This window comes from Chryseobacterium potabilaquae (assembly GCF_902728265.1).
Classification (GTDB): domain Bacteria; phylum Bacteroidota; class Bacteroidia; order Flavobacteriales; family Weeksellaceae; genus Chryseobacterium; species Chryseobacterium potabilaquae.
In genome coordinates this window covers 57,672-115,342 of the sequence record NZ_CACVBR010000004.1, presented here as the reverse complement: position 1 = coordinate 115,342, position 57,671 = coordinate 57,672, and the positions used below count along the sequence as shown (strand labels likewise).

Annotated in this window: 47 protein-coding genes (2 of these 47 cut by a window edge); 14 read left to right on the top strand and 33 right to left on the bottom strand. The window is 32.2% G+C overall.

All coding sequences use genetic code 11. The features are described 5' to 3' along the window. A protein-coding gene (locus CHRY9293_RS04040) for a TonB-dependent receptor (RefSeq protein WP_162031708.1) crosses the window boundary here: on the top strand, positions 1–90 show its final stretch. Its footprint begins 2,529 nt before the window's first position; 90 of the gene's 2,619 nt are visible here — the last part of the coding sequence; the start codon falls outside the window, past its left edge; the stop codon is at positions 88–90. A 108-nt stretch (positions 91–198) separates the two neighbouring features. Here CHRY9293_RS04040 and CHRY9293_RS04035 read toward each other — a convergent pair whose 3' ends face one another. The 3 genes from CHRY9293_RS04035 to CHRY9293_RS04025 all read right to left on the bottom strand — a co-directional run bounded on the left by CHRY9293_RS04035 (position 199) and on the right by CHRY9293_RS04025 (position 3,232). Then, positions 199–648, bottom strand: a complete 450-nt coding sequence (locus tag CHRY9293_RS04035) for an adenylyltransferase/cytidyltransferase family protein (protein ID WP_122546925.1) — start codon at positions 646–648, stop codon at positions 199–201. A gap of 94 nt (positions 649–742) precedes the next feature. Further along, a complete protein-coding gene (gene galE, locus CHRY9293_RS04030; protein ID WP_162031707.1) occupies positions 743–1,780 on the bottom strand; it encodes a UDP-glucose 4-epimerase GalE in 1,038 nt (345 codons plus the stop codon). Between the two features lie 324 nt (positions 1,781–2,104). Beyond that, positions 2,105–3,232: a DegT/DnrJ/EryC1/StrS family aminotransferase gene (locus tag CHRY9293_RS04025; protein ID WP_162031706.1), complete on the bottom strand. Its 1,128-nt coding sequence runs from the start codon at positions 3,230–3,232 to the stop codon at positions 2,105–2,107. Between the two features lie 87 nt (positions 3,233–3,319). On the opposite strand from CHRY9293_RS04025, the gene CHRY9293_RS04020 reads away from it, so the two are divergent. Both CHRY9293_RS04020 and CHRY9293_RS04015 read left to right on the top strand, forming a co-directional pair. Continuing rightward, positions 3,320–4,927, top strand: a complete 1,608-nt coding sequence (locus tag CHRY9293_RS04020; protein ID WP_162031705.1) for a S8/S53 family peptidase — start codon at positions 3,320–3,322, stop codon at positions 4,925–4,927. A 528-nt stretch (positions 4,928–5,455) separates the two neighbouring features. After that, complete coding sequence (locus CHRY9293_RS04015) at positions 5,456–5,851, top strand: DUF4377 domain-containing protein (RefSeq protein WP_228455466.1); 396 nt, start codon at positions 5,456–5,458, stop codon at positions 5,849–5,851. A 137-nt stretch (positions 5,852–5,988) separates the two neighbouring features. On the opposite strand, the gene CHRY9293_RS04010 is transcribed toward CHRY9293_RS04015, so the two are convergent. Then, complete coding sequence (locus tag CHRY9293_RS04010) at positions 5,989–8,523, bottom strand: phosphoenolpyruvate carboxylase (protein WP_162031704.1); 2,535 nt, start codon at positions 8,521–8,523, stop codon at positions 5,989–5,991. A 124-nt stretch (positions 8,524–8,647) separates the two neighbouring features. On the opposite strand from CHRY9293_RS04010, the gene CHRY9293_RS04005 reads away from it, so the two are divergent. The 5 genes from CHRY9293_RS04005 (at position 8,648) to CHRY9293_RS03985 (ending at position 12,932) form a co-directional block, all read left to right on the top strand. After that, the gene (locus CHRY9293_RS04005) at positions 8,648–9,256 is read left to right on the top strand and encodes a hypothetical protein (RefSeq protein WP_162031703.1); all 609 of its coding nucleotides are present in this window, start codon (positions 8,648–8,650) and stop codon (positions 9,254–9,256) included. 179 nt (positions 9,257–9,435) lie between these two features. Then, entirely contained in the window at positions 9,436–10,242 is an 807-nt protein-coding gene (locus tag CHRY9293_RS04000) for a DUF3667 domain-containing protein (protein WP_162031702.1), read from the top strand. Positions 10,243–10,339: 97 nt separating this feature from the next. Continuing rightward, positions 10,340–11,503, top strand: coding sequence for an iron-containing alcohol dehydrogenase (locus CHRY9293_RS03995; RefSeq protein ID WP_162031701.1), 1,164 nt, complete (start codon positions 10,340–10,342; stop codon positions 11,501–11,503). 234 nt (positions 11,504–11,737) lie between these two features. Beyond that, positions 11,738–12,199 (top strand): lipocalin-like domain-containing protein, encoded by a 462-nt coding sequence (locus tag CHRY9293_RS03990; protein WP_162031700.1) that lies wholly within the window; start codon positions 11,738–11,740, stop codon positions 12,197–12,199. 76 nt (positions 12,200–12,275) lie between these two features. Beyond that, positions 12,276–12,932, top strand: coding sequence for a GDSL-type esterase/lipase family protein (locus tag CHRY9293_RS03985; protein ID WP_228455465.1), 657 nt, complete (start codon positions 12,276–12,278; stop codon positions 12,930–12,932). A 220-nt stretch (positions 12,933–13,152) separates the two neighbouring features. Here the strand turns inward: CHRY9293_RS03985 and CHRY9293_RS03980 are convergent, their stop codons facing one another. The 14 genes from CHRY9293_RS03980 to tpx form a co-directional block, all read right to left on the bottom strand. Further along, positions 13,153–13,767 carry a response regulator transcription factor gene (locus CHRY9293_RS03980; RefSeq protein WP_162031698.1) on the bottom strand — a complete coding sequence of 205 codons (615 nt, stop codon included), beginning with the start codon at positions 13,765–13,767 and terminating at the stop codon, positions 13,153–13,155. A 12-nt stretch (positions 13,768–13,779) separates the two neighbouring features. Beyond that, the gene (locus CHRY9293_RS03975) at positions 13,780–16,755 is read right to left on the bottom strand and encodes a sensor histidine kinase (protein ID WP_162031697.1); all 2,976 of its coding nucleotides are present in this window, start codon (positions 16,753–16,755) and stop codon (positions 13,780–13,782) included. A 226-nt stretch (positions 16,756–16,981) separates the two neighbouring features. Beyond that, complete coding sequence (locus CHRY9293_RS03970) at positions 16,982–18,334, bottom strand: DEAD/DEAH box helicase (RefSeq protein ID WP_162031696.1); 1,353 nt, start codon at positions 18,332–18,334, stop codon at positions 16,982–16,984. Positions 18,335–18,478: 144 nt separating this feature from the next. Beyond that, positions 18,479–18,985, bottom strand: coding sequence for a hypothetical protein (locus CHRY9293_RS03965; protein WP_162031695.1), 507 nt, complete (start codon positions 18,983–18,985; stop codon positions 18,479–18,481). 14 nt (positions 18,986–18,999) lie between these two features. Then, a complete protein-coding gene (locus tag CHRY9293_RS03960) occupies positions 19,000–20,649 on the bottom strand; it encodes an ABC1 kinase family protein (RefSeq protein ID WP_162031694.1) in 1,650 nt (549 codons plus the stop codon). A 108-nt stretch (positions 20,650–20,757) separates the two neighbouring features. Next, positions 20,758–22,260 carry a carbon-nitrogen hydrolase family protein gene (locus CHRY9293_RS03955; RefSeq protein WP_122546912.1) on the bottom strand — a complete coding sequence of 501 codons (1,503 nt, stop codon included), beginning with the start codon at positions 22,258–22,260 and terminating at the stop codon, positions 20,758–20,760. A 178-nt stretch (positions 22,261–22,438) separates the two neighbouring features. Further along, positions 22,439–23,968 carry a glutamine-hydrolyzing GMP synthase gene (guaA, locus tag CHRY9293_RS03950; protein WP_162031693.1) on the bottom strand — a complete coding sequence of 510 codons (1,530 nt, stop codon included), beginning with the start codon at positions 23,966–23,968 and terminating at the stop codon, positions 22,439–22,441. Positions 23,969–24,100: 132 nt separating this feature from the next. Then, positions 24,101–25,339, bottom strand: coding sequence for a phosphoribosylamine--glycine ligase (gene purD, locus CHRY9293_RS03945; RefSeq protein ID WP_162031692.1), 1,239 nt, complete (start codon positions 25,337–25,339; stop codon positions 24,101–24,103). Between the two features lie 92 nt (positions 25,340–25,431). Then, positions 25,432–26,949, bottom strand: a complete 1,518-nt coding sequence (gene purH / locus CHRY9293_RS03940; protein WP_162031691.1) for a bifunctional phosphoribosylaminoimidazolecarboxamide formyltransferase/IMP cyclohydrolase — start codon at positions 26,947–26,949, stop codon at positions 25,432–25,434. Positions 26,950–27,089: 140 nt separating this feature from the next. Beyond that, positions 27,090–27,653 (bottom strand): phosphoribosylglycinamide formyltransferase, encoded by a 564-nt coding sequence (gene purN, locus CHRY9293_RS03935; protein ID WP_162031690.1) that lies wholly within the window; start codon positions 27,651–27,653, stop codon positions 27,090–27,092. 94 nt (positions 27,654–27,747) lie between these two features. After that, positions 27,748–28,740, bottom strand: coding sequence for a phosphoribosylformylglycinamidine cyclo-ligase (purM, locus tag CHRY9293_RS03930; protein ID WP_162031689.1), 993 nt, complete (start codon positions 28,738–28,740; stop codon positions 27,748–27,750). Between the two features lie 271 nt (positions 28,741–29,011). Next, entirely contained in the window at positions 29,012–29,563 is a 552-nt protein-coding gene (locus CHRY9293_RS03925; protein ID WP_162031688.1) for an NADPH-dependent FMN reductase, read from the bottom strand. A 36-nt stretch (positions 29,564–29,599) separates the two neighbouring features. Continuing rightward, positions 29,600–30,328 carry a pirin family protein gene (locus CHRY9293_RS03920; RefSeq protein WP_162031687.1) on the bottom strand — a complete coding sequence of 243 codons (729 nt, stop codon included), beginning with the start codon at positions 30,326–30,328 and terminating at the stop codon, positions 29,600–29,602. A 189-nt stretch (positions 30,329–30,517) separates the two neighbouring features. Then, positions 30,518–31,018, bottom strand: coding sequence for a thiol peroxidase (gene tpx / locus CHRY9293_RS03915; RefSeq protein ID WP_162031686.1), 501 nt, complete (start codon positions 31,016–31,018; stop codon positions 30,518–30,520). 173 nt (positions 31,019–31,191) lie between these two features. Between tpx and CHRY9293_RS03910 the strand changes: the two genes are divergently transcribed. After that, positions 31,192–33,411: an NADP-dependent isocitrate dehydrogenase gene (locus tag CHRY9293_RS03910; protein ID WP_162031685.1), complete on the top strand. Its 2,220-nt coding sequence runs from the start codon at positions 31,192–31,194 to the stop codon at positions 33,409–33,411. Positions 33,412–33,663: 252 nt separating this feature from the next. Here the strand turns inward: CHRY9293_RS03910 and CHRY9293_RS03905 are convergent, their stop codons facing one another. The 7 genes from CHRY9293_RS03905 to CHRY9293_RS03875 all read right to left on the bottom strand — a co-directional run bounded on the left by CHRY9293_RS03905 (position 33,664) and on the right by CHRY9293_RS03875 (position 45,316). Further along, complete coding sequence (locus tag CHRY9293_RS03905) at positions 33,664–35,046, bottom strand: MFS transporter (protein ID WP_185153190.1); 1,383 nt, start codon at positions 35,044–35,046, stop codon at positions 33,664–33,666. A 5-nt stretch (positions 35,047–35,051) separates the two neighbouring features. Then, entirely contained in the window at positions 35,052–35,576 is a 525-nt protein-coding gene (locus CHRY9293_RS03900) for a nuclear transport factor 2 family protein (RefSeq protein ID WP_162031684.1), read from the bottom strand. Positions 35,577–35,593: 17 nt separating this feature from the next. Further along, positions 35,594–37,450, bottom strand: coding sequence for a glycoside hydrolase family 13 protein (locus CHRY9293_RS03895; protein ID WP_162031683.1), 1,857 nt, complete (start codon positions 37,448–37,450; stop codon positions 35,594–35,596). 154 nt (positions 37,451–37,604) lie between these two features. Then, positions 37,605–39,761 carry a glycoside hydrolase family 97 protein gene (locus CHRY9293_RS03890; RefSeq protein ID WP_162031682.1) on the bottom strand — a complete coding sequence of 719 codons (2,157 nt, stop codon included), beginning with the start codon at positions 39,759–39,761 and terminating at the stop codon, positions 37,605–37,607. A 79-nt stretch (positions 39,762–39,840) separates the two neighbouring features. After that, positions 39,841–40,947, bottom strand: a complete 1,107-nt coding sequence (locus CHRY9293_RS03885; protein WP_162031681.1) for a SusE domain-containing protein — start codon at positions 40,945–40,947, stop codon at positions 39,841–39,843. A 16-nt stretch (positions 40,948–40,963) separates the two neighbouring features. Continuing rightward, positions 40,964–42,583, bottom strand: a complete 1,620-nt coding sequence (locus CHRY9293_RS03880; protein WP_228455464.1) for a RagB/SusD family nutrient uptake outer membrane protein — start codon at positions 42,581–42,583, stop codon at positions 40,964–40,966. Between the two features lie 12 nt (positions 42,584–42,595). Then, positions 42,596–45,316, bottom strand: a complete 2,721-nt coding sequence (locus tag CHRY9293_RS03875; protein ID WP_162031680.1) for a SusC/RagA family TonB-linked outer membrane protein — start codon at positions 45,314–45,316, stop codon at positions 42,596–42,598. Positions 45,317–45,653: 337 nt separating this feature from the next. Here CHRY9293_RS03875 and metG point away from each other — a divergent pair, with 337 nt between their 5' ends. After that, on the top strand, positions 45,654–47,690 hold the full coding sequence (gene metG, locus CHRY9293_RS03870) for a methionine--tRNA ligase (RefSeq protein ID WP_162031679.1): 2,037 nt from the start codon (positions 45,654–45,656) through the stop codon (positions 47,688–47,690). A gap of 86 nt (positions 47,691–47,776) precedes the next feature. Here the strand turns inward: metG and CHRY9293_RS03865 are convergent, their stop codons facing one another. Further along, positions 47,777–48,481 carry a class I SAM-dependent methyltransferase gene (locus CHRY9293_RS03865; RefSeq protein WP_122546896.1) on the bottom strand — a complete coding sequence of 235 codons (705 nt, stop codon included), beginning with the start codon at positions 48,479–48,481 and terminating at the stop codon, positions 47,777–47,779. Positions 48,482–48,699: 218 nt separating this feature from the next. Here CHRY9293_RS03865 and CHRY9293_RS03860 point away from each other — a divergent pair, with 218 nt between their 5' ends. Continuing rightward, positions 48,700–49,173, top strand: coding sequence for an Mpo1 family 2-hydroxy fatty acid dioxygenase (locus CHRY9293_RS03860; protein WP_162031678.1), 474 nt, complete (start codon positions 48,700–48,702; stop codon positions 49,171–49,173). Here the strand turns inward: CHRY9293_RS03860 and CHRY9293_RS03855 are convergent. From CHRY9293_RS03855 to dnaA, 7 genes are all read right to left on the bottom strand, one after another. Further along, positions 49,170–50,159: a DUF2891 domain-containing protein gene (locus tag CHRY9293_RS03855; protein ID WP_162031677.1), complete on the bottom strand. Its 990-nt coding sequence runs from the start codon at positions 50,157–50,159 to the stop codon at positions 49,170–49,172. The two genes, CHRY9293_RS03860 and CHRY9293_RS03855, sit on opposite strands and share 4 nt — an antisense overlap. Before the next feature lie 159 nt (positions 50,160–50,318). Then, a complete protein-coding gene (locus CHRY9293_RS03850) occupies positions 50,319–50,885 on the bottom strand; it encodes a hypothetical protein (RefSeq protein WP_162031676.1) in 567 nt (188 codons plus the stop codon). Positions 50,886–51,148: 263 nt separating this feature from the next. Beyond that, positions 51,149–51,322 carry a hypothetical protein gene (locus tag CHRY9293_RS03845; protein ID WP_162031675.1) on the bottom strand — a complete coding sequence of 58 codons (174 nt, stop codon included), beginning with the start codon at positions 51,320–51,322 and terminating at the stop codon, positions 51,149–51,151. Between the two features lie 5 nt (positions 51,323–51,327). Beyond that, the gene (locus CHRY9293_RS03840) at positions 51,328–51,615 is read right to left on the bottom strand and encodes a hypothetical protein (protein ID WP_162031674.1); all 288 of its coding nucleotides are present in this window, start codon (positions 51,613–51,615) and stop codon (positions 51,328–51,330) included. Positions 51,616–51,632: 17 nt separating this feature from the next. After that, positions 51,633–52,331, bottom strand: coding sequence for an SAM-dependent methyltransferase (locus tag CHRY9293_RS03835; protein ID WP_162031673.1), 699 nt, complete (start codon positions 52,329–52,331; stop codon positions 51,633–51,635). Between the two features lie 23 nt (positions 52,332–52,354). Beyond that, entirely contained in the window at positions 52,355–52,819 is a 465-nt protein-coding gene (locus tag CHRY9293_RS03830) for a low molecular weight protein-tyrosine-phosphatase (protein WP_162031672.1), read from the bottom strand. A gap of 95 nt (positions 52,820–52,914) precedes the next feature. Further along, positions 52,915–54,369, bottom strand: coding sequence for a chromosomal replication initiator protein DnaA (gene dnaA / locus CHRY9293_RS03825; protein WP_162031671.1), 1,455 nt, complete (start codon positions 54,367–54,369; stop codon positions 52,915–52,917). 136 nt (positions 54,370–54,505) lie between these two features. Here dnaA and CHRY9293_RS03820 point away from each other — a divergent pair, with 136 nt between their 5' ends. The 3 genes from CHRY9293_RS03820 to CHRY9293_RS03810 form a co-directional block, all read left to right on the top strand. Next, the gene (locus tag CHRY9293_RS03820) at positions 54,506–54,916 is read left to right on the top strand and encodes an acyl-CoA thioesterase (RefSeq protein WP_122546888.1); all 411 of its coding nucleotides are present in this window, start codon (positions 54,506–54,508) and stop codon (positions 54,914–54,916) included. Positions 54,917–54,976: 60 nt separating this feature from the next. Beyond that, the gene (gene pheA / locus CHRY9293_RS03815; protein WP_162031670.1) at positions 54,977–55,825 is read left to right on the top strand and encodes a prephenate dehydratase; all 849 of its coding nucleotides are present in this window, start codon (positions 54,977–54,979) and stop codon (positions 55,823–55,825) included. A gap of 127 nt (positions 55,826–55,952) precedes the next feature. Beyond that, a protein-coding gene (locus tag CHRY9293_RS03810; protein WP_162031669.1) for a DUF2339 domain-containing protein crosses the window boundary here: on the top strand, positions 55,953–57,671 show its 5' portion. It continues 495 nt past the right edge of the window; the window shows 1,719 of its 2,214 coding nt (coding positions 1–1,719); its start codon is at positions 55,953–55,955; its stop codon lies off the right edge, out of view.

Genomic DNA, 57,671 nt, shown 5'->3' with positions numbered 1-57,671 from the left:
CAGGGAGAAAAAGTTGATACAAAACCAAAAATTAAAAAAGACATCAACTCCAATACTTCTGGTGAAGATGACCAACAAGGTCCTATGTAAAATAAAATGTATTTCCCTCCTGAAATATAAATAATAAAACGGCTGTAAATCTTTTATTTACAGCCGTTTTATTTTATTGTTAATATTTGATTTATTTATACTAAAAATTTATTTTACGATTTCTTCTGATAATTTTCTTTTTTCGGCTTCATAAATTCTTTTTCTTAAATCACTGGACGAGAATCTATGATCTCTTTTATTATAATAAATCTCAATCCCTTTTGTCTCACAATATTGTTTCCCGGTAAAATCTTGGTCCATATAATCATCTCCAATTATTCTAACATCTATAACAAATGACTCTAAAATATCCATGAGGTCCTCTTCGGAATAGTAAGGAATAATTTCATCTACTGCATTTACTGCTTTTAACTGAACATATCTTTCAACAATGGTTTGTGTAGGACTATTTTTATTGGGCCTATCATGTGAGGGATCAATTTGTAATCCTACAATTAAGTAATCACAAACAGTTTTTGCTTCTTCCAGCATCTTAATATGTCCCGCATGAAGTAAATCGAATGAGGAAAATGTAATACCAATTTTTTGTGTTTTCATATTAAATTTAATTAAAATGTTAGCTCTAACTATGAGCTTTTATTACAAAGAGAATATACAACAATTTTATTATATAACTACAAAAATCACTATTCTATATACTTTTAGAATATTCGATTCTTGATTCTAAATATTTTTGCCATTCCCAAGCAGTTCTTAATGCTTCTTGTAAAGATGTTTCAGATTTCCATTTGAGTTCATTTTCTGCTCTATCTGCATTAGCATATACCACCGTAATATCTCCTTCTCTTCTATCACATATCTGGTAAGGAACTTTAACATTATTCGCAATCTCAAAAGCATTCACTACATCTAAAACAGAAGATCCTTTCCCTGTTCCTAAATTGTAAATATCAATTATAGCTTCATCCGAATCATTATTTAGTAACTTTTCAAGAGCCGCTACGTGAGCTTTTGCAAGATCAACCACATACACATAATCACGAATTGCAGTTCCATCTTCTGTAGGATAATCATTCCCCCAAATACTAAGTTTTTCACGAATCCCAGCCGCAGTTTGTGTGACATAAGGAACCAGATTATTAGGAATTCCTGCAGGTAATTCACCTATTTTAATGGAAGGATGTGCTCCAATAGGATTGAAATATCTTAGTAAAGACACTTTTCGTCGATAGGCTTTAGCAAAATCCCTCAACATTTCTTCTCCCATTTGCTTTGTCTTCCCATACACACTTTCAGGTGCTTTAAGTGGAGTATCCTCATTTATAGGCATCGTATCCGCTTGCCCATATACTGTACAAGACGAACTGAATATAAAATTAGAAATATTTCTAGATTTAAATTCTTGAAGTATATTAATCAGAGAGAAAAGATTATTCTCATAATAATCTATAGGTTTTAACTGACTCTCTCCTACTGCCTTAAATGCTGCGAAATTGATACATCCCTCAATAGGATGTGCATCAAACACTTGGGCTAAAAGTTCTTTTCTTTTTAAATCAAATGGATAAAAAGTGGGTTTCTTTCCGGTGATTTCTTCGATATTATTTAAAATAAACTTCTCAGAATTAGATAAATCATCTACAATAATAACATCAAAGTTATTATTTAAAAGTTCTACAACCGTATGAGAACCAATATATCCCAGACCTCCCGTTACGAGTATTGCCATTTTTAATGTTATTTTTAGTCTTTTTTTAACAAATGTATCTTTATTATTTAAACTTTAATAAAGTATATATTTAAAATAATGACTCTTATTTCATGGTAAAAGTAATTATAATAACCTAAATTCAACATCAATGATGCGTAATCAATTTATCATCGAGATGAAAAACTACAGTATAACGCAAAAATATTCTTAAAATTATGTTGTAAAGGCTAAATAATATCTCTAAGATACTAAAGAAAATAGGTAAGTACAACTATTATGTACTTCAAAACATTTTTATTATTTCTATAAAAAGTGATTAAAGATTGATATTATTCCTTCAGATTATTTCTCTATAAATTCCAATACAGCATCTGTAATATACTTTAACTGCTCTTCGTCTAGCTCCGTATGCATAGGAAGTGAAATCACTTGCTCTAAAAGAAGATCTGTATTTACAAAATCTGCATCATTACTTTCCTGATAATATGCCTTTTGCTTTCTTAAGGCCACAGGATAATAAATCATAGCAGGAATTTCTTTTTCTGTGAGGAATTGTTGCAAAGCATTCCGTTTTCCATTCAAAATTCTTAAAGTATATTGATGAAATACATGAGTTGAATTTTTTGCTCTTGTAGGAGTTAAAATATGAGGATTATTTTCAAATGCTTCATCATAATAATCAGCTGCTTTCCTTCTTGTTTCATTATAAGAATCTAAATGAGGGAGTTTTTTTCTCAAAACGGCAGCCTGAATACTATCCAATCTAGAATTCACTCCTACTTCATCGTGATAATATCTCTCATACATTCCATGATTTACAATTCCTCTCAAACGATGAGCTAAATAGTCATTATTCGTAAAAATAGCTCCTCCGTCTCCATAACATCCTAAATTTTTGGAAGGAAAAAATGAAGTTGTCCCTACAGTAGCCATCGTTCCGGCTTTTCTCGTCGTACCATCGGAAAAAATATAATCTGAGCCTATTGCCTGAGCATTATCTTCAATGACATATAAACTATACTCTTCTGCAATTGTAAGAATTTCCTCCATATTCGCACATTGTCCAAATAAATGCACCGGAATAATTGCTTTGGTACGTGGAGTAATTGCTTTTCTAATTTCTTCTATGGAAATGGTAAATGTATCATAATCTACATCCACTAATACAGACTTTAATTTTAGTAAGTGAATAACCTCTACTGTTGCCGCAAAAGTAAAATCTGCCGTAATTATCTCATCTCCTTCTTTAAGATCCAGAGCCATTAATGCTATTTGTAAAGCATCTGTTCCATTCGCACAAGGAATGACATGTTTTACATCCAAATAGGATTCTAATTCATTCTGGAAAGACTTTACCTCAGGACCATTAATAAATGCTGCCGAATCCATCACGTTTAAAACTGCGTTATCTACTTCATTCTTTATTTTATAATACTGACTTTGTAAGTCAACCATTTGAATTTTTTTCATAAACCAATATTTCTGTAAAAATAAGGATTTTAAAATCCTATCAAAAATTTTATTGATTTTGTTTTATCTTTATATAAAATGATTATCATGAAAAAAATCCTATTTTTTTGTTTTTCTGCTATATACTCAATGAGTTCAGCACAAACCGAACTCGTTTTTGTATTCTTTAAAGATAAACCCAATAAAGCCGCATTTTATGCAAATCCTTTATCGGAACTATCTCAAAAATCTTTAAATAGACGAACTACACTGGGAATTCCCCTCAATGATCAAGACGCTCCTATTGAACCCTCCTATATTCAGAATATTCAAAATTTAGGTTTTATCGTTACTGATTATTCTAAATGGCTAAATGGCGTTGCAGTAAATGCTACTTCAGCACAAATCACTACTCTACAGTCTCAATCTTATGTTTCATCGGTAGAAAGTTTCGTAAAAAACAATAGTGGAACAGTAAAACCCGCCCCCATCAACAAGTGGGACTCATTCGATACTATATTGAACAAAAATTTGACCACGTTTGATTATGGTTCGGGTTCGGCACAAATTGACCAAATCAATCTTAGACCATTGCATCTTGCCGGCTATACAGGAACAGGTATCAGCATTGCTGTTATTGATACAGGCTTTCCCACTGTGGATACTGGATCTGCCTTTGCTAGATTATGGACTAATAATCAAATAAAAGATGGTTATGATTTTGTCACTAAAAATGCTAACGTTTATAATCCTTCATTAAACAATCATGGTTCTATTGTTTTAGGAGCTATTGGTGGATATATTACCAATACTTTTGTAGGAACTGCTCCTGATGCCGATTTTTATCTTTACCGAAGCGAAAATGCAGCTATAGAAATTCCGGAAGAAGAATTATATTGGATTGAAGCGGCTGAAGAGGCAGATCGAAAAGGCGTTGATATTATAACAACTTCTTTAGGATATTCAATTTTTGATGATTCACGTTACGATTACACATATGCAGATATGAACGGAAATACCTCCTTTATTGCAAGAGGTTCGGAAATTGCTTCCAATAAGGGTATTTTTGTTTTAAATGCGGCTGGAAATTCCGGAATGCAAACTTGGCACTATATTACTACTCCTGCAGATAACATCAAAGTATTCAGTGTAGGAGCGGTTGATTCTTCCGGCAATCCCTCAAGTTTCACCTCTTATGGACCCAATTCAGCAGGCATGATAAAACCTGATGGAAGTACTCGAGGCACCTCAGCTGCAACTGTTTATGATAATTCTTTAAGCACTGCATCAGGAACCTCTATTGCGACCCCTATTGCCGCAGGAGGAGTAGCTTGTCTAATTCAAGCTTTCCCTACTATGAATAGAGAATTAATAGCAACTAAATTAAGACAAACAGCATCGCTATTCCCTAGCTACAATGATCGAATGGGATATGGTATACTAAATTTTGGAAATTTTTATACAAATACTTTAAATACTTCTGAAAATACAAAGAAAGAAAAACTCACTATTTTTCCAAATCCAGCGAAGAATATGATATACATTGCTTCTGATTTTGAAATAGTTTCTCTAGAGGTGTATGATCATCTTGGAAGACTCATTAGACAATTATCTAGTCAACTATTTATCAATATTGAGGATTTAACAAAGGGAACTTATTACTTAAAGATTCAAGGCCAATACAAAAGCTATTATGAAAAATTTATAAAAATATAAAAGTGATGTTTTATTAGATATATTTTAATAATCTCACTTTAAAAATATTAATGTAAATCTCCCAGACTACATCTTTTCTTATTTAAAAAAATAATAACTAAAAAAAACATATCTAAGAAAAAAACAACCATCATTATCTATATTTCATAATAATTACTCCTTAAGTGATCAAATATTTTTCCAAAGCACTAATTTAACAGGAATAATTGCACTATAAAAAATAAAAAAATTAATTATTTACAATAAAATTAATCATTTCCCAGAATAAAATCTGGGATTTTTAATTTATTCCACTGACTTAAAGTGCTTTCAAATTACAATGATAAAAATCACCGAAAAAATTCACACAAGTTTGAAAAAAAGGATTAATTTTGCACCAATAAATAAGTATTTAAAGGCATTACAGAGCTTAAATTAAAAATAAAATTAACAAAATTAAGCATGAAATCTCATTAAAATTAAAGTTAGTAATATATACAAAACCCACATTTTTATATTAAATCAGAATTCGTAATTAAATTAAAAAAAATGAAAATTTACAAAATTTTATCCCTATCTCTTATGGCATTAACTTTTTCATCTTGTGCAAACAATGAAGATGAAAATTTTCAAGCTCCAACTTCTGAAAATATTCAGAGTAGATCTGAAAATACATTACAATATGCAAGTACAAATGAGAAAACACTTATCGTAGGACCTCAAAGAGCAGGTTGTGTAGGCGTAGTACCTATGCAGTGCCTTCAAGTAAAAGAAACTCCAAATGCTAATTGGACTAACTTCTATAGCAATATTCAAGGTTTCAATTATGTTCCAGGATATGAGTATGTATTGAGAGTAAAAGTTCAACATATTGCTAATCCTCCTGCAGATGGTTCTTCTATAGCATATACTCTTGTAAAAGTTGTTTCTAAAGTAAAGAAATAATGACATAAAGAGGCTGTCTAAAAAGCGAATATGTGGGTTTTGAACTCCTGATAAGAGTTTTTTCAGAGAAATAGAAAGTCGTCGATATACAAAACTATTCTCAACGTTTTTTAGACAGCCTTATTTTTAGTGATAATCTAAGCAGAATTTCTACTAGCATTAATGTTTCCAAACAAGGAACGGGTAACTAACTTACCATAGGACTCTCTACTTCCCTCTCCTTTTTGGATTTTCATTAAAGCATATTGTTGTATACTTAATAACGGTAAAACAATTCTCTCACGGATTTTCACCGATTTTCTTGAAAGAGGATCTTCTTCTTGAAGCATTTTAAATCCTGTAAGTTCCAACATAATGTCTTTTGATAATGTATACTCGTCAAAAAGAACATTCCAAAATGCTCCAAATTTCGGATTATTTTTAATATAATATGTTAATGGAAAATACGTTTTATTCATACTCATCATTGAATTTAAAACTAAAGTTTTAAAGAAATCTGAGCCTTTATATAGCTCTTTCACGTTTTCAAACCGACCTTGTTTTTTCATTTCATTCATCGCATATCCAAACCCAAAAAATCCGGGAACATTTTGTTTTAGTTGTGACCATGAACCTACAAATGGAATAGCCCTCAAGTCTTCAAATTTCAACTCGTTTCCATTTCCTCTTTTAGAAGGTCTACTTCCAATATTAGTTTTCCCATAATATTCTAGCGTACTCATTTCCTGAAGATAAGGAACAAACATTGGATGAGCTTTTAAATCCGAATACTTATTATAACTGATCTCTGCCAGCTCTATAATAAGCTCTCTTTCTTTTTCAGTAAGGTCTTTTTTGGAATTCTTAAATACATCATTTTCAATACCTGCGGTAAGTAACTGCTCAAAATTATATTTTGCTTGTTCTTTATTTCCAAAAATACTGGTAATGGTTTGGCCTTGGATAGTCAATTCAATTTTATTATTAGCAATGGTTTTTCCCTGCGATGCATAAAAATCGTGAGTCTTCCCTCCTCCTCTTGCCGGTGGCCCTCCTCTCCCATCAAAGAACACAACTTTAATACCGTTTTCTTCAGAAAGTCTAGTAAGTACTTCTTTAGCGTTATAGATTCCCCAATTTGCTTTCAAATATCCTCCATCCTTTGTTCCATCCGAAAAACCTAACATGATTGTCTGTTGGTTTCCTCTTCTTTTGAGGTGTTCTTTATATATCGGATTCTGATAGAGTTCCTGCATTACGTTTTCAGCATTTGCGAGCCCTTCCATAGTTTCAAAAAGGGGTACAATATCCATATGTATATCTTCTTCCTTATATCTACAAATTTTAAAAAAAGCATACACATTCATTACATCTTTTACAGCATCAGAGTTAGAAATAATATATCGATTCATTCCTCGAAGCCCATTTTGCTGTTGGATATCTGTGACTTGGGAAACAGTAAGTAAGGTATCTTTCACAATATCTTCAAAATCATCAATATTAATCTTTTTAGAAGTCTTAATTAATGTATTAAATTTTTCATCATCATTAGCCTCTATATCTCCAAATACATTCGTAAACACCTCATCAATTACCTTTTGGTGGATACGGCTATCTTGGCGAATATCTAAAGTGGCAAAATGAGTCCCAAAAATCCGAACTCTATCTTTGAAATCTTTCAAAAGATCCACAAATAAAGCATTATGTTCTGTAATCAGAATTTTTTCAGCTTCATCTATTCTTTTAACAATATCTTCTGTTGTAATTTTCTCATTTCTGAAAATAGATAAGTACAACTCATTACTCAAAGTCCCTAAAACTTCAGAAACTCCTCTGAAGCTTAATCTCCTTCTTACTGATTTCAAATTATTATAATACGCTTTTAAAATAGCCGATCTTAATTCTTCGGCCACTCTTTTTGTAACATCCGCTGTTACAAAGGGATTACCATCTCTATCTCCTCCGGGCCAAAAACCTAATTGAATAATATCTTCATGCAAATGAAAATGATCGTTCCCAAAAATAGATTTTATCTTGGTAAAAAGTTCCCCAATGGTATCATAATAAACATATCTTAAATAATAAATAATACTTAATGCCTCATCAACCGGTGTAGGCTTCTCTTTATTAACAAAAGGAGTTTTCCCCAGCTGTTGCAATAACATATCTATATTTGTTATTGAATCCGTAGTAATTGCATTTCTTAAATCATGAATAATTCTTTGTACAGAATTAGGATAAAATTGTGTAGGGTGTGCAGTAAAAACTATTTTAACCGTGAAATCTTTTAATTTCTCACGAACTTTTTCAAGCTTATGATCTTGTAACGAACGTTCATAAAGATTGACAATTGTTCCATTATCACTTTCGGAATGTAAACTAGGAAATGCTGCATCTTCAATACTATCAAACAAAACAACTTGCCTTTCAATATATTGTATTATTTTAAAAAGCAATTCAAGCTTCTGATCTTCAGTCTTTAAGTCGGTATGATTTTTAAAAAACTCTTCGACAATTTCCTCAGGTGTTTTTCCGGCTTCATATCCTATTTTGCTTTCTTCACAAAGAAAAGGAAGTAACATTCCTATATTTGTCATTTTATCATAAGGCAGGCTCATAAATAATGAATTGTAGATTTGATATTTATTTTCTACAATCTGCCTGAATTTTTCTGCGCGTTGGTCATGTATCATATAACAAATGTAATAGATTTTGGGATTAATTCAGAGGTATTTATTTCAAAAAATACAAATTAATAAGGAGTACTATAGAGGATCATTATGTAAATTTGTTATTAACTAATCTTTTGGATACAATATGAAAATTCTCTTTGTAATAATTGTTCTAATATCCGGTTCACTCTACTCACAGATCTCTTCCTCTGTTTCTACGGATTTCAAAAAAATTCCAGATATTTTAGATACCACAGATTATTTATACCCTTTCATCGTCCCAGATAAAAAGTTTGAATATTGGTCGGTACTCAGTAATGAAACTGATCCTGAAAAAATGGCAATCTATGAAAGTCAAATGCCGGAATACATGACCCTTAATGATCCGGCTCCAGAAAAAGGTTTTTTTCAAAGATGCCTAGGAACCAGCTGTTTTTCATATATTCTTGCCTGTGAAAATAACCACACCACTTATTTTTCCAGTGAAAAACAATTGCGAGATTTTATTGGATTTGTTGATAATCTCCCTGAAGCTATTTTAATTGCTAAAACGTACGGCTTCACCGTAGATACCACCCATACGCTGAGTGCATCCTATAAGATTGAAGATCATTTTATTTCTCTGTATGTTGCAAAGATTAAAAACTGTCCCACCTCTAAGGAATCATTTTTAATTAAGATTAATCGAAAAACTGGAAAATTAGAGACAAAAAGCAAGGGTATCTTTTTTAAAAGTGATGAATGTGTTTTATAGTTTTTAACAAATAAAACACAAACAATCAAATTTATTATTTATTTCAATAATCACAAAATAAAATAATCTATTTTTTTTGTATTTTAGTTAAATAATTACCATTAAACTACTGAGAAATTAATATACTCCGAAATAAAATCATTTTCTCAAAGTAATTATTTATAAAAACTAACATCAATATGGAAACAAGCTGCTTAAACTGCAACCAAACTATTACCGAAAATTTCTGTAGCCATTGTGGGCAAAAAAAATTTAAACGAATTGATAAAAAATATGTTTGGGATGAAATACAATATACATTCCTTCATACTAACAAAGGTTTTCTTTATTCAGTAAAAAATATTATTATAAACCCCGGAAAAACAGCAAAAAATTTCATTGATGGAAACCGAGTAAATCATTATAAACCACTTCTTCTTTCTTTTATATTAAGTGGTATCTCCGCATTTATTTCTTTTAAATTTCTTGGGTTTGCAGAAGTAATGAAAAAATTCTACGAAAACCAGGCAGGAAGCTCTCAAGCGATGAACGATATAATGACGATGATCAATAGCTATAATTCTATATTTATGCTTTTGCTTATTCCTGTGTTTGCATTACTTTCAAAATTAGTATTTATGAAATGGGGACAGAATTACTATGAACACATTGTAATGAATTCTTATATCTTATCATACTATACTTTATTCAATATTATTCTCATTTATCCTATACTTTATTTCATGAAACATGATGTGGGACTTTTTTCTACATTTTCAGGAGTATCCATGATCTTTACCTTCTTTATCGTTATATGGTTTTATAAAGAGTTTTATAATACACGTTCTCTGAAAACAATCATTTTAAGAGTATTGGCCATTTTTGGATTATTAGTTATAGTCTATTTTATTTTTATTATGGCTGTACTTTTAGGGGTTCTTTTATATACCACGCTGAAGGGTCCTGAAGCAATGGAATACTTTAGGCCCATCCAGCTTAAGAAATAGCCATATTTACATAAAAATAATATTATAATTTTAAAATTTCCTTAACTTATTTTCTTCATTTCATTCCGTACATTTGGATTACAATAAATAAAAACACATGTTAAATTTTGAATTTAAAAATCCTACAAAAATACTTTTTGGGAAAGGTGAAATTAATAAAATTGCCAAAGAAATTCCTAATGATGCGAAAGTTTTGATGATTTATGGAGGCGGAAGTATCAAGAATAATGGTATTTATGACCAAGTAAAACAAACATTATCAAATCATGAACTTTATGAGTTTGGAGGTGTACCTGCAAATCCGGAATATGAAGTTTTAGTGGATGCACTCCGTTTTATTAAAGAAAAAAATATCACATTTCTATTAGCTGTAGGTGGCGGTTCCGTAATTGATGGTACAAAATTCCTTTCTGCAGCTGCTAATTACAAAGGTGAGCCATGGGAAATTTTAAAAAAATCTGTTCGAACTCCTGAAGGAGAAGGGATGCCATTTGGATGTATTCTCACATTACCCGCAACCGGCTCCGAAATGAATTCCGGATATGTGATCTCTAGAAGAGAGACTAATGAAAAACTTTCATCAGGAGGTCCCGGGCTTTTTCCCCAATTTTCAGTTCTTGACCCTGAAGTTGTGCGATCAATTCCTAAAAACCAAGTTGCAAATGGAATTACAGATGCTTATACTCATGTATTAGAACAATATATGACAAGCCCGTCTTCTGCAGACCTGCAGGAAAGAATCGCAGAGAGTATTTTGATCAGTCTGCAAGAAACCGCTCCTAAAGTAATGTCTGAAAATTTTAATTATGATGCAGCCGGAAACTTTATGTGGTGCTGTACCATGGCTCTTAACGGGCTTATTCAGAAAGGAGTAGTTACAGATTGGGCTGTTCACGCTATGGGACATGAATTGACAGCATATTATGGTATAGACCACGCAAGAACACTCGCCATTATTGCTCCTTCTCATTATCGCTACAACATGGAAGATAAAAAAGGAAAATTAGCTCAGTATGCAGAAAGAGTATGGGGTATTAAAGAAGGAACTATTGAAGAAAAAGCAGAAATAGGAATCAAAAAAATGGAAGAATTTTTCCATAGTTTACATATCCAAACCAAATTATCTGATTATGTAGAAGATTATATTAATACTGCAGAAAGAATAGAAAAAACATTTACAGAAAGAAATTGGCTGGGCTTAGGAGAGCATCAAAAAATAACTCCTAGAGATGTTTACAAAATTGTAGAAATGAGTTATTGATATTGATCAAATAAAAAATAAAAATGGTATTTTAAGATGTAATGATAAAGTGATTATCTTACTATATAAAGTCATTTAATTTTTAAATTCTTAAAATACCATTTCCATTATCTATTATTTTCCATTCCTATTCTTTTATGAATTCTTTTTTTATATAAAAAGCGTAAAAGTATTGATTCTGTTATAAAAATTTCAAATTTATTTATATTTTAGCATATTCTTAAATTTGTGAAAATGAAAAAACAACTACTTTTATTTGCCTTTTCAATACTAAGCCTTATTTCTTGTGAAGATGACAACGTACAGGGATATGAAATGGATATGCTAAAAGGAGAATGGAAAACGAGTATGAGAGAAATCGTTTCCGGAAAAGACAATAAAACAGTACTTAAAAGTGTCACTCCTACCGGATGTAGTACAAAGGATATTACCGAATTCAGAACGGATTACTATACAGCATATACTTCTTATGATGGCGATGGCCTTGATTGTCATATAAATGGTAAAATAGAAGGTAAATTTACATATGATACTGAGACCAAGGAAATGACAGTTAATTATGCAGACAATACTTCTCTTAAATACAAAGTAATTATTCTCTCCAGCTCAGAATTAAAGTTAATGGAACTTTTTGATGTTGTTGACTTTAATGGTGATGGAGTAAACGATTCTACTTATATTACTTATAAAAGATAAAAACACCCTAACTCTCGATTATATCGAGAGTTTTTTAATGATGAAAAAATTGAATTAACTTAAAATTATGAAAGTTATGAAGAACATTTTTTCAGTATTTTTTTTGTTAACAATTACTTTTTTCTTTTCACAAGAAAAAAAACCTGCGTTTTGGGATGAAATTCAAAACTTCAAGAAAATTGACCAGCAAAATCCCCCTCCTAAGAATTCTATTCTTTTGATTGGAAGTTCATCCTTTACCAAATGGACCGATGTTTCACAGTATTTTCCAGGCAAAACAATTATCAATAGAGGTTTTGGAGGCTCCAGACTTACTGATCTTAATTATTACGCAAAGGACCTTTTAGAGCCTTATCAACCCAAACAAATCATCATTTATTGTGGAGAGAACGATTTTGCCGATACTCCTCTGCTAAACTATAAAGAACTCGTAAACAGATATAAAATATTTTATAAAAAAATCCGTGAACGATTTCCTTCTATAGAAATTGATTATATTTCAATAAAATATTCTCCAAGTAGAAAAGAGCTTTGGCCTCAAATGAAAATGGCTAACAAAAAGATCTTACAGTTTATGAAAAAAGAAAAAAATGCAGAATTTATAGACATTACTCCCATCATGCAAGATCAGAATGGAAATGTAAGAACAGATCTTTTTTTGGAAGATAGGCTTCATTTAACACCAGAAGGCTATCAATTATGGACCTTAGTAATGAAACCTTATATGAAGTAGGATCTCATAAGTGATCCTATTTTCCACCAAAACTGTATTATTACCTTACATAAGGTAATAATATCATTGACCTCCCTTGCATTAAAATAAACAAAGATCGTTTTAAACCATATTTTTATTTAAATTTTGATATTTTGAATTGTTATCATTTATAGATTCAATAATAACTATTTATCTGTTTTTACTATTCTTTATTTTCTAATGTAATACCAATAATTTTTTAATGTAGATCATTATAAATTTTCAGGAGATCAACTATATTATCAATGTTTAGCTTATCATATACCCTTTTCTTATATGTTCCTACGGTAGGAGCTTCAAGATTCAAAAGATTAGCTATTTCAAGATTTCCATTCCCTTTTGCTAGTAATTCGAACACTTCAAATTCTCTTGCAGATAGAATACGTCTTGGATCACTATTAATAGGATCTTTTATCATTTGCTTTAGAACTTGAGGGGAATAATAATATCCATGATCAAATATAGAGTTTATTGCATTTACGAGTGTTGATTCATCACTTAACTTATTTAGAAATCCATTTGCTCCTTCATTGATATATTGTGTTGCAATATTCTCATTATATGTAGAGAAAAGGAGAATTAAAATATCCTTTTGAATAATTCTTATTTCCTTGATCATTTCCCTAAATTTACTTCCAGGCATATCAATATCCAATAATATAAGATCAAAAGGGTCGGATTTTAATTTACTCTTCACTTGAGGGTAATTTAATGCAAAGTCCGTATGACAGCCTTCAAAATTTTTTTTTAACATCAACGAAACTCCCAGCCTTACCACTTCATGGTCATCAGCTATTAGTATTCTTTTTTCCATCTTTTATATTTTTTATATATTTTTTGTATTGTTTAAAACCACTTTTACTACAGTTCCCGTTGGGAAATTTTCATTAAAGCTAATGGTAGCATTAATTTTCCTCACCAACTGAATTACCATATGTAAACCTAATCCATAATTTTTAAATTCCCACTCCTCATTAGTAACTTTTTTTAATAAATCTGAGTAATAATCTCTCTGCTCTTTTGTCATTCCACTCCCTCCATCTTTTATTTCAATTTCAATACCATCATTACCCAATTCTGCGGAAACCACGATATGACTTTCTATGGTATGCTTTACTGCATTATCAATCAAATTATGTACTATTGCTCCAATTATATCCCTATTTATCCTTGTCGTTACATTTTGATTACTAACATTATCAATAATAGTTCCATTTTGTTTTGCGATACCTCGAAATAATAAAACTTTTTCTTCTATTACATCATACAACACATATTCCTCACCTTCAATAACATAGTCTTCTTTGTACAATTCAGTATAGGCTTTTAAGCCTGAAGTAAATTTATATAATTGTTCGGATGAATTATATATCCCATCAAAATACTCTTTCTGAATAGTTGGATCTTCTGTTTCACGAAGCTGTTGTGATAGAAAAGAAATAAACTTTATTGGGCTGGCGATATCATGACTGATTGATTGCACAAGCTTTTGTTGATATTCTGCTTCATTTTTCAATTTATCTTTTGTAATATCCAATGTTTTATTAGTTTCCTTCAATTCTTTATTTAAAAAATTGGTTCTTAGCCTTACAATCAAAATTAGAGTTCCTATACCAACTAACACAACAAACATTAAAAAAAAGTGGGTCTCATAAAATTGAGGTTCAATTGTCACAGCTATTTTTTTATACATAAAATTTCCTTTTTCAGAGGTTATATACCTCACCAATAAGTTATAATTACCCGGAGAAACCTTGGTTATAATAAATTTTCTATTGTTTTTAATACGTTCCCATTTATTGTTTTTACCATCATCAAGCTTAGCCTCTAGGTAAATATTTTCAATATCACTATAATAATAAGGAATATCTATATATACTTCAACCGTTTTATAATTACTACTAAAAGAAAGTTTATTTTGAAAATTTACAGGCACATCATCCATCTCTGCTCTTTCAATAAAAACTTGATCCGGTTGGGGAAAATGACATTTGATTTCTTCCGGTTTAAAGAAAACAAAACCATCCATGGAAGGAAATACAAACTCTCCATTTTCCAATATATTGGCATTTGGATTTGAACTTCCGTTAAATTCATTATTGGTAAGACCATCTTCTGTAGAGAACCTAAAATAATTGACGAAGCTCTCTTTCTTTTGAGCATAGTTCAGAAGCTTATTTTTGGAGACCTTAAATAACCCATTATTTGAAGAAATCCAGAGATTAGATTGACGATCTTCCAAAAAAGTATGTGCATCAGCTAGATATCCACCCCTATCATAAGGCATTTTAATTTCTTTATTATTTTTCAATAAATAGAATCCTTTTCCATAGGTTGTAAACCAAAAATTTCCATCTTTAGTTTTTAAAATTTCTTTGATCGCAATACCATTTACAATCTTTTTTATTATTTTATAAGTTTTTACAGAAATCAAATACAATCCATCATTGCATCCTACATAAAAAAAATCATCATTGATGTCCATTACTGTATTAACAACAGATGGAAAAAGCATTTTACCTTTATTCGTGTTAAAACTATCATCTTCGAAAAAATACAAATAAGTATGTTCACTTTTATCATTAAAAATGGTCAACATATTTTCCTTTCCTCTTTTGTATAGAGACTTTAAGCCTGTATTGGGAAATACAATAGAGTCCTTTTTTATATATCCTGACTTAATAAATCTTCTTTGGATCTTGTTCTCTGATTGATAAAGTAGGTTCTTGAAACGATCATACGCAATACTTCTATTATCATTGATCATAGTACGATAAGGAAATATAACGTGAGTAGTATCTTTAAAATATTCTATCCCTTCTTCAGTAATCACCGAGCTTTTACTAAAAGGTAATGCTGCATATACTACTTCATTAACAAAAGGTATTTTTTTTTGCGAAATATAGAATTTAGAGAGATTAATAATGTGTAACCCTTTTGTTAGAGTTCCAAAGTATAATTTATCGTAGGCTTCATCATAAAAAATGGTTGTCGCAAAGTCTTTTTCTACATTTTCATATTTCACTAAAAAAAAGAGTTTAGGTTTACCATTAATCAGTTTACTTTGGTAAATATTACCTTTATTAATAATAAATACCTGCTCTGATGTTTGGTACCAAAATATTTTTGATTGTGGATCATTATATAAAGTTGCATCGTTATCATAAGAAATCTTTCCCTTATATAAACGCATGGTCTTTCTCTTATTAGGATCAGTTATAAATACATAATCACCATGAGTAAACACACGTTTTAAGTCATTATAGTGAAAGTTTTCTAGGACAATCTCTTTCTTTGAGTCTTTTTGTTTTTCAAACTCAATCAAACTGTTATTAAAATAATAAATTCCTGAATTGGTTTTTAAATAATAAAATGCAACGTTGGGAAAATATTTATCGGCTGGATTACTTGTATAAAACCTGCTATAAATTTTATGATTTCTAGGAAGCAAACTAGCATCTACATTCTTAATTTTTATATCCTTAGAAGTTCTTTTGGATATTATCGTTGCATCCTGATAAGAATCCGCAGCCATCATTACAATACTATCCTTTTCTACACTTCCCCAAAAACCTCTTAATGGTAAATTATTTGATTTATACAATAAAAACTGTTTGCCATCATATCTTAAAACTCCAGAATTTGTATTAAACCAGATAAAGCCATACTTATCTTTAATGATATCTTTAACAGTACTTTGAGGGAGATCAGGCCCAGTATTATTACCATACCAAATAGAGCTATAGTTTTGAGACCAAACATATAAAGAAGAAAATAATGAAATAATATAGAATAGTTTCATTAGAAAAAGTAGTTATGCTTTGCTTTTTGATACAAATATAAAAAATTAATTTTTTAAACTCCGAATTTACCAATTTAAAAGCATTAATTCTCATTATTTAAAAATATTAAATCTTTTTGCTGAAAAACAAAAATAATTCACATTTCAATGAATGATTTTTCAGCATTAGTTTTTATCTTTTTGCTATAAATAAAAAACTGCTCTTAAGATAGAGCAGATATTATATTTATTTTTTTCTTTTTGCTTTCGATTTTGCTTTTTGTTGAGCCCTGTTAGCTCCAAACTTCTTCGGTTCTTTTCTTTTTGAAGGTCCTCCCCAGTTTTCTTTCTTATTCTTATCTTTTTTATCATGAAACGCTCCTCCTCCTTCAGTTAGCTTTACCTGAGCAGGGTTTTTCATTGCAATATGCTCTTCTTCTGCTGCAATCTTTTTAGGATTTATTTTTACATCTTCAGGGAAGTCAAGGAATTTTAGATCTTTATCCATTAATAATTCGATATCCAGGATTAAAGTTTCCTCTTTCTTAGTAACGAACGTGACAGCCTTCCCATCTTTATCTGCTCTACCCGTTCTACCAATCCTATGAATATATTGTTCCGGAATATCAGGGGTCTCAAAATTGATTACATGGGTAATATTTGATATATCCAAACCTCTTGCCATCACATCGGTAGTAATGAGCCCTCTTATTTCCTCATTTTCAAAGCTCTTCATTGCTTTAAGTCTGTAATTCTGAGATTTATTGGAATGAATTACATCAAACTGTTCAGGGAAAAGTTCATCTATTTTTGTAAATAAAAGATCAGCATGCTTTTTATTATTATTAAAAATCAACACTTTAGACATATCTGTTTCGTTTTTCAACAAATACTCAAGTAAATTAATCTTAGTATTGAAATTTTCAACTTTATAGGCTGTCTGTTCAATTTTTTCCAGTGGAGTTCCAGATTTTGCCAATGAAATTTCAATGGGGCTTGCAAAATATTCTTCGAGCATTCCATCAACCGCTTCTGTCATGGTAGCAGAAAAAAGAATGTTTTGTCTTTTTTCTTTCATCATCTCAAAAATATGAGTCAATTGTGGCCTGAAACCTAAATTCAGCATTTCATCAAACTCATCAATGATCAACTTTTGGACTTCTTTCAAAGAAATAGCATTATCAATAGACAAATCCATGACCCTTCCTGGCGTACCAATTAGAATATCGCAGCCATCATTAAACAATAGTTTTTGGGTATTGATATTTTTTCCGCCATATATTCCTATTACTCTTGCAGTGATATTTTCGGTTAGTTTTTCAATAATTTCCGTTACTTGGACCACAAGTTCTCTTGTAGGAACTAAAATCAAAACCGTTGGGTTTCCCGCTTTATTATATTTCCATGTTTTAAGAACAGGTAAAAGATAGGCTAATGTTTTTCCGGTTCCTGTTTGAGCAATCCCCATCACATCTCTTCCGGAAAGTATAGGTTTTAAACTTTTTTCCTGAATAGGAGTAGGTTCAAATAATTCCAAATCCGCTAATACATCAAGAATTCTAACCGGAAGGTCAAAATCCGCAAAAGTAAGTCTTTCCATTTTGCAAAGATAGGGAATTAATTTTTTTGTAAAATGGGGGATAAAACGTGATGAAATACGATCTGAAAATTTTGAACGATAAAAGATTTTTCATCAGCTTATATTTTTAACCGTTTAAATTTTCAGATTTCCTTATTGCAAAAATTACTTAATCTTGATACTTTTACTAATTACTTTAATATCCTCATCTTTCCAGAGACTGGTGGTAATTATAACATATCCCTTCTTTTTAGGATCTTTTTTAATGGGGATTTTACCATCATCCCATTGAGTACAATGTGTTGAAATTGGAGAAAGTAAGGGTTCCCAATCCTTTTTATTTAAAGTATAAACATAAAATGGATGCCAACAGCTTGTGCACCAATCAGGATAAAATCCAAGCTCATCTTTTCCATCATTATTTAAATCTTTTAAGTTGAACAATGTTCCATTTCTAGAAGGAGCAATAGCTAAAGGCTTGATATTTTTATCGCTGAAATAAATAATGGTTTCGCACTTTCCATCACATTCATCATTACAATCATTGATTTTCGTATAAGCATACTCTTTTTTTCCATTACCATCATAATCTCCTAAAACCGCATTTTTTTCCGTTTGGCTTACTAAGAGCGAACTATACAACAAGGGAGTCAATAAAATTACTATTTTCATCACGTATTTATTTTTTATTTTCTGCTAATTCTCAATAAAAGTATAACCACTAATAATAATGAAAAAACGAATCCTAACACTGCAATCAAAGACATTTCACCTATTCTAGGTCCTTGTTCAGATACCAATACAATCGCTGTTGCTATCATATTGGCACCTAAAATTAAGGCTAAAATCAAATTAATAATACTTGATTTGATCAATTGATTTGTCTTTTCAATATTTTTAATCTCACTAGAAACAGTAAATTGATTTTCATCTAATTTTTGTAATACGGAACGTAATTCTTTGGGAATTTCGTCCATATTATCTGTAAAATTCATTATTTTATCTACCCCTGTTTTAAAAACATTTTTTGGAGTAATCTTACGAGCAAAGATCTTTTTGGTATAGGGGTTGAGGCTTTTTACAATATCCAGATCTGGATTTATGGTACGTCCTACGCCTTCAATTAATGTAATCCCTTTTAATAAAAGATAAAAATAATCCGGCATATACAAACGATTATCTTTTAAAACATCTTTCATCTTATTGATAATTTCCTGAGGATTGATCTCTTTTAAAGAAGTATTATGAACAAAATTCAAAATATCTTCCACATCATTTTCAAATCTCCTTTCATCAGGGATTTGATAGCTTATGGCCATTTTCTTAAGATTCCTTACTATTTTATGAGGATTTTTAGCCACGAAACTCACAATTAAATTTTCAAAAATTTCTTTATCATTGGGAGGAATTTTTCCTACTGCACCAAAATCAATAAAAACAACTCTCCCGTCTTTCTTTACTAAAATATTTCCTGCATGAGGATCAGCGTGAAAAAAGCCAAAATCTAAAATTTGTGAAACAAAAAGTCTTAATCCTTTTTCAGAAATATTCACAGGATCAATATTCTGAGACAAAAGCATAGATTTATCGGTAACTTTTATACCATCAATAAATTCCATACAGAGAATATTGTTATTAGAAAATTCTCCATAGACTTTTGGAACATATGTTTCTTTATTCTTTTTAAAATTTCTTGCAAACTGAATTATATTTTCTTTCTCATTAATTAAAGAAACTTCTTCCAGTAAAGATTTTTCAAAAGTAGAAATCGCCTGTTTCAAATTCAGTCTTTCTCCTATTTCAGAATAAGAAGAAACCAATTTTTCCAGATCTTTTATCAGCAATAAATCATCTTCAATTACTGCCTGAACATTCGGCTTTTTTATTTTTAAAATAACCTGATTTCCATCCATTAATGTGGCTTTATACACTTGGGCTATGGACGCTGTTGCTAAAGGCTTTTTTTGAATTTCTAAGAAATGTTCTTTCACGGAAATTCCCAATTCATGTTCCAAGATTTCTTCCACATCCATTTCTACCCTATCTACTTTATCCTGAAGCTTCTGCAATTCTTGTATCAATTCTGGAGGAAGTAAATCTTCTCGGTTACTAAATGTCTGTCCAAGCTTTACAAAAGTAGGCCCCAGCTCTTCTAAAACCAATCTTATTCTTTCATGAACCGTTCCTTTGGTATCGATTTTTTCAGGCTGTATCTTTACCTCTTCATTTTTATTTCCAGTATTCATCCTTGCCAGCATATCTTTAAAACCATATTTACTCAATACGGAAATTAATTTTGCTGATCTCTTCAATTTTCTTTGTTGCTTACCAAACATATCATGGGAATATTCGTTACAAATTACTCCAAAAATTATTCCTATTTATAATATATTGAGGGTTATTTATATCAAAACAAATCCTACTCATTTCAAACGATATGACATTTATTTTAAATATGTTTCATACAAATCTCTGCGTCTATCTTTCATAACTTGTACAGATCCATTATGGTGTATTTCTTTTAGTAAATTCAAATCAACATCTACAATCAAGGTCATTTCTGTATTGGGAGTTGCTTCTCCTTTAATGGCATTGGAAGGAAAAGCGAAATCTGAAGGAGTAAACACAGCTGCCTGCCCAAACTGAATATCCATATTATTAACTCCCGGAAGATTTCCTACACAACCTGCAATGGCTACATAACATTCATTTTCAATCGCTCTTGCTGCTGCACAATGACGTACTCTCATATATGCATTTTGTGTGTCTGTCAAATAAGGAACAAAAAGAATTTTCATTCCTTGATCGGCTAAAATTCTTGGAAGTTCCGGGAATTCCACATCATAGCAAATCACCAGACCAATTTTTCCACAATCTGTATCAAAAACTTTTATTTCATTACCCCCTTTCATTCCATAATATTTTTTTTCATTAGGGGTAATATGTATTTTTCTATATTCATCCATACGACCATCCCGATGAAGAAGATAACTTACATTATACAATTCATTATTCTCAAAGACAGGCATACTCCCGGATATAATATTCACATTGTAGCTGATTGCAAATTCTGATATCTTATTTTTGATTTCTTCTGTGATTTTGGATAGCTCAATCATACTATCTCTTTCGGAAAGATTATTATAGGGAGCGAGTAAAGGGGTATTAAAGAGCTCAGGAAACAATACAAAATCTGATTTGTAATCTCCCATTACATCTACAAAAAACTCTACTTGTTCATAAAATGCATGGATATCTTTAAAGTGTCTCATCTGCCATTGCACCAATCCCAATCGGATCACACTATCCTGCATCGTATTGGGCCTTTTACTATAGTAAATATTATTCCATTGCAACAGCACTGCATTTTCTTTCGACGATTCATCTTCAGGAAGATATTTTTTGAGAATTTTAATAGGTAAGAAATTATTAGAGAGTTGAAAAGATAATACAGGATCATAAATCTCCTTATCTCTTACCCTTCGGATATATTCTCTTGGAGAAAGTTCATGACTATATTTATGGTAATTAGGAATTCTTCCTCCTAAAACTATAGACTTCAGATTAAGTAATTCGCAAAGTTCCTTTCTTCCATCATACAGTCTTCTTCCTAATCTCAATTCTCGATATTCAGGATCTACAAAAACTTCGATTCCATACAGCACATTTCCTGTAGCTATATGTGTATTAAAAGTATAATTTCCTGTAATATCAATATAAGTATGATCATCTCCAAATTCGTCATAGTTCACAATGATAGACAATGCAACTGCTGCTAATTTACCATCAACCGTAATACAGATTTGTCCTTGAGGAAATATTTTAGTGAGTTTTTCAATACTTTTTTTAGACCAGATTGATTCTGACATTTGAGGATATGCTCGTTTCATGGTCTCTACTAATTCTGCATAATCCTTAATCGTCAAATTCCTTGTTTCTATTTGCATTTGATGTAATTTTATTTAAAATTAATTATTTTTTTACTTAAAAAAAATTAAAACAAACAATAACAAGCCATAATTACTTAATAATATGAGATAAAAAACAAAGCAAGCTCAAAATATGTAAACAAAAAAATCTCCTATGAAATATAGGAGATTGTTTATTCTTATTGCAATATAGAAATTATTCCCATTCAATCGTTGCAGGTGGTTTACTTGAAATATCATACGCCACTCTATTAATACCCTTTACTTCATTGATAATTCTACTTGATACCGTATCTAAAAACTCGTAAGGAAGTCTGCTCCAGGTTGCTGTCATGAAATCAATAGTATTAGCTGAACGAACTACTGCCGTATATTCATAAGTTCTCTCATCTCCCATTACTCCTACTGATTTTACAGGAAGAAGCACTACGAAAGCTTGAGATACTTTTTCATACAGATCATTTTTATACAATTCTTCAATGAAAATATCATCGGCCTCTTGCAAGATTCTTACTTTTTCAGCATCAACAGCTCCTAATACTCTAATTCCCAATCCAGGTCCCGGGAAAGGGTGTCTATGTACTAAATGATGTGGAATACCTAACTCTTCACCTACTTTTCTCACTTCGTCTTTAAAAAGCTCTCTTAATGGTTCTAATAGCTCGAACTCCATATCTTCGGGTAATCCTCCCACATTATGATGAGATTTAATTACTGCAGATGGTCCATTTACCGACTGACTTTCAATTACATCTGGATAAATTGTTCCTTGAGCTAAGAACTTAGCTCCTTCAATTTTATGAGATTCTTCATCAAAAACGTGAATAAATTCATTTCCAATAATTTTCCTTTTTTGTTCAGGATCATCAATTCCTTCTAATTTTGAAAGGAACCTTTCAGAAGCATCAACCAATTTGATATTCATATGGAAATGCTCTCCATAATTATCCATTACTTTCTGGCCTTCATTTTTTCTCAATAAACCTGTATCCACAAAAATACACGTCAATTGATCTCCGATTGCTTTATGAATCAAAACCGCAGCTACAGAAGAATCTACTCCTCCTGAAAGTCCAAGGATCACTTTTTGATCTCCTACCTTTTCACGTATTTCTTCAACAGTCTTTTCAATATAATTGGTCAATTTCCAGTTTTTCTCTGCATTACAGATTCCGAAAACGAAATTTTCAAGCATCTTTCCTCCTTCCTCACTATGAGAAACTTCCGGATGAAATTGTACACAATATATTTTTCTTTCTTCATTAGAAATTGAGGCGATCACCCCTGACTTTGCATTAAGTTCAAACCCAACAGGCAGTTCTCCTACTTCATCAAAATGACTCATCCAAACCACAGAATTCTGCGAAACACCTTTTAATAATGAGCTTTCTTTTATAATTTCTAAATGAGCTTTTCCATACTCTCCTTTCACTCCTTTATGAACTTTACCTCCTAAAAGATGTGCTGTCAACTGCATTCCATAACAGATTCCTAACACAGGAATACCTTGCTCATATAGTTCTTTTTCTACCAAATGTGCATTTTCTGCATTGACAGAGCTTGGACCACCCGACAGAATAATTCCTTTAGGTTTCTTTTCTAAAATATCTTGAATAGTTGTATTGAATGGTAAAATTTCAGAATATACACCCATTTCACGGATTCTTCTTCCGATGAGTTGATTGTACTGAGATCCGAAATCTAATATGATAATACCGTTTTGCATTGTGTAAATAATTTATTAATCAACTATAAATGTTTTGTTCTTATAGTTTATAATTTTTAACTTCTTAATATGAACTGTTTTACAAAAAAAGACTTGGAATTGATCCAAATCTTTTATCTTAATTTTTTATGATTAAAACTTTCCGATGTCTTCTCTATAGAAGCTGTAATCGAAATGTACATGACTTGCATCTTCGTAAACTTTCTTGCGAGCATCTTCATACGTTTCACCGGTAGCCACAATATTTAACACCCGACCTCCATTAGAAACTACTTTATCACCTCTTCTAATAGCTCCTGCATGTAATAACTGGCTGTGTTTTACTTTATCTTCTCCTACAATTTCAAAACCTATTTCTATATTTCTTGGATAACCTCCTGAACACATTACAAGGCAAACAGCCTTTTCATCTTTAAAGGTAAGCTGTACCTCTTTTCCGTTCATACAGTCATTGATAACATCTAACAGGTTATTTTCCATAAGAGCCATCAAAACCTGAGTTTCAGGATCTCCAAATCTCATATTATATTCAAGAAGATAAGTTCCTTTTTTAGTTACCATTAAACCAAAGAATATAATTCCCTTAAAGCTAAAGCCTTCTGCTTTAAGTCCTGTAATGGTAGGTTCTAAAATATGTTGTTCAAAATCTGCATAATGTTCTTGGGTAAATTCCGGACTTGGTGCCACAGATCCCATACCTCCTGTGTTAGGTCCTTTATCACCGTCACCTGCTTTTTTATAATCTTTTACCGGAATACAAGGGAAAAGTTGTTCTCCATTTGAGAAAGCAATAATAGATGCTTCAAAACCTTGTAAATACTCTTCAATAACTAAACGAATACCAGCATCTCCATAAATTCTACGGATCATAAAGTCATGAATCGTAGCTTCAGCTTCTTCCAAGGTATCGCAAATAACAACCCCTTTACCTCCTGCCAAACCGCTTGCTTTTATTACTAAAGGATATTCTTGGGTTTGAATATACTCTTTAGCTTCATTATATGCATCAAATATTACAGCTTTTGCCGTTTTGATATCATAGGTTTGCATAAATTTCTTAGAAAAAGCTTTACTTCCTTCCAGACTTGCCACTTTCTGATCGGGACCAAAAACTTTAAGGTCATGCCTTTTAAATTCATCCTTTAAACCTGCTACCAAAGGAGCTTCAGGACCTACAATTGTAAGATCAATTTTTTCTTTTATAGCAAAATCTCTCAATTCGTGGATTTCGGACAAATGAACATTTTTCCCTATTGCATCGGTAGTAGCATTCCCATTGGCGAAAAACATTTTTGTAACTCTAGAGTCTTTATGAAGTTTTGTTGCCAGAGCAGATTCTCTTCCACCCTCACCTATGATTAATATTCTCATACTTTATTTTAATTATCTAGTCTATAATTTACAAATATATAATTTTGAAAGCTATATAAGCAATCTCCAACTCAATTTTAATTCTATTTTAACTAGTGTAGAAAATGTCTGATTCCTGTAAACATCATGGGAATTCCATGTTCATTGGCAGCTTCTATACTATCTTGGTCTTTCACACTTCCTCCTGGTTGAATAATCGCTTTTATTCCCTCTTGAGCACAAAAGTCCACTACATCACGGAAAGGAAAAAAGGCATCAGATGCTAAAACTAAATCTCCAGAGAATTTTTCTTTAGCTCTTTCAATAGCTTGTTGAGTAGCCCAAATTCTATTAACCTGGCCACCTCCAATTCCGAAAGCCTGAATTCCATTAGAAACAACAATAGCATTTGACTTCACATATTTTACTACCCTTTGAGAGAAAATAAGGGCCTTTTTTTGCTCTTCGGAAGGTTGTACGTTGGTAACTGTTTTAATATCTTCTGAAAAAACACTATCATTATCCTGAACCAAAATTCCTCCATCCACTTTAACCCAAGTTTGTTTATCAGAAACCGGATTTATAATTTTTATAATTCTTAGATTTTTCTTTTTTCTTAAAATTTCAAGAGCTTCTTCATCAAATTCCGGAGCCATTACGATTTCAAGGAAAGTTTTATTGAGCTCTTCGGCTGTGGCTCCATCAATTTTATAGTTCATCGCAACAATTCCTCCAAATATGGAAACTGGATCACATTCGAAAGTTTTTTGATAGGTTTCCAAAGCGTTGCTTCCAATAGCAACCCCACAAGGTGTTGAATGTTTTACTGCACAACATGCCATTTCTTCCTTAAACTCATTAACTACTTTCCAGCAGAGATCCATATCTCGAAGATTATTGAAAGAAAGCTCTTTACCTCCAAGCTGTTCAAAATCTTTCATAGCCCCATTTTCGAAAGTCGAAACATAATATGCTGCTGTTTGGTGAGGGTTTTCACCATACCTTAAATCAGATATTTTTTTGTAAGAGGCATTGAGATAAGTAGGGTATTCTTCTTCTAAAAGCATTCTGGAAATAGCTCCATCATAAGCAGACGTAAGGTTAAATACCTTTCCAGCAAGTTTTTTTCGCGTTTCAATATACGTATCTCCATTTTGCTCCATTTCGATTTTTACTGCTGCATAATCTTCTACATCTGTAATTACGGTAACCGAATCAAAATTTTTAGCTGCAGACCGAAGCATTGAAGGACCACCGATATCAATAAACTCTACTTTTTCATGCAAAGAAATATTTTTATTTACATTCTCAAAAAAAGGATAAAGGTTTACAATAACCATATCAATCAGTCCAATTCCATGCTCCTGAACCGTTTTCATATGCTCTTCATTAGCACGAACAGCTAACAATCCTCCATGTACTTTTGGATGTAGTGTTTTTACTCTTCCATCCAACATTTCAGGGAAATTCGTAACCTCATCAATCTGAATCGGATTTAAACCAGCATCTTTCAAATGTTTGAAGGTCCCTCCTGTTGAAATCAATTCATAATTCTGGGCTTCCAAAAACTGGGCGAACTCAATCAATCCGCTTTTGTCTGAGACACTGATTAAAACTCTCTTTTTGCTCATTTTTCTTTCAATTTTTACTTTTTACAGCTATTTCAAACTGTATCCGGTATTTTCAGTTCCGGATTTATTTTATTTTTACTTAGATTTCTTACTGATAAAAAATGCCATCATTAAAAAGGGTAAGATGTTGCATTATTATATTAATTGCCAAAAAATTTATTAATGGCTTTAGGAAAAATTTCATATTCAATATGATGTACTTTTTCTGCAAGTGTTTCAGGAGTATCATTTTCCATAACATCAAACGATTTTTGAAGAATTATATCTCCTTCATCAATTCCTGATGTCACGAAATGTACAGTAGCTCCACTTTCTTTTTCTTTCGCTTCAATGACTGCCCGATGAACATTCATTCCCCACATTCCCTTACCTCCAAATTTGGGAAGTAAAGCAGGATGAATATTAATTATTTTGCCTTTCCAGTTTTCACAAAATTCAGACTTTAGAATAGATAAAAAACCGGCTAATACAATTAAATCTGTATTTTCGGAAATCACTTCATTCAATTGACTGCTAAAATTTTTACCCCTTGGAATGAGTATATTTTTAATATGGTGGTTTTTAGCTCTTTCTAGTCCATAACATTCTCTGTCTGCAATTACTAAGGATACTTGTGCATTTTGAATTTCTCCACTCTCAATGCTATCTAAAATCCTTTGAAGATTAGTTCCTGAACCTGAAACGAGTACAGTAATGTTTTTCATGTCATTAAATTAATATATCAATTTATCAATGTACCAGTATACCAATTAAATTAAAAGCATTGTTGCATTGCTAAACTGATACATTGTTATATTGTTATAGTGATAAATTAATTTTCTCGTTGCCTTCTGTGATTACTCCAATTTCATAGGCATCATCTAAAAGATGTAATACTTTTTCTGCATGCTCTGTATCTACAACTAAGATCATCCCTATTCCCATATTGAATGTTCCGAACATCTCTTCACGAGCTACTCCTCCTCTCTTTTCCAATTCCAGCATAATACTTGGGATTTGGATTTTTGAAGCATCAATTGAAGCACATAATCCGTTAGGAATAATTCTTGGAACGTTTTCATATAGACCTCCTCCTGTAATATGAGCAATTCCACACACTTTTATTTCTTCAAGAACTTTATGAATATCTTTATAATATAATCTTGTTGGAACTAGGAGAGTCTCATATAAGGGCTTTCCTTCAAATTCTTCCTCAAAGTTTGGAAATACTTTTCTTACTAAAGAGAAACCATTAGAATGAAATCCTGAACTTGGCAATGCAATTACTTTATTACCCACTTTAATATTGGATCCATCAATAATTTGATCTTTTTCAACGATTCCTACACAAAATCCTGCTACATCATAGTCTCCCGGCTGATACATTCCCGGCATTTCAGCAGTTTCACCACCAATCAATGCACAATTATTATCTTTACAAGCTTCCACCATTCCTAATACGATCTCAGCTGCAATTTCGGAATCTAATTTTCCACAAGCTAAGTAATCTAGGAAGAATAAGGGTTTGGCTCCATGACAAAGAATATCATTCGCACACATTGCAAAACAATCTACTCCTATAGAATCATATTTTTTAGTATCTAATGCTACTTTCAGCTTTGTTCCTACACCATCTGTTCCAGACACTAAAACAGGATTTTTGTACCCTCCTATCTCATAGAAAGCTCCAAAACTCCCCAAATGATTCAATACATTTGAATTATGAGTTTCACCAACCGCTTTTTTTATTCTATCAACCGTTTTGTATCCCTCTTCTTTATCTACACCTGCAGATTTGTAAGTATTGCTCATTGTATTTAGATTTTTAGATGCTAGATTCAGATTTCAGATTATTGCTATATCTAATACCTGATGTCTTTTATCTTTTTATAATTACTTTTTATATCAAATTTAAAAAATAAAAAAGCCGACAATCTTAGTAGATTATCGGCCATTGCTTTATTTCAGAATTTCAGAGCCCACAATTTTCCCTTTATCGGAAAAACATTCTTTATGATAGGTCTGAATTTTCATTTCTTTATCTTTTTGCAAAGATATTAATTTTTAAGTTAAGTTTCAAATTCTATTTTTCAAGGATGATTTCAATTGCTGAAATCTTTTTAATTTTATCTCTTAACTCATTGTTTTTCTCTTCATTAGAAATTTCTTGTTTTGTTGTATCGAAATTATCTTTGAAAAATGGTAGCGAAAATGTATCTACAATATTTCCTCCATGAAAAGGAAAACGCTTAGTAGCAGCCTCCAATACTCCAGCTCCTCCTCTAGCTCCTGGTGCTGCGGACATCAATAACATAGGAACTTCATTCCATACCGTTCTACCTTTGATTCTGGATACCCAATCAAATACATTTTTAAACGCAGTAGAATATGTTCCATTATGTTCAGGTAGAGAAAGTAGCAATACATTAGCTCCATCAATTTTAGCCGCAAAATCATGGGCTTCTGGAGGAACTCCGCTATTTACTTCTCTTTCGTGTTTATAAATAGGCATTTCGAAAAGATTTAAATCTATAACTTCTACTTCTGCATTTTCAAATAGAGTGGATGCATATGACACTAAGTGTTTATTCATCGAATTTTCTGAATTACTTCCTGCTATTGCTAAAACTTTCATTATGTATTTGTATAATTTTTAAGGTTACAAATTTAATTATTTAAGATAAGATGGCAATTCCATGGGAACCTCCATTACAAGAATTTCGGTATCATCAACTGCCTCCATAGTAAAACTCTGAGTTTCCCAAATTCCTAAACCATCCCTTTCATTAAGTGTTTTATCGCCTATTTTTATGCTTCCTTTTAGGACAAAAACGTATACTCCATTTTCTTTTCTATGTAATTTATAGTTTTTATCTATTCCTTTTGTAAACTTACCTAGATTAAACCATGCATCCTGATGAATCCAAACTCCTTCATCATTTTTCTCTGGTGAAAGAATTTGTTGAAATTCATTGAGCTTTTCTCCTTCTTTAATACTTTTTTGATCATATCGTGGCTCCACACCTAATTCTCTAGGAAAAACCCAGATTTGTAAAAATTTTACAGGAACATCTTTGTTTTGGTTATATTCACTATGCATTACTCCTGTCCCCGCACTCATTACTTGAATTTCACCTTTCTTAATTACCGCAGTTGTTCCCATAGAATCTTTATGCTCTAAATCTCCTTCTAAAGGAATTGAAATAATTTCCATATCTCTGTGAGGATGGGTACCAAATCCCATTCCTTGGGACACTGTATCATCATTTAAAACTCTTAAGGCTCCGAAATGTGTTCTCTCAGCATTTTGATAGTTTGCAAAACTGAATGTATGGTAACTGTTTAGCCATCCATGATCAGCATGTCCTCTTGTATCTGCTTTATGATAAATTGTTTTCATTATTATGATTATTTATAAAGCAAATTTACGGCTTAGCCATGTTCAAAGTATTGACGTAGGATAAGAAACATTTACCCATACACATGATACGTAATTCTAGTATAAAATCACTATATTTTATCCAGTAGGATCATTTAAAAAGCCTTGCGAATATATTTCACAAGGCTTTTTAAATAAGTATATTTTTAACTATTTAAACACCGCTAATGCAGCATCATAATTAGGTTCCGTTACAATTTCAGGAACTTGTTCTGCATATATCACCTTATTATTCTCATCCGCCACGATTACGGCACGGCTTAAAAGTCCTTTCATAGGAGAATCAGTAATTGTCAATCCGAAGTCATCGCCAAAGCTACTTCTAAAGTCAGAAAGTGTTTCTACATTATTTAATCCTTCAGCAGCACAAAATCTTCCTAACGCAAATGGGAGATCTTTAGATACATTAATCACAACTGCATTTTCTAATTTGGAAGCTTCTTCATTAAATTTTCTCGCTGAAGCTGCACAAATTCCAGTATCAATACTTGGAAAAATATTAAACACTTTTTTCTTCCCCTCAAAATCAGCAAGTGTTTTAACCTGTAAATTGGAGTCTACAAGTGCAAAATCGTTAATAGTTGTGCCTATTGTTGGTAAAGCTCCTATTGTATGTATTTCATTTCCTTTTAGAGTTATCGTCGTCGACATAAATATTATTTTTTTAAAACGTTTTTCAAATTTACTCAAATTAAATAGGGTTTTCTTTGATATAAAGGTTAAATAATTCTTAAAGTGGAAAATCTTATTTAGGATTAATATAAAAAAATTAAATTTTAACTAAATTTGTAGGGTTTAAAAATACAATAATAAATAACTATATAATGTCGGACAAATCAAAAATCTATTACACTCTTACGGATGAAGCTCCAATGTTGGCTACCCATTCATTTTTACCAATTGTAAAAGCTTTTACAAAATCAGCCAATATAGAGATTGCCGTTCCTGATATTTCTTTGGCAGGAAGAATTCTAGCCAACTTTCCTGAATATCTAAAAGATGATCAGAAAATAGGAGATGCGTTGGCAGAACTAGGTCAATTAGCCACTCAACCCGATGCCAATATTATCAAACTACCCAATATTTCCGCTTCAGTTCCTCAGCTAGATGAAGCAATTGCTGAATTACAATCTAAAGGTTTTGCGGTTCCCAATTATCCGGCAGAGCCTAAAAATGATGATGAAAAAGCAATTAAAGCTAAATATGCTAAAGTGTTAGGAAGTGCCGTAAATCCTGTATTAAGAGAAGGAAATTCTGACAGACGTGCTCCAAAAGCGGTTAAAAACTATGCAAAGGCTAATCCCCACAGAATGGGTAATTGGTCTTCCGACAGCAAAACTGATGTGGCTCATATGCAACAAGGAGATTTCTATGGAACAGAAACCTCAACAACAATAGAAAAGGCTACAAAATTCAGAATTGTATTTCAAGGAAATGATCATTCTGAAACAGTATTAAAAGATTTTGCGAACCTTCAAGCCGGAGAAGTTATCGATTCTTCTGTAATGAATATAAATGCTTTAAAAGCATTCGTTCAACAAGCTATTGAAGAAGCCAAAAATAAAAATGTATTGCTTTCAGCTCATTTAAAAGCCACGATGATGAAAATCTCTGATCCTATTATTTTCGGGGCTATTGTAGAGACTTTCTTTAAAGATGTATTTACTAAATATGCTGAGACTTTCAAAGCTCTAGATATTAATCCTAATAATGGTCTTGCTGATCTTTTTGAAAAGATTAAAGGAAATGCTCAAGAAGCTGATATAAAAGCTGATATTGAAACCGCTTTAGCAAATGGACCAAGGGTGGCAATGGTAAACTCTGACAAAGGAATTACCAACTTCCATGTTCCTTCGGATATTATTGTGGATGCTTCGATGGCTGCTCTTGTAAGAGGTGGAGGTAAAATGTGGAACAAAGACGGAAATGAAGAAGATACGGTTTGTATCATTCCTGACCGTTCATATGCAGGATTCTATCAATCTGTAATTGATGATATGAAAGCTCACGGAAAACTTGATCCAACGACTATGGGATCTGTTCCAAACGTTGGTTTAATGGCCCAAAAAGCAGAGGAATATGGTTCACATGACAAAACTTTCCAAGCAACAGCACAAGGAACTATTCAAGTTCAGGATGAAGCAGGGAATGTTCTTCTGTCTCAAAAAGTAGAGAAAGGGGATATTTTTAGAATGTGTCAAACTAAAGATGCTCCTATCCAAGACTGGGTAAAATTAGCGGTTAATAGATCAAGATTATCGGATACTCCTGCTATTTTCTGGTTGGATAAAGGAAGGGCTCACGATAGAGAAATCATTAAAAAAGTAGAAAAATATCTTGCTGACCATGATACAGCAGGCCTTGACATCAAAATTCTTGATGTAAAAGATGCAATGACTGAAACTCTAAAAAGAGCCAGAGAAGGAAAAGATACCATCTCTGTTTCAGGAAATGTACTTAGAGATTACTTAACTGATCTTTTCCCAATTCTTGAACTAGGAACTTCTGCAAAAATGCTTTCTATTGTTCCATTAATGAATGGTGGAGGTTTATTTGAAACAGGTGCCGGAGGATCTGCTCCTAAGCATGTGGAACAGTTTATTGAAGAGGGCTATTTAAGATGGGATTCATTAGGGGAATTTTTAGCACTTCAGGCGTCTTTAGAACATTTAGCTCAAACTCAAGGAAATAAAAAATCTCAGGTTTTAGCTGATGCACTAGATGAAGCAAACGCTAAATTCTTAGCTACCGATAAGTCTCCTGCCAGAAAAGTGGGACAAATTGACAACAGGGGTTCTCACTATTATTTGGCTATGTATTGGGCTGAAGCATTAGCTTCCCAAGCTGTAGATACTGAAATTGCAGAGAAATTTAAGCCCATCGCTACTCATATGAAGGACAATGAGACTAAAATCAATGAAGAATTGATTGGAGCTCAAGGAAAACCTCAGGAAATCGACGGTTACTACAAAACTGACGAAGTTAAAACATATGCTGCTATGAGACCAAGCGCTACATTAAATGCAATTATTGATGGAATTTAATTTCCCTCTTTAAAGCACCTTTTAATAGATATATACTGCTCCAAAAAGTTACATGCTTTTTAGGAGCAGTTTAATTTTGTGACAGTGATAGCTGCTAAAATGGTCAACTTTCCTACAACTATCAAAGCAGTAATCCTTAATGAAAAGATGAACCAACATTTATAAATTGTTAAAGCGACCATTATAAAAAAATTTCTAATCATACGTTAAAAAAATGTCCATTTTAGCCTTTATGTGGTCACTGAACCATTTCTAAAAATGGATCTGTTGGATCTCCTCTTTAATTTCTTGTGGAGTTTCATTATCGGGTTTAATAAAAAGAATAGTGAAGATGGCTCCTACTATCATACAAATACCTCCTATCACAATATAACCTATAGCATATTTTCCAAAAATAGTACTGACAATCGGACCTCCTATAACGCCATTGATGATCTGAGGAATAACAATAAAAAAGTTAAAAATTCCCATATAAACTCCCATTTTCTTTTGAGGAATAGAATCAATTAACATGGCATAAGGCATAGCCAAAATACTTGCCCAAGCAAACCCTAGCCCTATCATCGAAATCCAAAGATCATGAACATCTTTAATAAAATAGATTGAAATCAATCCTAATCCACCACAGAGTAACGCTAAAGCATGCGTTTGTTTTTTACCTATATATTTAGCAATCGGTGTTAAGGCAAAAGCAAAGAAGATAGCATAAAAATTATAGCTTCCAAATAAGCTTCCTGTCAAATCCCCAGCCTTATTAAAGCCTGCCGAATGAGTATCCTCAGGTGAAAGCCCAAAATGATGGGTAGCTAAAGCACTCGTGGTAAAAACCCACATGGTGAATAAAGCAAACCACGAAAAAAACTGTACTACTCCGAGCCTTTTCATCTGAATGGGAACATTGGCAAAATCTTTAAAAATATCCGAAATTTTAGATGGGTGTTCTTGTATTTCCTTTCCATCTTCAAATGAAGCAAATTCTTCAGGAGAATACTCTTTTGTAGTCACCATTGTATATAAGATCGATACGATCAAAATTGCTGCGCCTATATAAAAAGCATAAATTACATTCTCTGCTACAAAACCTTTAAGAGCAACGTTTGAAACGCCTATTTTCGTCAACCAATTGGGAAGTTCTGAGCCAATAACAGCGCCTATTCCAATCAAAATAGTTTGAACAGAAAACCCGATTGTTCCTTGATGCTTAGGAAGCATATCCCCTACCAAGGCACGAAACGGCTCCATTGCCACATTAATTGAAGCATCCATCATAGCCAAAAATATAACGGCCAACAGCAAGACATTTGCTGCCATCATTTGAGTGACAGAGGCTGCATTGGGAAGCATAACCAGACCTATGGCACATAAAACAGCACCTATAAGAAAATAGGGTTTTCTTCTACCTAACGGACTCCATGTATTATCACCCATATGCCCAATGATAGGCTGAACAATAAGTCCTGTAATAGGAGCAACCAACCAAAACCAAGACAACTCATGGACATCCGCCCCAAAGTTGGCCAAAATTCTACTTGCATTCCCGTTCTGCAAACCAAAAGCCATTTGAATTCCCAAGAATCCCATGCTCATATTGATGATTTGTAGTATCGATAGATTCGGCTTTATTTGTATTGACATGATACTTATTTATTTTTTAATTGTTGTATCAATGTTTCTTCAATCGATGATTTTTCTACCACGACCTTATCCACAACCTCATTAGGAACTGTTACCGAAAGAACATATTGCTTTACTTTCCAATGCCCGCCTATTTTTTCCACAACTCCTGAGCCTCGGCATATTTTCATTTGCGTATCTAATAGCTCATCAAACCAAGCTAATCTCCCCTCTTTAGCAAAATAAATATTTCTTTTTAATGAAACGAAATTCCAAGTTTTCTTTTTATCAAAGTAAGGTTTCGCCCATATCATAAAGGCCTTTTTATCCCAGACTTCAGTAGCATCTGTTCCAATAAATGTAGATTCATCTGCAAAATAATTAAAGTACGTTGTAAAATCAGCTTTGGCAGCAGCTCCATTAAAGTCATCAAGCATTTTGCTAATTTCCTTTTTATCTTTTTCGAATTTGTCCTTGTTTTGCTGTGCTGAAAGTATTGTAGACACTGATACAATAAGTATGAATGCAAAAAATTTTGTTGTTATTTTCATGTTCGTTTATATATAGCTTATTTCAATTCAATGATCATTGAAGTTTTCGCGGGTATAGTTAATATATCTTGTAATACTATTTTTTTATCTGAAATGATGTCTATTCCTTCTTTATATCCTTTTAAAGACTCTTCAAAATGTTTTAAATCTAATTTCTCCTCTTTTTCATTATTATTCAAAACGATCATAACACTTTCTTCTTCATTATACCTAAAATATACAAAAACATTGTTGCGCGGAACGAAGTTTTTAGTTTTACCATAATGAATCACCTTCTTTCCTTTTCTCCAATTCAGTAATTTTTGAGTAAATTGATAAAATTCTTTTTGCTCTGAAGTTTGATTTAAAGGATTAAAAGCATTTTGTTTATCAGATTTCCAACCTCCGGGAAAGTCTCTACGGATATCTGCATCACCTCCTTTTTCTTTATCTCCTCTCATTCCCACTTCCGAACCATAATATATTTGAGGGATTCCTCGAACAGTCAATAGTAATGTTAACCCCATCTTGTAGGCTGAGGGATCTGCATTAAAGATTTCATTCCATCTTTCAGTATCGTGATTTTCAAAGAAAACCATAATGTTATTAATATCCGGATACAAAAAATCGCTTGTAAAAACATTATAAATCTTATTCATTCCGCTATTCCAGCTTTCTTTTTCTTTTAAAGCTTTAGGCATATCAGCATATAACATAAAGTCCATTACAGAGGGAAGATTGGAATTGTAATTCGCTGCTTCTCCCGTTTTTGAATTTTTCTGCCATGCCGAAATCTGCCCTGCCGTATAGAGCCAAGTTTCTCCGACAATATTAAATTGAGGATATTCATCTATAATGGCTTTCGCCCATTTTGCCATTGCTTCTTTGTCATTATAAGGATAAGTATCCACTCGAAACCCTCCCAGTTCGGCATATTCTATCCACCAAATGGCATTTTGAATTAAATATTTTAACACTAATGGATTTTTCTGATTGATATCCGGCATTGTTGTATCAAACCATCCATCCAACGCCATTTTTTTATCAATTTCAGATGCATTTGTATCAAACTGGGTTGTTGTTTTATAATTAGAGCGTTTAAATCCTTTTTCTCCCTCATCAAACCAATGAATCCAATCTTTTGTAGGCAAATCTTTTATCATCCAATGGGAACCACCCCAGTGATTAGTGACATAATCCATCACTAATTTCATATTCCTTTTATTCAACTTTTGAGAAAGCTCTTTGTATTCTTCATTAGTTCCATACCTTTCATCAATTTTATACAAATCGGTCTGAGCATATCCATGATAGGAATATACTTTTTCATTGTCTTCATTTACCGGAGTTAACCAAACGGCCGTTACTCCCAGTTTTTGAATATAATCAAGATGATTAATAATACCTCGTAAATCTCCTCCATGTCTACCATTGGGAAGATTTCTATTGGTTTTTTCAGTAAGACCGGGAACTGTGTCATTTTTTTCGTCACCATTCGCAAAGCGATCCGGCATAATCAGATATATGGCATCTGCTGATGTAAAAGATTTTCTATTTGCAGAATTAGGTATTCTTTCTTTGAGCTCATATAAATAAGAAGCTATCTCTTTCTTACCTTTCTTTACATGGATTTTAAATTTTGAAACAGGCCTTTCATTTGGATTTATGGTAATAAAAACATAGTTTGGATTTTCAACCTTCACAATATTTTTAATTGGAATCCCATCGGAAAGCTGAATCTCATTGTTTGCTATATTTTTTCCATACAGCAAAATTTGAAGTTCCGGGTTTTTCATCCCTTTCCACCAAAAGGCCGGCTCTACTCTATCTAAAACTTTTTGTGAAAAAACATTTACTGCTGCTGATAAAGCTATAATTACATATATCTTTTTCATTATGATAATGGATTAATAATTCTAAATTATAGTTAATTTTTCAAACAAACATCTAATTTGATTTAAAATTTACCAAAACTTTTCAATTGACAGCATAATAAAAATTATAAAAAAAATCCTTAAAAGCAAAAGCCTTTAAGGATGATAAGAAATTTTATTGTATTGGTTTTATTGAGACTGCAAAACCTCCGCTTCTTGCCATTTTGAAATTGATCTTCGACTTATTGGTAATTTGTTTCTTATAGATATTATAACTTTGAGGATTATTGATGTAATCGGCATCTTTCCCGTCTTCATAGATTATGGCTTCATATTTTTGATTTTTATTTAAAAACGAAAAATCTACAGTATAGTCACGTTTATTTTCGTCCGTAATACCTCCTACAAACCAGTTTTCTGTTCCTTTTGCTTTTCTTGCTGTCACTACATAATCTCCGGGCTCTGCAAATAAAATTTTTGTGTCATCCCAGTCGGCTGCTACATCTTTAATGAACTGGAAAGCGTCCATATGTTTTTTATAATTCTCGGGTAAATCAGCAGCCATCTGAAGCGGCATATACATAGTAACATATAATGCTAATTGCTTGGCCAATGTTGTCTTTACAAAGCGGGTATCTCCCGGGAAATAATAGTCTAATTTAGTCTGAAAAATACCTGGAGTATAATCCATAGAGCCTCCCATCCATCTTGTAAATGGAAGAATGGTCTGATGATCCGGATTATTACCTCCAAATGCCTCATACTCTGTTCCTCGAGCTGCTTCCGCTGAAATATAGTTGGGATAAGTACGGCTCTCACCCGTTGGACGTACCGATTCATGTGAGTTTACCATAATCTTATATTCATTTGCTTTTTCAGCTATCCTATAAAAATGATTGATCGTCCATTGAGAATAATGATGCTCTCCTCTTGGAATAATATCTCCAACATATCCTGTCTTTACGGCGTCATATCCATATTTATTCATTAATTGAAATGCTTTATCCGCCCATCTTTCGTAATTGGTTGCAGATCCAGAAGTTTCATGATGCATGATCAATTTTATTCCTTTTGAATGTGCATAATCATTTAACATTTTGATATCAAAATCAGGGTAAGGGGTAATAAAATCAAAAACGAATTCTTTGGAATGTCCAAACCAATCTTCCCAACCGATATTCCATCCTTCAATCAATAGTCCTTGGAAACCATTTTCAGAGGCAAAATCAATATATTCTTTCACTTTGGTATTATTGGCTGCATGTTTTCCATTAGGAGTCAATTTTGCAAAATCTGTTTTACCTAAATGTACATTTTCAGCGGTAGAATAAGCCCACTGTGATTTTCCAATAATCATTTCCCACCACACACCCATATATTTTGTAGGATGGATATAAGAGGTATCGGTATATTTTGTGGGTTCATTCAGATTAAAAATCATTTTTGAATCCATCACCTCTTCTGCTTTTGGCGCTACAATAATCGTTCTCCAAGGGGTTACCGATGGGGTTTGTATATATCCTTTTGCCCCTTGTCTGTCTGCCGTGAGATGGGTTTTTAATTTAAAGTTCTGAGCATCAACTTCTAAATGAGAGGCAGGATAATCTAAAACAGCTGCTTCCGCCACATTAATATAAAGAGGTTCTTTTCCTTCTTTTTTAAGCATTAGTGGAGATTGTACTGCATCTTTAATAAGCTTTTGAGAAGCATTCGCATCTGCAGCTTTTGACCATCTTCCCGGAATTTCCGATATCTTTGTCTCCTGATATTGATATTCCTGAGAGTCATAATCTGCCACCATCCACCAGGCTTTCATATCTGTTGGAAAATCGATTTCAGAGTCCTCTTCTCTAATTACGAAATAGTTCAAATTTTTCTGTTGTGGAAACTCATATCGAAATCCCAGTCCCTCATTGAATAATCTAAATTTTATAACAATACTTCTATCCGTTGCATCCTGATTAAGAGTAACAGCTAGTTCATTATAATTATTGATATAGTTTTTCTTTTCTCCTAAAACAGGTTTCCAACTTTCATTTTTGGCATCACGCTTTTCCTCTCTTTTGGTAAAACCGTTGTTAAGATCAAATTTAGCATCTTCAGGTTTTGCGATTTCAGAAGCAAATTTTATAGCAGCATCTTTGAATAATCTCAATCCTAATTTAGAATCTTCCACTACTACTGTCCCATTATATTTTAGGTTATAATAAGGAACTCCTTGCTTCAATTGAAAGTTCATTTCAAACTTACCATCCGGCGATTTTAAAGATTGTGCATTAACACCTACAAACATCATTGAGAACAATAAAGCTCCAATTGTAATTTTCTTCATAATGACTATATATAAACTTTAAAAATAAAAAAGTGTTGCCTAACAGCAACACTTTGCTATAAATATTAAATTAAATTTATTATAATGGTTGAATTTTATAAACTCCAGATTTCATATCAACAGAAATCTTGTAGCTACCTCCTGTTCCGTCAAACATAATATTTCCATTACTTCCTTTTGGAGCAATATATCCGGTATTTCCATCACCGTCCATATTTCCCCAATCCAAATCTCCCCAACTTAATTGCCCTAGGAATTTAAACTGAGAGCCCGCAGGAAGTGAAATCGTATGCTCAAATTTGCCATTTCCTAAGTTCGTCATAGGAATAGCCGCTCCTGCATTCCATCCGTTTATTGTTCCTACCAAATATAAGTTAGCAGGATTCCAATTATTAATTGGAGAAGGAGTTACATTAATTGTTTTTTGTGCCGGATCTGCATTAATAGTTATTTTATACATTCCGGTAGCTCCTGTGAATTGAATATTTTCGGATGGAGACGCAACGAGATTAGAAGACCACGTTTTGAAATACTTATAAGAATCGTTCATTCCTGCAGTATCCAAACTATAATTAATTGGGTTCCAATCTTGTTGACCTAAAAATCTAAAGTATTTACCATTTTCCAAATACGTATAAATGGTAGAGAAGTTATCTTTTTTATAAAGCAATTGTGCACTAGAAGCGTTCCAACCTACAGCAGAAGCATCTCCTACGATATAGAATGATGGGAATTCTGTTAGATAAGGAGTCACCGTAAGTGACACCACCTCTGAATACATGGTAATATTTCCTACCTTAGATCTTAGCCTCACTTCAATAGCATTGGCCACATTAGCTGGAAATCCTCCTTCTAGCATTATTTTATTAAAATTACCTACCGTATAAGATGCGGAAAGATCTTTTGATATCACATCTACACTTTTTGCACTTTCAAAGTTAGTTCCTGCCTTCGCAAATTCCAATGCATCACTGAATGCTACCTGAATATCAAATTTAGGATTTACCCAATTAAACTTTATGGCTTCATCATTTTCATGATCTTTATTGAGCACTAATGTTGTCACATTAGACGTTAAAACCGGATTGGTCCCTTCTCCTAAAACCGCCTGATCCTCATCCTTTTCACAAGATATAACTAAAACTCCCATAATAAGAGCTACAAATATTTTTAAAAAGTTTTTCATTTTTTTGTTTTATTAATTAATAGCCAGGATTTTGAGACAGATTAGAATTTAAATTAAGATACTTATTAGGTATTGGGAAAAGAAGTTTGAAGCTTGCAAGGTCAGACCCATTCATACTTCCCCCTTTCCACTGCCATGTATATCCTGAAAGATACTTTCCAAAACGTATTAAGTCCTGACGTCTGTATCCTTCCCAATATAGTTCTCTTGCTCTTTCATTCAATATAAAATCAGCATTTAGCGCGGATTGAAGTACTGTTGCTACTCCTGCTCTAGTTCTTAAAGCGTTCACATAAGTAAGTGCCGTTGCCACACTTCCTTTTCCGTTAACAACCGCTAATTCTGCATACATCAAATAAGCATCACCCATTCTAAATAATGGAAAATCAGCATCCACAAAATTAGCATCACTTCCATTGGAACCATTGGAATTCTTATTAGAAAATTTGATAAGTTTAGCCCCTTGATCAAATTTCATATAATCTGTAATTGAAGCCGGATCACTATTTCCTGCTACTTTCATCACTCTTTGATCTGTATTTCCTACAGATTGCATAAATTCCGGTCTTACTCTATAACCTTGCCATCCAAAATCAATTCCTAGGGTTAAACCTACTTCATTCGTACAGCTGGCATGAACTAGATAAGTCGTTCCTCCATAAGTTCTGGTCTTAATTCCATCAAAAGCGATTGGGAAAATGATTTCCTCTTGTGCCCCATTTATGTGATTATCTGCTTTGAATAAATTAGCATAAGGAATCTGAGCCACTTTATACGTTGAACCTATTACTTTTTCCACTTCAGCCAACGCCTCGGTACTTTTATCGGCTCCGGTATATACTCTGGCATTAAGATATAGCTTGGCTCTCAACATCCAAACGGCAGCCTTATCTACTCTTCCATATTCATTCATTCTAGGAGCCGGTAGATCTCCTTCAATGGCATTAAGTTCATTAATCACATAATTGAACATAAAGTCTCGGGATTGCATAACCGGCTTTACCCCGCTTCCTATTTCTTGATCTTCCGTTGCAAAAGGCATTTTACCATAGATATCTATTGCATGATAATAAGATAAAGCTCTTAAAAATCTTGCTTCGGCACGGAAAGTTTTTATTTCTGCTTTTAGGCTTTCTGAAACTCCTCTTGAGCTGAGCTTTTCCTCTGTGGTTTCTCTTAAATATTCATTAACGAGACCCACCTGAAAAAATACTCTGGCAAAAAACGCTTCATTGAAAACATTATCGGCATTCCAAGTATTGAAGTTTAGATCTTTTATAGTAGGATTATCACTTTCTCCCCAAGCGATAATTGCTTCATCTGTCGTTAATTCCTGTAATTGCCAATATCCTCTTAAATATTGAGAAAAACCTTCATTTGGTCCTCCATCATCTTCAGCACCTAAATCTGAATCACCATTCGCTGATTTCTGTCCGGTAACGGCTAAACCTGCATATATTTTTGCTAAAAATTGCTTATAAGAGGCCGGATTAGCATAAAATTGTTCAGATGTGAAAAGCTCATCATCATTAACCTTTACATCAAGATCATTCAGACAAGATGAAGTGACGAAAAGAAAAGCGCCTGCAATGGCTATATTTCTTAATTTTAATATATTTATTCTATTAAGTTTCATTGTAAAAAAGAATTAAAAATTAACATTAACACCTAAAGTAAACATTCTTGCTCGTGGATAAATTGAATTATCTATCCCATTATTGAACACTTCCGGATCTAAATTTTTATACTTTGTAATGATAAGAACGTTTTGAGCCGCAGCATATAACCTTAAAGAAGAGGTATTAGTAATAAATTTATTGAACGTGTATCCAACCGTCAAATTATCCAATTTTAAGAAACTTCCATTCTTAAGATAGTAATCAGACATTTTATTAGCAGTACTAAAATGAGTATTATTAAAGTCTACTGGTGCATTATTAATTGTTCCATCTACTGTATTGTTAATATGATTCAAATGAGATCTATCTGCAGAAATCTGATCATATACATAATTTCCTAAACTCGCTCTCCAAGCCATTGAAAAATCCCAGTTTTTACCAAAGGTCATATTAGTCATCAATCCCATCGTTACATCAGGCTGAGGTTTTTTGTAATTATACTTGTCTGCCGATGTAATTTCGCCATCTCCATTTCGGTCCACATATGCCCCTTCAATCGGCATCCCATTAGAATCATAAACCTGTTGGTACACCCAATACGCATAAGGAGAATATCCTTCTCTAAATGTTTGCACAAAACCTCCTAAACCAACTCCTCCTTTATCAATTCCATTGACTTCAAGCTCTTTAATTTCAATTTTATTATATGATAAATTATAGTTAAAATTTAAAGTAAAGTTTTCTTTTTGAATCGCTTTTACATCCAATCCTAAATCTATCCCTCTAGATTGTAACTTACCTATATTTTTAGGGCCGATAATTCTAAGGTTTTCTAAAGGTCCTTCTGGTACAATTGACAATAGATCTTTAGTATCTGCAAGATAGAAATCCACAGTTCCTTTGATTCTATTATTCAACAATCCAAAATCCAATCCTAAATTATATTTTACACTTTCTTCCCATTTTAAGTTTTCGTTATACCCATTAGGTTTTGCAATTTCGTAAAACTGATTTCCAAATTGATAGTACAAAGTGGTAGAAACATTATAGGTTTTAAAATAATCGTATCTATACACTCCGATATCTTGCTGTCCTGTTTTCCCCACACTGGCTCTCAATTTCAAGTCTGAGATCGTTGAGTTACTTTTCAGGAAATTTTCTTCTGAAATTCTCCAAGCTGCAGCAACTCCCCCAAAGTTCCCCCATCTGTTATTTTTACTAAAACGGGAAGATCCATCCCTTCTATAATTAACAGTAAGCAAGTACTTATTGTCAAATCCTAAATTCAATCTTCCAAAGAAGGCTTGTAGATTCAAATCAGGCTTGGAATCAGGATTATAGAAATTATTGGTTGGATCTAAAGTATATAATAATGTATTTCCTGATGCAGAGCTTACTTTATGATAATTTTGATATTCATATCCACCCATTACATCTACATTAAGCTTTCCAAATGCTTTGGTATAATTTAATTGTACGTTGGCATTTTTGTTTAGGATACTCTCATCTGAATAGGAATCCTCTCCATAAAAATCATAAACATTATTAACTGCAAAATATCCACTTCTTGAATTTTTGTTCACAACTACATGTCCATCAAGCTCTTTACTATCAAGTCCTGCATTAAGAATTACCTTTAAATCTGGTAAAAAATGAAATTTGTATTCCATATTGATATTCCCCAGAAACCGTTTAAAGTTTTGAACATCATGTCTATTTTTCAACAAACTGACCGGGTTCGAAACCCCAACTGGTCGATTAGTACCTTGACCTATCCATTCTGTATATCCTCCATAGGGAGAATTTGGATCATAAACTGCTTGTGTAGGATCATAAGAGATGGCATTTCTTATAGCATCCTCACTTGCTTTATTTTGAAAAGTATAGGAATAGGTTCCCGTAATATTAAATTTCAAATAATCATCAAAAAAGCTAGGACTTAATGCAAAATTAGCTGCACTTCGTCTAAAACGAGAAGTCATCAAAAGTCCTGAATTATCCATATTACTAAGAGACAATCGAGCTGGAACTTCATTAAATAAACTGCCGGAAACAGAAGCATTAATATCTGAAGTCACAGAAGTTCTGAATATTTCATCTTGCCAATCAGTATTAGAATTACCTAGCATACCAACCTTACTTGGCACATATTGATTGATGAGTTGTCTAAATTGATCTGGAGAATATACATCAATTTTTTTAGCTAAGGTATTTACTGTAGTAAATGCATTTAATGAAATCCGAAGCCTTTTACTTCCTTTTTTTGTAGTAACCAAAATAACCCCATTAGAACCTCTAGAACCATAAATAGCAGTAGATGCTGCATCTTTTAGAATTGAAAATGATTCTATATCATTCGGATTAATCGTTGCCAAAGAAACACCATCCAAAGGTAAGCCGTCCACAACTAATAATGGATCATTACTTGCATTTAATGATGATCCTCCTCTAATTCTAATAGTAGCTTCATTCCCGGGTGTGCCTGATTGAGTAATTACCACACCAGGTGCCCTTCCATTGATGAGTCCTTCTGCAGTAGTGATTGCTCCTTTATTAAAATCCTCAGTGGATAATGCTGTAATTGAGCCCGTTAAATCAGTTTTTTTCTGTTTCCCATACCCAATCAATACAACCTCCTCTATGTTTTTCTCTTTTGTGGAGGAATCCTGAACTTGAGCCTGCGCATGCATTATTGTACTTGCCAATAAAAATGCAGGTGCTATTTTTAATGCCGTTGTAAGATTTTTCACAATATTGTTTTTTTATATAGTTTAGTTATTATTCAGAATATTTTACATAATACTAGCTTTGCAATTTAAAAAAAAATAACATTTATCATAATTTTATTTAAAATTTATAAAAATTATATAAATTAAACGAATTATTTAAACCAACATACTGTTTTACATCAATTTACACTTATATATGCTCAACATATCACTTTCCATATATTGACTGTTTGTTAAACAATTGTTTAACAAAATGTAATAATTAAGCCTTTTAAATAAACTAAATTCTATTATAAAGGAGGTAGCCAACGGTTTTAAACAGATAATCCTTATCTTTGCAGCTAAAATTTTACTATAAATGTCAAACAGAAAGATGATTACGGCAGCTTTGCCTTACGCAAACGGACCGGTTCATATAGGACATTTGGCAGGTGTATATATTCCTGCGGATGTCTACGCAAGATTTCAAAGAAGATTAGGGAAAGATGTCGCATTTATCTGTGGTTCGGATGAACATGGTATTCCTATTACCATCAGAGCAAAAAAAGAAGGAGTTACGCCTCAAGACATTGTTGATAAATATCATGAAGTTATAAAAAAATCTTTTTCGGATTTAGGGATTTCATTTGATGAATACTCACGCACAACTTCCAAAAATCATTATGAAACGAGTCAAGACTTTTTTAAAGTCCTTCATGAAAAAGGAAAATTTACAGAAGAAGTTTCTGAACAATATTTTGATGAACAAGCCGGAGAATTTTTAGCGGATCGATACATTGTAGGAACTTGTCCTAACTGTGGAAATGAAAATGCTTACGGAGATCAATGCGAAAAATGTGGGTCTACCCTTTCCCCATCTGAATTGATCAATCCAAAATCCATGCTGAGTGGAAACATTCCTATTCTAAAAGAAACAAAAAACTGGTATCTTCCTTTAAATGATTATGAAGATTTTCTCAATGAATGGATTATTGAAGGACATAAAGACGATTGGAAGCCCAATGTATACGGACAGGTAAAATCATGGTTAAATGATGGTTTAAAACCACGAGCTATGACCCGAGATTTGAACTGGGGTGTTCCTGTACCCCTTCCTGATGCAGAAGGAAAAGTTCTGTATGTATGGTTTGATGCACCTATTGGATATATTTCTTTTACAAAAGAATGGGCTGAAAAAAATGGAAAAAACTGGAAAGACTACTGGCAAAACGAAAATAGTGATTTAGTACACTTCATTGGTAAAGATAATATTGTATTTCACTGTATCATTTTCCCTGCCATGATGAAAGCTCATGGTGACTATATTATGCCAAAGAATGTACCTGCTTTTGAATTCCTAAATCTTGAAAACGATAAAATATCTACTTCAAGAAATTGGGCAGTTTGGGCTCATGAATATATTGAAGATTTCCCGGGACAGCAAGATGTATTAAGATATGCTCTTCTTTCATCAGCTCCTGAAACGAAAGACAACAATTTTACTTGGAAGGATTTTCAGACAAAAAATAATTCTGAATTAGTAGGTATTTTTGGTAACTTTATCAATAGAGTAGCTGTTCTTATTCATAAATATTATGATGGAATCATTCCTCAAGGTGATGTGAATGCTCCTGAATTAAAGGAAATTAATAAATCGGCAAAAGAAATTTCAGGATTCTTGGAAAACTATGAATTCCGAAACTCTTTAACAGCTTTAATGAATTTAGCCCGTTTTGGAAACCAATATCTTCAAACAGAAGAACCTTGGAAAACAATCAAAGACAATCCCGAAAAAGCGGCACAATCATTATTTGTAGGCGCTCAGATTGCAGTGGCATTAGCTCAGCTATGTGAACCATTTATGCCTTTCAGTTCCGAAAAGCTATTGAATATGCTCAATGTTAACAAAACAGACTGGAGCACTATTGAAACGAAATCTGTTTTAATTGAAACAGGGCACAAAATCAATGAAGCATCTCTTCTTTTCTCAAAAATCGAAGATGATGTAATTGAAGCTCAGATTCAAAAATTAGAAAATACAAAACAAAATAATAAAAAAACAAACCCTAACGCAAATCCTATGAAGGAAGAAATCACTTTTGATGATTTTACAAAAATCGACCTAAGAACAGCTACTATTGTAGAAGCTGAAAAAGTAGAAAAAGCTGATAAATTATTGAAACTTACAGTTGATACAGGAGTTGATGTAAGAACCGTGGTTTCAGGGATTGCAGAAAGCTTTACTCCAGAAGAGGTCGTTGGAAAACAAGTAATGATTCTATTGAATCTTGCTCCAAGAAAAATCAGAGGAATTGAATCTCAGGGAATGTTATTACTCACGACAAAACCAGATGGAAAACTATCCTTTGTCACTCCGGACGATAATAATGTAGAAAATGGTATTGAAATAGGGTAATATATGCTTATCTCAATATCCAGTATATTATAACTAAAAAAGACGCATTTTGAATGCGTCTTTTTTAGTTATAATAGATAGGGGTTTTATTTTTTCTTTAATCTAGCCAAATAAGAATCTCCTTCTTGTAAAACTTTTTGAATGGTAAAACCATTATTTTCTACCGCATTTTTTAATGTATTAAAATCAAGATATAACCATTTTATAGGCTCTTCCGACTCTCCTTTATAATGCACAATATAATCCAATTCACCATAATATCCCTCAGCTGGAATATACACTCCCCCATCTTCATCCTCATCAAACATATATAAAATATCCGTGCTATCTATTAAAACTTGTCCGTTTTGATTGAGCAGAGAATATAACTTTTGAAGGTAAATATCAATAACATGAAGACTTTGGAATATTCCGGTTCCATTCATTAACAATAAAATGGTGTCGAAAGTTTCTCCTGAATAGTGAAGAATATCTTTGCATACAGAATTTTTAACTCCTCTCAAACTACAAATTTCAATAGATTTTGGAGAGATATCTAATGCTATTACATCAAGCTTCTTTTCATTCTGAAGGTATAAAGAATGTGAACCCGCTCCGGCTCCAATGTCTAACACTCTTCCTTGAGATAATTGAAGTGCTTTCCGTTCAATCGTATTCATTTCTTTACTATCTCTAAAAAGATAATCAACCGGAAGTTCATCCAATTCCGAAATTGAAGTTTCAGTCTGCAAATCTTTAGGATCTTCATTGTAATAATAATCCCAGATTGCCTTACCCATTAAGTCTTTCATAGCTATATTTAACAAGTGCAAAGATAAAGGTTTTTGAATTGATTACTTTATCTATTCTCTCCACTTAAAAAAGTTTAATTTAATACATTTTAATCGTTTTATTTTTCAGCATTTATCCCTGATATACAAAATGAAAAGACATAAAAAAGACAATAAAAATAAATATATTTAATAATTGTAAAATTTTATTATTTTAGCAGCATTCATAAACTTTTATCATGAGAAAAATCGATTTATTATTTGCAGAGTATAGCGAAAGTCATAAAAACCCTACCAATAAATTGATTCACTGGATTTGTGTTCCTTTAATTTTCTGGACTGTTTTAGGTTTTATTTCCTTTATTCCTTCTCCTCATATCTGCTCTTCCTACTATGGCTGCATCAGTATTGTGAGTATTATTGTGATTATATTAGTTGCTATATTCTATATAAGACTTTCATTCTTGATAGGAGCTATAATGTTGTTAGTCATGTTATTAATGGAGCATTTTACCTATGCTATTAATATCCATTTCAGAAAGCAAGCATGGCTAGTCTATCTTGGGGTATTCATTATTACTTGGATTCTTCAGTTTATAGGGCATAAAATTGAAGGTAAAAAACCTTCTTTCTTAAAAGATATACAGTTCCTTTTAATTGGTCCCATTTGGCTTTTAAGCTTTATCCTAAAAAAACTGGGAATTAAATATTAGTCCTCTAAAGCATATACTGCAAAACTTGCCAACCAATGGTCTCCTCCATAATTTCCTTGAAACAATAAAGGAAGTCCGTTATTTAAAAAAATAGTAGCGGTTTTTTGAAAATTGTTTTTCAATGGGTGATTATGGGGGAGAGATTTTGCTATCCCTTTCATACACCATGCTTTTGAAAATGATAATCCCACCAAATGAACCGTTTGATAATCACTCAAATCACTCACCACAGGAATCTTTTCTATATTCTCCAAACTCCTTTTTTCATAAAATTTATTTAGCCACTTAACAAATTCGTTTTGAGGAAGAACCCTTCTCATTAAATCGGCAATTTCAAGACTTGGAGAGAAAAAATCTGACCCATCTGGTTCTAGATATGCCGGTGTTTTTTCATCTTTCAAAAAGAAATATTTTGCTTTCTCCATCAACTGATTTTCAAAAACCTTGTCTTTATTTGCTCTAGCCCAATCAATAGCAAAGGCCATAGCAAAAGCCGTATTAGGATGAACTCCAGTTCTATTAGGGTAAGTTTGTTTAGGTAGATATTGCTTCCAAGAATTTAATATCTTATCGGTCAATGGTTTTAAATTTTCATGCCAAATTTTAGCTTTGGGATTTTCCCAATTTGTTAATTCTTCATCTAATTTAAGAATCCATGCCCAACCATATGTTCTTTCAAAGGTACTTGTCAACTGGTATTTTGTAAAATAATCAGCCTCTATCTGAAGATTTTCTTTTTGAAACGACTCATCCAATATTTTCTCAATATCTTTTGCAATCGACAAACCAGGCTTTGTTTTCAATAATCTTACTAACATCCAATGTCCATGAACCGAACTATGCCAATCAAAACATCCATAAAAACTTGGATGCAAAGCTTTCGGACTTAAAGATACTTCATTGGCATTATTAATAATATGTGCTGTTTTATTAGGATATTCCTGATGAATACAATGAAGTGGCTTTTCAGATAACTTTATTGCCATTTCATCTGTCAGCTCCGGAGCATCTTGAGCATATACTAAAAACGGAGAGAATAGGACAGCTAAAAGGTTTTTTTCATTGAATAAAAATAAGAAATAATTTGAGTTTCTCTATGGATGAAAACAAGTTGAATGCTTCCTATCCAAAATTATACTCCAAAATCATTGAGCATACTTAATAGGATCATCAGGATATAGATCCTTTAAGGGAATAATGACCCCTTTCTTAGAGAGTAAGCATTCTGCATATTTATTTTTATATACTTTAAAAGTCAATTGAATAGGTTCACTCCCATTGATGGAATCAAGTTTACGAAAAGCATTAAGAATTTCTCCTGCATTAAAACTATACTGAATACCATACTCTTGCTTATCTCCCCAATCAATATAAAATCTTTTAGGAATATTTTGCAATTTTGCATCATGGTCTTCTTTAGAAATCTCAATTCTATTTTCATCATAGCCTGCCACTTCAAGTTTTTTCAAACCATCTCCCTCTTCTGCTTCCACTTTTACACCCCATATATATTCTTTCCGAAGAATATCCGAAAAATCACTTACATTTTTTATACCGGGAAAGTCATTATATTTTTCACCTCCAGACTTTCGATACACCAGCTCCTCCAAATCCCCTGTACTTTCTAACGCTCTAAAATTCTTAATGATAAAAGGTTTAAAATCATCATTATCGGGTTGTTTTATCCATAATTCTATTTTCCCTTTGGGCATTATTTGAATAGATACAACAGATTCTACAAGTTTATTTTTAATAGCTTGTTTTAAATTATCATAAGGAAGCTTCGTATGAAGTGAATAAAACTTCTTTTCATCAATAGAATAATACTTAAGACTTAAAGAATCCGGTAAAAGATCATCCTTTCTCCAAAAATAAACTGAGTCTGTACTTTTTGAATAAATAAGATCTGGAGAATTAAGCTCAGTGCTATTTTCAGAATCATTTGAATTATTAAAAAGATTCGCATTGATTACCCTTATATATTTCCTTTCTTCATCGCTTTATCCTCACTCATACTATGGACTTCAGCCTTCCATTTTAATTTATCAAACTCTTTACCTTTAATTAATGCATAGCCATACAGCATAAGCAGTAAAACAAAAAGACAAGCAAGAAAAAGGTTGAAATAATCTAATCCTGTTTTTTTCATATTTTCTAGTGTTGATAAGCTTTTCCTAGTGCTAACAAATAGGAGAATCCAATAAAAATAATAATTGAAACAATCACCATAAAAACCGTTAAATATCTGAATGCTTTTCTGTAGGAAGAATCCATGGGACAAAAATTAATGATCACAGATATTACCGGTATAAAAAAACAAAGAAATGCCAATGAAAACTCCCAATCTCCAAAAGGGACGAAATTAATATAGCCACAATACACATACAGCATAATTTCTACACAGCATAATAAAAGGAGTGTAACAAAAGGATTATTTCTCATATTTGTATTTATTAAAGCTATTTTCCCAACAGGAAAACAGCGGGAATTTTGTGTAGTTCCGGTTTCGATTTCTGCCAATCTTTTAAGGTCTTGGTTTTGATAAACTCATTTTCCTGATCGTTAATATTAGCTGCAATACAAAGCTTTGTGCTAGGTGATAAAAATTTGCATAAATCTTCAAACAATTGGTTATTCCTATAAGGTGTTTCCATAAAAATCTGAGAATAACCCGTTTTCTGTACCTGGCTTTCCAAGTATATAATTTGCTTTTTCTTTTCTCCTTTATCAATAGGTAGATATCCGTGAAATGTAAATTCTTGCCCATTAAAACCACTAGAAATAAGAGCTAATATGATCGATGAGGGACCCGAAATAGGAATTATTTGAATATTTTTCTCATGACACCATTTTACTATTAAATTTCCCGGATCTGCAATACAAGGAAGTCCGGCCTCTGAAAGCAATCCAAAATCCTGTCCCTTTATCATCAGCTCTTGGGCTTCTTTTATATCTGAATTTTCCGTATACTTGTCCAATAAAAACAATTTCAAATCTGATTGCTTTTTCTCAGGAGCAAAAAATTTTATAACTTTTCTTGCTGTTTTTTCATTTTCCACAAAAAAATAATCATTATTGAGAATATACTCCTTAATAATAGGAGAAAAATGAGTAATAGGAGTATTCTCCGAAAGATAGGCAGGAAGTAAAAAAAGCATTTTTTAAATTATATTATACATTTTTAATTATTCAACTCATTCCTTAAATGGGCTGCAATCTTATGACATGCTGAATCCAAAAGCTGAAATACATTCTCAAAGTCATCCATTTCTCCCCAATAAGGATCAGGAACTTCTGCATTTTGTATCCCTTCTCCTGTGGCCGACAAAAATAAGGATACTTTTTCATGATGTCTTTCATTTTTAATTTTTGAAATTACTTCATTCAACACCCTCATATCCATACAGTAAATTTTATCAAAATTTTCAAAATCAGCATCTGTAATAGGTCTTGATCGTTGATTGGAAATATCAATCTGATGATTTGATGCCGTTTTTACGGCCCTTTCATCAGGAGATTTTCCTTCATGTACAGAAATTATTCCTGCGGAATCCACAAAAAAATCACCAGGAAGTTTTTCTCTTAGAACTCCTTCAGCCAAAGGACTTCTGCAAATATTCCCTAAACAAACCAATAATATTTTCATATCCTGTAAAATTAAAATGGTATTTACTTACAAATCTAAACAAAAAAATGAAGAATAAATTCTTCATTTTTTAACTATATAAATTATATTTTATCCTAATGTTTAATTCTTTCGCTAAGCTCTTTTACGTATTTCTTAACTTCTTTATCTATTTTAGAAACATCTTTAATGGTTTCACAAGCATACATTACTGTAGAGTGATCTTTTCCTCCCATTTCTTCACCAATTTTTGTAAAGGTAGCATTTGTCAATTCTTTTGCGAAATACATCGCTAATTGTCTTGGAAGTGCAATTTCTCTTTTTCTTGTTTTAGACAAAAGTTGCTCTCTTTTAATACCAAAATAATCGCAAACCACTTCTTGAATATAAGGAATATTGATTATTTTTTTCTGATTTGCCGCAATTTTATTGATTGTTTCTTTTAACAATTCAAGACTCAAATCTGATTTATAAATAGTAGAATAAGCAATAACTGAGTTAATTACTCCAATAAGCTCTCTTACATTTGTCTTTGCCTCTGAAGCAAGAAAATCCAACATATCTTCTGTAAGAACAATCCCGTCCCTACTTAACTTATCTACAATAATTTGCTTACGTGTATTATAATCAGGAGATTTTATTTCAGCTGAAAGTCCCCATTTGAAACGAGAAACAATCCTGTCCTGAATATCCATTATATCTGCCGGCGCTTTATCTGAAGTAAGGATAATCTGTTTTCCATTTTGATGTAAATAATCAAAAATATGGAAAAAACTATCCTGAGTTGCCGATTTTCCTGAAAGGAATTGGATATCATCTATAATCAAGACATCCACCATTTGATAAAAATTAGCAAATTCTGTTTGTTTATGGGCTTTAGCGGCCGAAATAAACTGTTGAATAAACTTTTCAGAAGATAAGTATAATACAACCTTATCTGGAAATTGATTTTTAACCTCTAGACCTACTGCCTGACCCAAGTGAGTTTTCCCCACTCCATATCCTCCATATAAAAACAAAGGATTGAATGCAGTAGCTCCCGGTCTTTTTGCAATAGATCTTGCCACCGTAGCAGCAAACTTATTACTCTCTCCTTCCACATAATTTTCAAAGGAAAAGTCAGACTTTAAGTTAGAATCTATATTTACTTTTTTGATTCCAGGAACCACAAAAGGATTCACAATATTAGAAGAAAAACCCTGCGGCATTGTTTCCTGGATCTTAGGAGTAGGGACTGTTTTCCCTTTCATATTCATGGTAACTGATTTTCCCGAGTCACTCGGTTTGTTTTCCATTACTGAATACCACAGTTTTACCCCTTTTCCTATATATTTTTTTAGAGCAGCTGAAAGAAGTGATAAGTAATTATCTTCGATATATTCCTTGTAAAAATCACTCGGAACCATTAAAGTAAGGTTATTATCAACTAACGAAACAGGCCGCACTTTGTCAAACAACAAATCGAAAGATTTTTCGAGTTTTTTTAGATCAGAATTGTCTTCAGCAGCGTTAAGATTATCACGCATAAACTGAAGGCACCTCTGCCATATCATCATTAAATTTTCATCCATAATTTGCCCCGATTAATTGCTGGTTAGTACTTTTTTTTAGAAGGAAGACAAAGGTCCAATTTTTTATTTTTAAAAAAAAATATTGCGGGTATTGATTATTTAAAAATATATTTGTATGATTAATTTACACCTTAAAATGATACACACAACCACCTCATTAAGAGTACGTTACGGAGAGACAGATCCGATGAAATATGTATATTATGGAAACTATGCAGAGTATTTTGAAGTCGGTCGAGTTGAACTTTTTCGAAGCATCGGAATACCATATAATGAGATTGAAAATCAAGGAATTTGGTTACCCGTTTCTGAATATAAAATTAAGTATTTAAGACCCGCTTTATATGATCAAAAATTAATAATCCATACGTATGTAAAAAAAATTCCTGGCGTAAGAATTGAATTTGAATACGAAATTTTCAACGAAGAAAATATAAAAATAACGGAAGCATCTACTACTCTTTTCTTTTTAGACGCCAAAACTAATAAAGTAATCAAATGTCCGGAATTTCTAATGCAGCTGGTAAAAGAAAATTGGAAAGAATAATGTAAGGCTTCCTTAGCAGTAAATTTTTTCTTATGTTTAACCCTTTAAAAATGATATATGATGAAGATTGCATTTTTAGGCCCTCAAGCTAGTTTTACGCAATTAGCAGCCTCTCAGCTTTTTCCTAAAGAAGAGCTTATCCCCAAAATCAATATTTTAGATTGTTTTAATGATGTGGCTCATGGACATGTGGATAAAGCAGTTGTTCCTTTAGAGAATTCTATTGAAGGTACTGTTTCCATGACACTAGACTATCTATATAAAACACCTTTTATCACAATAGAGGCTGAGGCCGTCATGCCAATAGCTCATCATTTAATGATCCATCCTGATAACAACGCTTACGATATTGAAAAAATATATTCTCATCCTCAAGCATTAGCACAAAGTTTTCATTTTTTGGATGCTCATTATAAGAATGTACAACGGAAAGATTTCTCATCAACTGCTGCTGCTGCTCTCTATATATCTGAGCATCCTGAACTCAAAAGAGCGGCAATAGCCAACCAATTTGCAGCCAATTTGTATAATTTAAAAATCATCAATAGAAATATCCAGGATTTTGAACAAAATCATACCCGATTTATTATAATTTCTAAACGAAAAGAACAATATTATAATAATCAATTAGAAGTATTAGGAGAAAAGTCAGGACTCATTATTACTTTACCCAATGATCATTCAGGAGGTCTGCACCAAGTATTATCTGTATTTGCATGGAGAAATATGAATCTTAGTAAAATAGAATCCCGAACATTAAAAACAGGCCTGGGAAATTATTTCTTTCTCATTAATGTGGTCGGTAAATGGGAATCCGTATTATATGAAAACGCAATTGCAGAATTAGAGTCTATAAACACCCAAGTATCTTTTCTGGGTAATTATAAAGAATTTTTACTAGAAAGTTAAGTCAAAGACTTTTCAATAGAATGTTCAATAAGGTGTTGTTGTTTTAATAACACCTTATTTTTATGACTGTTATATTCTTTCCTTGATTCCAGACAAATAGTTATATTTGACAATAAAACACAGAACAATGGAATTTTTTTTCACCATACTTGTTGTAATATTAATTCTCTTCTTATATAACAAGCTCAATAATAGAATTAAAAATTTAGAAAATGAGCTCTTTAATTTGAAGAATATTGATAAAGTAAATGAAAATGAGAATGTAGCAGCGATAAAAAAACCTGAAGTACAATTTTCAAGGGAAAATAAGCAGGAAAAGGAAATCGTACAGGAAACTATAATTCCTGAAAGAAGTGAGCGTATTCCTCAAAAAGAAAAATTCAATCCGCTATTTGATTTTTTAAAACAAAATGCATTAACCATAGTTGGAATTTTGACTCTTGTATTAGGTATCGCCTATTTTGTAAAATATGCAATTGACAAAAATTGGATTGGAGAATTGGGAAGAGTTGGAATCGGAATGCTTGCCGGAATTGGAATTATGCTTATCGGATATTTTTTCCGAAAAAATTACAAGATATTTTCATCAATCATTACAGGAGGAGGTATCGCTGTATTGTACTTTACCATTACTATTGCGTTTAGAGAATATCATCTCTTTACACAAAGTATTTCCTTTATTCTTATTTGTATAATTACATTAGTTTCAATCGGAATTTCTTATTATTATAAAAGTGAAACATTATTCATATTCTCCATGCTTGGAGGATTTGCTGCACCCTTAATGATTAGTACTGGAGAGAGCAACTATTTATTTCTCTTTTCTTATATATCAATTTTAAATATAGGAATTTTAAGTATTGTATTCCTCAAAAACTGGAAAAGCACAGGTTGGCTAGGATTCATTTTAACGAGTATTTACTTATTATATTGGACAGTAGATCATACAGAACTTCTAAGCATCCCTTTCTACATAATTAATTATATTGTTTTTTATGTTTTCGCATTAAAAGATTATTTCAAGAAGAATATTATCTCCTCCCTTGACATATTAATGCTCGTTTTAATCAATTGTTTAAGTACCTTAGGATTAGTTTATATTTTTAATGATTTGCAATATGAACCGGTAATTGTATTTCCTCTTATTTTTGCAATTATCAATGGAGCATTACTATTAAAAGAAAGCCGTAATAAAAACTTTGGCACCAATTATTCGGTATTTACTGGAATAACAGTCAGTCTTATTACCATCGCTATTGCATTACAATTCAAAACCTATTTAATTACTACCGTTTGGGCCATAGAAGCTACTTTACTTTTATTTCTCTGGAAAAAAACTAATTTGTCTATTTTTAAAATTTGTTTTTACATTCTATTTCCATTGGTAATTATTGCTCAAGCTGTCACTTGGACGGCCTATATTAGTATAAACGATTTAAAAGTTATATTCAACCCTGTTTTTCTTACGAGCTTTGTGACCATTATAACCATTCTTATTAATCAGTTTTTGCTAAAAAAAATTCCACAAATTGAAAATCGTAATCATAGTTTTTTTGAGCAAGCTTATAAAGTATTAAGTTTTGGAGTTATTTATTTTGCTTTACTACTAGAAATTATATACCATATCTCGGAAAGGCCATCCGCTTTCATTGTCAGCATAGGGTTATTATTTACTGTATATTATATTTTTTCTTTGCTTATATGTGGTAAAAAAATTCATATTAACACCCATATTCAATCTGGACTTATCTATCTTTTTTTAGTCTTTATTATTCTTAGTGGTTCATTTTCAGGATCAGAAATTGTGATCGCTATTTTATCAAAAAAAATACAAACTCCATTTTAT

Coding starts and splice junctions, on each gene's coding strand:
- CHRY9293_RS04015 (WP_228455466.1), top strand. CDS start 5,456: ATGAAAATTTACAAAATTTTATCCCTATCTCTTATGGCATTAACTTTT.
- CHRY9293_RS03970 (WP_162031696.1), bottom strand. CDS start 18,334: ATGGAAAGACTTACTTTTGCGGATTTTGACCTTCCGGTTAGAATTCTT.
- CHRY9293_RS03835 (WP_162031673.1), bottom strand. CDS start 52,331: ATGCTTTTTTTACTTCCTGCCTATCTTTCGGAGAATACTCCTATTACT.
- metG (WP_162031679.1), top strand. CDS start 45,654: ATGTCAAACAGAAAGATGATTACGGCAGCTTTGCCTTACGCAAACGGA.
- CHRY9293_RS03840 (WP_162031674.1), bottom strand. CDS start 51,615: ATGAGAAATAATCCTTTTGTTACACTCCTTTTATTATGCTGTGTAGAA.
- CHRY9293_RS04000 (WP_162031702.1), top strand. CDS start 9,436: ATGGAAACAAGCTGCTTAAACTGCAACCAAACTATTACCGAAAATTTC.
- pheA (WP_162031670.1), top strand. CDS start 54,977: ATGAAGATTGCATTTTTAGGCCCTCAAGCTAGTTTTACGCAATTAGCA.
- purM (WP_162031689.1), bottom strand. CDS start 28,740: ATGAGCAATACTTACAAATCTGCAGGTGTAGATAAAGAAGAGGGATAC.
- CHRY9293_RS03885 (WP_162031681.1), bottom strand. CDS start 40,947: ATGAAAAACTTTTTAAAAATATTTGTAGCTCTTATTATGGGAGTTTTA.
- CHRY9293_RS03955 (WP_122546912.1), bottom strand. CDS start 22,260: ATGCAAATAGAAACAAGGAATTTGACGATTAAGGATTATGCAGAATTA.
- purN (WP_162031690.1), bottom strand. CDS start 27,653: ATGAAAAACATTACTGTACTCGTTTCAGGTTCAGGAACTAATCTTCAA.
- CHRY9293_RS03910 (WP_162031685.1), top strand. CDS start 31,192: ATGTCGGACAAATCAAAAATCTATTACACTCTTACGGATGAAGCTCCA.
- galE (WP_162031707.1), bottom strand. CDS start 1,780: ATGGCAATACTCGTAACGGGAGGTCTGGGATATATTGGTTCTCATACG.
- CHRY9293_RS03995 (WP_162031701.1), top strand. CDS start 10,340: ATGTTAAATTTTGAATTTAAAAATCCTACAAAAATACTTTTTGGGAAA.
- dnaA (WP_162031671.1), bottom strand. CDS start 54,369: ATGGATGAAAATTTAATGATGATATGGCAGAGGTGCCTTCAGTTTATG.
- CHRY9293_RS03850 (WP_162031676.1), bottom strand. CDS start 50,885: ATGCCCAAAGGGAAAATAGAATTATGGATAAAACAACCCGATAATGAT.
- CHRY9293_RS03890 (WP_162031682.1), bottom strand. CDS start 39,761: ATGAAGAAAATTACAATTGGAGCTTTATTGTTCTCAATGATGTTTGTA.
- CHRY9293_RS03855 (WP_162031677.1), bottom strand. CDS start 50,159: ATGGCAATAAAGTTATCTGAAAAGCCACTTCATTGTATTCATCAGGAA.
- CHRY9293_RS04020 (WP_162031705.1), top strand. CDS start 3,320: ATGAAAAAAATCCTATTTTTTTGTTTTTCTGCTATATACTCAATGAGT.
- CHRY9293_RS03990 (WP_162031700.1), top strand. CDS start 11,738: ATGAAAAAACAACTACTTTTATTTGCCTTTTCAATACTAAGCCTTATT.
- CHRY9293_RS03985 (WP_228455465.1), top strand. CDS start 12,276: ATGAAGAACATTTTTTCAGTATTTTTTTTGTTAACAATTACTTTTTTC.
- CHRY9293_RS03830 (WP_162031672.1), bottom strand. CDS start 52,819: ATGAAAATATTATTGGTTTGTTTAGGGAATATTTGCAGAAGTCCTTTG.
- purD (WP_162031692.1), bottom strand. CDS start 25,339: ATGAGAATATTAATCATAGGTGAGGGTGGAAGAGAATCTGCTCTGGCA.
- CHRY9293_RS03895 (WP_162031683.1), bottom strand. CDS start 37,450: ATGAAAAAGATATATGTAATTATAGCTTTATCAGCAGCAGTAAATGTT.
- CHRY9293_RS03900 (WP_162031684.1), bottom strand. CDS start 35,576: ATGAAAATAACAACAAAATTTTTTGCATTCATACTTATTGTATCAGTG.
- CHRY9293_RS03975 (WP_162031697.1), bottom strand. CDS start 16,755: ATGAAACTATTCTATATTATTTCATTATTTTCTTCTTTATATGTTTGG.
- guaA (WP_162031693.1), bottom strand. CDS start 23,968: ATGCAAAACGGTATTATCATATTAGATTTCGGATCTCAGTACAATCAA.
- purH (WP_162031691.1), bottom strand. CDS start 26,949: ATGAGCAAAAAGAGAGTTTTAATCAGTGTCTCAGACAAAAGCGGATTG.
- CHRY9293_RS04025 (WP_162031706.1), bottom strand. CDS start 3,232: ATGAAAAAAATTCAAATGGTTGACTTACAAAGTCAGTATTATAAAATA.
- CHRY9293_RS04035 (WP_122546925.1), bottom strand. CDS start 648: ATGAAAACACAAAAAATTGGTATTACATTTTCCTCATTCGATTTACTT.
- CHRY9293_RS03925 (WP_162031688.1), bottom strand. CDS start 29,563: ATGAAAGTTTTAGCAATAGCAGGAAGTAATTCAGAAAATTCGATGAAT.
- CHRY9293_RS03865 (WP_122546896.1), bottom strand. CDS start 48,481: ATGAAAGACTTAATGGGTAAGGCAATCTGGGATTATTATTACAATGAA.
- CHRY9293_RS03820 (WP_122546888.1), top strand. CDS start 54,506: ATGATACACACAACCACCTCATTAAGAGTACGTTACGGAGAGACAGAT.
- CHRY9293_RS03905 (WP_185153190.1), bottom strand. CDS start 35,046: ATGTCAATACAAATAAAGCCGAATCTATCGATACTACAAATCATCAAT.
- tpx (WP_162031686.1), bottom strand. CDS start 31,018: ATGTCGACGACGATAACTCTAAAAGGAAATGAAATACATACAATAGGA.
- CHRY9293_RS03860 (WP_162031678.1), top strand. CDS start 48,700: ATGAGAAAAATCGATTTATTATTTGCAGAGTATAGCGAAAGTCATAAA.
- CHRY9293_RS03960 (WP_162031694.1), bottom strand. CDS start 20,649: ATGTTTGGTAAGCAACAAAGAAAATTGAAGAGATCAGCAAAATTAATT.
- CHRY9293_RS03980 (WP_162031698.1), bottom strand. CDS start 13,767: ATGGAAAAAAGAATACTAATAGCTGATGACCATGAAGTGGTAAGGCTG.
- CHRY9293_RS03880 (WP_228455464.1), bottom strand. CDS start 42,583: ATGAAACTTAATAGAATAAATATATTAAAATTAAGAAATATAGCCATT.
- CHRY9293_RS03920 (WP_162031687.1), bottom strand. CDS start 30,328: ATGAAAACAATTTATCATAAAGCAGATACAAGAGGACATGCTGATCAT.
- CHRY9293_RS03965 (WP_162031695.1), bottom strand. CDS start 18,985: ATGAAAATAGTAATTTTATTGACTCCCTTGTTGTATAGTTCGCTCTTA.
- CHRY9293_RS04005 (WP_162031703.1), top strand. CDS start 8,648: ATGAAAATTCTCTTTGTAATAATTGTTCTAATATCCGGTTCACTCTAC.
- CHRY9293_RS04010 (WP_162031704.1), bottom strand. CDS start 8,523: ATGATACATGACCAACGCGCAGAAAAATTCAGGCAGATTGTAGAAAAT.
- CHRY9293_RS03845 (WP_162031675.1), bottom strand. CDS start 51,322: ATGAAAAAAACAGGATTAGATTATTTCAACCTTTTTCTTGCTTGTCTT.